The 55,648-nt window shown below is 72.2% G+C and carries 52 protein-coding genes, 2 tRNA genes, 1 pseudogene and 1 riboswitch (2 of these 56 cut by a window edge); of the genes and pseudogenes, 25 read left to right on the forward strand and 30 right to left on the reverse strand.

Going from position 1 to position 55,648, the window contains the following annotated elements:
* Both ACFY60_RS01985 and ACFY60_RS01990 read left to right on the forward strand, forming a co-directional pair.
* A protein-coding gene (locus tag ACFY60_RS01985; RefSeq protein ID WP_388607570.1) for an N-acetylmuramoyl-L-alanine amidase crosses the window boundary here: on the forward strand, positions 1-385 show its 3' portion. The gene continues 206 nt to the left of window position 1, outside the view; the window shows 385 of its 591 coding nt (coding positions 207-591); its start codon lies beyond the left edge, outside the window; it ends in the stop codon at positions 383-385.
* A gap of 141 nt (positions 386-526) precedes the next feature.
* Complete coding sequence (locus ACFY60_RS01990) at positions 527-1,453, forward strand: 1-aminocyclopropane-1-carboxylate deaminase/D-cysteine desulfhydrase (protein WP_388607568.1); 927 nt, start codon at positions 527-529, stop codon at positions 1,451-1,453.
* Here the strand turns inward: ACFY60_RS01990 and ACFY60_RS01995 are convergent.
* Positions 1,432-3,027 (reverse strand): Na+/H+ antiporter, encoded by a 1,596-nt coding sequence (locus ACFY60_RS01995; protein WP_388607566.1) that lies wholly within the window; start codon positions 3,025-3,027, stop codon positions 1,432-1,434. The genes ACFY60_RS01990 and ACFY60_RS01995 overlap by 22 nt on opposite strands.
* Before the next feature lie 39 nt (positions 3,028-3,066).
* Here ACFY60_RS01995 and ACFY60_RS02000 point away from each other — a divergent pair, with 39 nt between their 5' ends.
* The 3 genes from ACFY60_RS02000 to ACFY60_RS02010 all read left to right on the forward strand — a co-directional run bounded on the left by ACFY60_RS02000 (position 3,067) and on the right by ACFY60_RS02010 (position 5,105).
* Entirely contained in the window at positions 3,067-3,327 is a 261-nt protein-coding gene (locus ACFY60_RS02000) for a UBP-type zinc finger domain-containing protein (protein WP_388607564.1), read from the forward strand.
* Positions 3,328-3,663: 336 nt separating this feature from the next.
* Complete coding sequence (locus ACFY60_RS02005; protein ID WP_019889334.1) at positions 3,664-4,077, forward strand: anti-sigma regulatory factor; 414 nt, start codon at positions 3,664-3,666, stop codon at positions 4,075-4,077.
* 80 nt (positions 4,078-4,157) lie between these two features.
* Positions 4,158-5,105 carry an RNA polymerase sigma factor SigF gene (locus ACFY60_RS02010; RefSeq protein WP_388607562.1) on the forward strand — a complete coding sequence of 316 codons (948 nt, stop codon included), beginning with the start codon at positions 4,158-4,160 and terminating at the stop codon, positions 5,103-5,105.
* Positions 5,106-5,108: 3 nt separating this feature from the next.
* Here the strand turns inward: ACFY60_RS02010 and ACFY60_RS02015 are convergent, their stop codons facing one another.
* Complete coding sequence (locus tag ACFY60_RS02015) at positions 5,109-5,543, reverse strand: hypothetical protein (RefSeq protein WP_388607559.1); 435 nt, start codon at positions 5,541-5,543, stop codon at positions 5,109-5,111.
* Positions 5,544-5,690: 147 nt separating this feature from the next.
* Here ACFY60_RS02015 and ACFY60_RS02020 point away from each other — a divergent pair, with 147 nt between their 5' ends.
* Both ACFY60_RS02020 and ACFY60_RS02025 read left to right on the forward strand, forming a co-directional pair.
* The gene (locus ACFY60_RS02020; protein WP_345287672.1) at positions 5,691-6,659 is read left to right on the forward strand and encodes a diacylglycerol kinase family protein; all 969 of its coding nucleotides are present in this window, start codon (positions 5,691-5,693) and stop codon (positions 6,657-6,659) included.
* Positions 6,660-6,977: 318 nt separating this feature from the next.
* Positions 6,978-7,235, forward strand: a complete 258-nt coding sequence (locus tag ACFY60_RS02025; RefSeq protein ID WP_003953983.1) for a WhiB family transcriptional regulator — start codon at positions 6,978-6,980, stop codon at positions 7,233-7,235.
* Positions 7,236-7,409: 174 nt separating this feature from the next.
* Here the strand turns inward: ACFY60_RS02025 and ACFY60_RS02030 are convergent, their stop codons facing one another.
* Positions 7,410-8,876 carry a PAS domain-containing sensor histidine kinase gene (locus ACFY60_RS02030; protein WP_309050072.1) on the reverse strand — a complete coding sequence of 489 codons (1,467 nt, stop codon included), beginning with the start codon at positions 8,874-8,876 and terminating at the stop codon, positions 7,410-7,412.
* Positions 8,877-9,296: 420 nt separating this feature from the next.
* Positions 9,297-9,884 (reverse strand): annotated as a pseudogene (locus ACFY60_RS02035) (TetR/AcrR family transcriptional regulator); the annotation flags it as partial.
* 81 nt (positions 9,885-9,965) lie between these two features.
* On the opposite strand from ACFY60_RS02035, the gene ACFY60_RS02040 reads away from it, so the two are divergent.
* Both ACFY60_RS02040 and nagB read left to right on the forward strand, forming a co-directional pair.
* Entirely contained in the window at positions 9,966-10,799 is an 834-nt protein-coding gene (locus ACFY60_RS02040) for an SDR family oxidoreductase (protein ID WP_388607556.1), read from the forward strand.
* A gap of 224 nt (positions 10,800-11,023) precedes the next feature.
* Positions 11,024-11,809: a glucosamine-6-phosphate deaminase gene (gene nagB / locus ACFY60_RS02045; protein WP_388607555.1), complete on the forward strand. Its 786-nt coding sequence runs from the start codon at positions 11,024-11,026 to the stop codon at positions 11,807-11,809.
* An 83-nt stretch (positions 11,810-11,892) separates the two neighbouring features.
* Here the strand turns inward: nagB and ACFY60_RS02050 are convergent, their stop codons facing one another.
* The 4 genes from ACFY60_RS02050 to ACFY60_RS02065 form a co-directional block, all read right to left on the reverse strand.
* Positions 11,893-13,425 (reverse strand): glycoside hydrolase family 3 protein, encoded by a 1,533-nt coding sequence (locus tag ACFY60_RS02050; RefSeq protein WP_388607552.1) that lies wholly within the window; start codon positions 13,423-13,425, stop codon positions 11,893-11,895.
* Positions 13,426-13,434: 9 nt separating this feature from the next.
* Positions 13,435-14,226: a carbohydrate ABC transporter permease gene (locus tag ACFY60_RS02055; RefSeq protein ID WP_345287745.1), complete on the reverse strand. Its 792-nt coding sequence runs from the start codon at positions 14,224-14,226 to the stop codon at positions 13,435-13,437.
* A gap of 131 nt (positions 14,227-14,357) precedes the next feature.
* The gene (locus tag ACFY60_RS02060; protein ID WP_345287661.1) at positions 14,358-15,350 is read right to left on the reverse strand and encodes a sugar ABC transporter permease; all 993 of its coding nucleotides are present in this window, start codon (positions 15,348-15,350) and stop codon (positions 14,358-14,360) included.
* 74 nt (positions 15,351-15,424) lie between these two features.
* Positions 15,425-16,699, reverse strand: coding sequence for an extracellular solute-binding protein (locus tag ACFY60_RS02065; protein ID WP_388607550.1), 1,275 nt, complete (start codon positions 16,697-16,699; stop codon positions 15,425-15,427).
* Between the two features lie 433 nt (positions 16,700-17,132).
* Between ACFY60_RS02065 and ACFY60_RS02070 the strand changes: the two genes are divergently transcribed.
* The 5 genes from ACFY60_RS02070 (at position 17,133) to ACFY60_RS02090 (ending at position 23,684) form a co-directional block, all read left to right on the forward strand.
* Entirely contained in the window at positions 17,133-17,897 is a 765-nt protein-coding gene (locus ACFY60_RS02070) for a GntR family transcriptional regulator (protein WP_309051828.1), read from the forward strand.
* A 189-nt stretch (positions 17,898-18,086) separates the two neighbouring features.
* On the forward strand, positions 18,087-18,362 hold the full coding sequence (locus ACFY60_RS02075; protein WP_388607548.1) for a DUF3311 domain-containing protein: 276 nt from the start codon (positions 18,087-18,089) through the stop codon (positions 18,360-18,362).
* Positions 18,359-19,984, forward strand: coding sequence for a monocarboxylate uptake permease MctP (mctP, locus tag ACFY60_RS02080; RefSeq protein WP_388607546.1), 1,626 nt, complete (start codon positions 18,359-18,361; stop codon positions 19,982-19,984). Before ACFY60_RS02075 ends, mctP begins: the two co-directional genes overlap by 4 nt.
* A gap of 43 nt (positions 19,985-20,027) precedes the next feature.
* A riboswitch (cobalamin riboswitch) is annotated at positions 20,028-20,158 on the forward strand.
* A gap of 134 nt (positions 20,159-20,292) precedes the next feature.
* Positions 20,293-22,665, forward strand: coding sequence for a ribonucleoside-diphosphate reductase subunit alpha (locus tag ACFY60_RS02085; RefSeq protein WP_388607544.1), 2,373 nt, complete (start codon positions 20,293-20,295; stop codon positions 22,663-22,665).
* Positions 22,665-23,684 carry a ribonucleotide-diphosphate reductase subunit beta gene (locus ACFY60_RS02090; RefSeq protein ID WP_309053854.1) on the forward strand — a complete coding sequence of 340 codons (1,020 nt, stop codon included), beginning with the start codon at positions 22,665-22,667 and terminating at the stop codon, positions 23,682-23,684. The genes ACFY60_RS02085 and ACFY60_RS02090 overlap by 1 nt, the downstream gene beginning before the upstream one ends.
* A 66-nt stretch (positions 23,685-23,750) precedes the next feature.
* Here ACFY60_RS02090 and def read toward each other — a convergent pair whose 3' ends face one another.
* From def to ACFY60_RS02130, 8 genes are all read right to left on the reverse strand, one after another.
* Positions 23,751-24,380 (reverse strand): peptide deformylase, encoded by a 630-nt coding sequence (gene def / locus ACFY60_RS02095; RefSeq protein WP_388607542.1) that lies wholly within the window; start codon positions 24,378-24,380, stop codon positions 23,751-23,753.
* A gap of 67 nt (positions 24,381-24,447) precedes the next feature.
* The gene (locus ACFY60_RS02100; protein ID WP_309053852.1) at positions 24,448-25,428 is read right to left on the reverse strand and encodes a hypothetical protein; all 981 of its coding nucleotides are present in this window, start codon (positions 25,426-25,428) and stop codon (positions 24,448-24,450) included.
* Between the two features lie 79 nt (positions 25,429-25,507).
* The gene (locus ACFY60_RS02105) at positions 25,508-26,809 is read right to left on the reverse strand and encodes an HD-GYP domain-containing protein (RefSeq protein ID WP_388607540.1); all 1,302 of its coding nucleotides are present in this window, start codon (positions 26,807-26,809) and stop codon (positions 25,508-25,510) included.
* Positions 26,806-28,278, reverse strand: a complete 1,473-nt coding sequence (locus ACFY60_RS02110) for an HD-GYP domain-containing protein (protein ID WP_388608150.1) — start codon at positions 28,276-28,278, stop codon at positions 26,806-26,808. The genes ACFY60_RS02105 and ACFY60_RS02110 overlap by 4 nt, the downstream gene beginning before the upstream one ends.
* A gap of 164 nt (positions 28,279-28,442) precedes the next feature.
* Complete coding sequence (rsrA, locus tag ACFY60_RS02115; RefSeq protein WP_309053690.1) at positions 28,443-28,754, reverse strand: mycothiol system anti-sigma-R factor; 312 nt, start codon at positions 28,752-28,754, stop codon at positions 28,443-28,445.
* Positions 28,751-29,407 (reverse strand): sigma-70 family RNA polymerase sigma factor, encoded by a 657-nt coding sequence (locus tag ACFY60_RS02120; protein WP_056558039.1) that lies wholly within the window; start codon positions 29,405-29,407, stop codon positions 28,751-28,753. Before ACFY60_RS02120 ends, rsrA begins: the two co-directional genes overlap by 4 nt.
* A 217-nt stretch (positions 29,408-29,624) precedes the next feature.
* Positions 29,625-30,287: an alpha/beta family hydrolase gene (locus ACFY60_RS02125; protein WP_388607538.1), complete on the reverse strand. Its 663-nt coding sequence runs from the start codon at positions 30,285-30,287 to the stop codon at positions 29,625-29,627.
* 53 nt (positions 30,288-30,340) lie between these two features.
* Entirely contained in the window at positions 30,341-31,156 is an 816-nt protein-coding gene (locus ACFY60_RS02130; protein WP_388607535.1) for an SOS response-associated peptidase, read from the reverse strand.
* Between the two features lie 50 nt (positions 31,157-31,206).
* Here ACFY60_RS02130 and ACFY60_RS02135 point away from each other — a divergent pair, with 50 nt between their 5' ends.
* The 4 genes from ACFY60_RS02135 (at position 31,207) to ACFY60_RS02150 (ending at position 34,697) form a co-directional block, all read left to right on the forward strand.
* Complete coding sequence (locus ACFY60_RS02135) at positions 31,207-31,890, forward strand: M50 family metallopeptidase (protein ID WP_388607533.1); 684 nt, start codon at positions 31,207-31,209, stop codon at positions 31,888-31,890.
* Between the two features lie 20 nt (positions 31,891-31,910).
* Positions 31,911-33,260: a 3-phosphoshikimate 1-carboxyvinyltransferase gene (aroA, locus tag ACFY60_RS02140; protein ID WP_388607532.1), complete on the forward strand. Its 1,350-nt coding sequence runs from the start codon at positions 31,911-31,913 to the stop codon at positions 33,258-33,260.
* 3 nt (positions 33,261-33,263) lie between these two features.
* Positions 33,264-34,274, forward strand: a complete 1,011-nt coding sequence (rsgA, locus tag ACFY60_RS02145; protein ID WP_388607530.1) for a ribosome small subunit-dependent GTPase A — start codon at positions 33,264-33,266, stop codon at positions 34,272-34,274.
* A 99-nt stretch (positions 34,275-34,373) separates the two neighbouring features.
* The gene (locus ACFY60_RS02150) at positions 34,374-34,697 is read left to right on the forward strand and encodes a multidrug efflux SMR transporter (RefSeq protein WP_309054198.1); all 324 of its coding nucleotides are present in this window, start codon (positions 34,374-34,376) and stop codon (positions 34,695-34,697) included.
* On the opposite strand, the gene ACFY60_RS02155 is transcribed toward ACFY60_RS02150, so the two are convergent.
* Entirely contained in the window at positions 34,589-35,227 is a 639-nt protein-coding gene (locus ACFY60_RS02155) for a TetR/AcrR family transcriptional regulator (RefSeq protein ID WP_388607528.1), read from the reverse strand. The genes ACFY60_RS02150 and ACFY60_RS02155 overlap by 109 nt on opposite strands.
* Before the next feature lie 101 nt (positions 35,228-35,328).
* On the opposite strand from ACFY60_RS02155, the gene hisN reads away from it, so the two are divergent.
* Both hisN and ACFY60_RS02165 read left to right on the forward strand, forming a co-directional pair.
* A complete protein-coding gene (hisN, locus tag ACFY60_RS02160) occupies positions 35,329-36,138 on the forward strand; it encodes a histidinol-phosphatase (protein ID WP_309054200.1) in 810 nt (269 codons plus the stop codon).
* Between the two features lie 261 nt (positions 36,139-36,399).
* Positions 36,400-36,789: a CBS domain-containing protein gene (locus tag ACFY60_RS02165; RefSeq protein WP_309054201.1), complete on the forward strand. Its 390-nt coding sequence runs from the start codon at positions 36,400-36,402 to the stop codon at positions 36,787-36,789.
* A 106-nt stretch (positions 36,790-36,895) separates the two neighbouring features.
* On the opposite strand, the gene ACFY60_RS02170 is transcribed toward ACFY60_RS02165, so the two are convergent.
* Positions 36,896-38,347: a catalase gene (locus tag ACFY60_RS02170; RefSeq protein ID WP_388607526.1), complete on the reverse strand. Its 1,452-nt coding sequence runs from the start codon at positions 38,345-38,347 to the stop codon at positions 36,896-36,898.
* Between the two features lie 166 nt (positions 38,348-38,513).
* Between ACFY60_RS02170 and ACFY60_RS02175 the strand changes: the two genes are divergently transcribed.
* A complete protein-coding gene (locus tag ACFY60_RS02175) occupies positions 38,514-38,933 on the forward strand; it encodes a Fur family transcriptional regulator (protein WP_388607524.1) in 420 nt (139 codons plus the stop codon).
* Between the two features lie 139 nt (positions 38,934-39,072).
* Here ACFY60_RS02175 and ACFY60_RS02180 read toward each other — a convergent pair.
* The 4 genes from ACFY60_RS02180 to ACFY60_RS02195 form a co-directional block, all read right to left on the reverse strand.
* Positions 39,073-39,146 (reverse strand) — tRNA-Met (locus tag ACFY60_RS02180).
* Between the two features lie 46 nt (positions 39,147-39,192).
* Entirely contained in the window at positions 39,193-41,172 is a 1,980-nt protein-coding gene (locus ACFY60_RS02185) for a tetratricopeptide repeat protein (RefSeq protein WP_388607522.1), read from the reverse strand.
* A 204-nt stretch (positions 41,173-41,376) separates the two neighbouring features.
* Positions 41,377-41,450: transfer RNA gene (locus ACFY60_RS02190), tRNA-Met, on the reverse strand.
* 44 nt (positions 41,451-41,494) lie between these two features.
* Positions 41,495-44,410, reverse strand: a complete 2,916-nt coding sequence (locus ACFY60_RS02195; protein WP_388607521.1) for a UPF0182 family protein — start codon at positions 44,408-44,410, stop codon at positions 41,495-41,497.
* Positions 44,411-44,545: 135 nt separating this feature from the next.
* Here ACFY60_RS02195 and ACFY60_RS02200 point away from each other — a divergent pair, with 135 nt between their 5' ends.
* Entirely contained in the window at positions 44,546-45,097 is a 552-nt protein-coding gene (locus ACFY60_RS02200) for a PPA1309 family protein (protein WP_388607520.1), read from the forward strand.
* Between the two features lie 195 nt (positions 45,098-45,292).
* Here the strand turns inward: ACFY60_RS02200 and ACFY60_RS02205 are convergent, their stop codons facing one another.
* The 4 genes from ACFY60_RS02205 to ACFY60_RS02220 form a co-directional block, all read right to left on the reverse strand.
* Positions 45,293-46,381 (reverse strand): PDZ domain-containing protein, encoded by a 1,089-nt coding sequence (locus tag ACFY60_RS02205; RefSeq protein WP_388607518.1) that lies wholly within the window; start codon positions 46,379-46,381, stop codon positions 45,293-45,295.
* A gap of 61 nt (positions 46,382-46,442) precedes the next feature.
* Positions 46,443-46,667 (reverse strand): hypothetical protein, encoded by a 225-nt coding sequence (locus ACFY60_RS02210; protein WP_388607516.1) that lies wholly within the window; start codon positions 46,665-46,667, stop codon positions 46,443-46,445.
* A 140-nt stretch (positions 46,668-46,807) separates the two neighbouring features.
* Positions 46,808-47,269, reverse strand: a complete 462-nt coding sequence (locus ACFY60_RS02215) for a molybdenum cofactor biosynthesis protein MoaE (RefSeq protein WP_388607514.1) — start codon at positions 47,267-47,269, stop codon at positions 46,808-46,810.
* A gap of 110 nt (positions 47,270-47,379) precedes the next feature.
* A complete protein-coding gene (locus ACFY60_RS02220; RefSeq protein WP_388607512.1) occupies positions 47,380-48,495 on the reverse strand; it encodes an SDR family oxidoreductase in 1,116 nt (371 codons plus the stop codon).
* A gap of 191 nt (positions 48,496-48,686) precedes the next feature.
* Between ACFY60_RS02220 and ACFY60_RS02225 the strand changes: the two genes are divergently transcribed.
* Both ACFY60_RS02225 and ACFY60_RS02230 read left to right on the forward strand, forming a co-directional pair.
* Positions 48,687-50,117, forward strand: a complete 1,431-nt coding sequence (locus ACFY60_RS02225) for a zinc-dependent metalloprotease (RefSeq protein ID WP_388607510.1) — start codon at positions 48,687-48,689, stop codon at positions 50,115-50,117.
* On the forward strand, positions 50,114-50,638 hold the full coding sequence (locus tag ACFY60_RS02230) for an NUDIX hydrolase (RefSeq protein ID WP_388607509.1): 525 nt from the start codon (positions 50,114-50,116) through the stop codon (positions 50,636-50,638). Before ACFY60_RS02225 ends, ACFY60_RS02230 begins: the two co-directional genes overlap by 4 nt.
* 91 nt (positions 50,639-50,729) lie before the next feature.
* Here ACFY60_RS02230 and ACFY60_RS02235 read toward each other — a convergent pair whose 3' ends face one another.
* The 4 genes from ACFY60_RS02235 to ACFY60_RS02250 form a co-directional block, all read right to left on the reverse strand.
* The gene (locus ACFY60_RS02235) at positions 50,730-51,485 is read right to left on the reverse strand and encodes an AIM24 family protein (protein WP_388607507.1); all 756 of its coding nucleotides are present in this window, start codon (positions 51,483-51,485) and stop codon (positions 50,730-50,732) included.
* A gap of 17 nt (positions 51,486-51,502) precedes the next feature.
* Positions 51,503-52,183, reverse strand: a complete 681-nt coding sequence (locus ACFY60_RS02240) for an AIM24 family protein (protein WP_309056222.1) — start codon at positions 52,181-52,183, stop codon at positions 51,503-51,505.
* 14 nt (positions 52,184-52,197) lie between these two features.
* Complete coding sequence (locus ACFY60_RS02245; protein ID WP_388607506.1) at positions 52,198-53,856, reverse strand: TerD family protein; 1,659 nt, start codon at positions 53,854-53,856, stop codon at positions 52,198-52,200.
* Between the two features lie 97 nt (positions 53,857-53,953).
* Complete coding sequence (locus ACFY60_RS02250; protein WP_388607504.1) at positions 53,954-54,529, reverse strand: M48 family metallopeptidase; 576 nt, start codon at positions 54,527-54,529, stop codon at positions 53,954-53,956.
* Between the two features lie 178 nt (positions 54,530-54,707).
* On the opposite strand from ACFY60_RS02250, the gene ACFY60_RS02255 reads away from it, so the two are divergent.
* On the forward strand, positions 54,708-55,648 hold the 5' portion of the coding sequence (locus ACFY60_RS02255) for a ThiF family adenylyltransferase (RefSeq protein ID WP_388607502.1). It continues 220 nt past the right edge of the window; 941 of the gene's 1,161 nt are visible here — the first part of the coding sequence; it begins with the start codon at positions 54,708-54,710; the stop codon falls past the right edge of the window.

The raw sequence follows: 55,648 nt of genomic DNA on the forward strand, positions 1-55,648 counted from the left end.
GGGACCGCTCTGCCACGGCGTGATCGCCAAGGACGGCACGGTCCACCTCGTCGGATACGGCCGTGCCAACCACGCCGGACTCGGGGACGACGAGGTCCTCCGCGCCGTCATCGCCGAGCGCGGCCTGCCGCCGGACAACGAGGCGACGACGGACGGCAACCGGCACTTCTACGGCTTCGAGTGCGAGAACCTCGGCGACGGCGAGGACCCGTGGCCCAAGGTCCAGCTCGACGCCATCGCCCGGGCCGCGGCCGCCGTGTGCCGCGTTCACGGCTGGACGCAGCGCTCGGTCATCGGCCACCTGGAGTGGCAGCCCGGAAAGGTGGACCCGCGCGGCTTCACCATGGGATCCCTGCGGGAGCGGATCGCCGACCGGCTGCGGTGAGGCGCGCGGCGCCCGGCGGGGCCAGGGCGTGCCGGCGCGCCGACGGGATCCTCCGGACCGCCCCGGGCGAGCGCCGGGCCGCCCTTGCCGAGGCCTGGCCCCGGCCCGCCGTACCGCCGGCCCGCCCGCCACAATGGCCGGGTGAACGCGTTCGACCCGTCCCCGCTGGGGCCCCGGCTCCCCTCCCCCCTGGTGCCGGTGGCGGACGAGCGCTTCACCCGGCGGGGGCTGACGCTGCTGCTCAAGCGGGAGGACCTCATCCACCCGGACCTGCCCGGCAACAAGTGGCGCAAGCTCGCGCCCAATCTCCGCGCCGCCGCGGGCCGCCCCGTGCTCACCTTCGGCGGCGCCTACTCCAACCATCTGCGGGCGACCGCGGCCGCCGGCCGGCTGCTCGGCTTCCCCACCCTCGGGATCGTCCGCGGCGACGAACTCGCCGGGCGGCCGCTCAACCCGTCGCTGGCTCGGTGCGCGGCGGACGGGATGCGCCTGGAGTTCACCGACCGGGCCACCTACCGCGCCAAGGGCGACCCGCGGACGCTGGCCGCGCTGCTGGCCCGGGTCCGGGCGCCCGAGGACACGTACGTCGTCCCGGAGGGCGGCAGCAACGTCCTCGCCGTCGAGGGCTGCCGGGAGCTCGGCCGCGAACTCGCCGGGACCGCGGACGTGGTGGCCGTCGCCGTCGGCACCGGAGGCACTCTCGCCGGCCTCGCCGCCGGGCTCGCGCCGGGGCAGCGGGCCCTCGGCGTCCCCGTCCTCAAGGGCGGCTTCCTCGGCGCGGAGGTCAGGGCGCTGCAGGAGGCGGCGTTCGGCGGTCCGCGCGGTGACTGGACGCTCGACGAGCGCTTCCACGGCGGCGGATACGCCCGTACCGACCCCGCCCTGGAGGCCTTCGCACAGGACTTCGAGGCGCGGCATGAACTCGCCATCGAGCGTCTCTATGTCGCCAAAATGCTTTTCGGCGTCCTGACGCTCGCGGAGGAGGGCGCCTTCCCGCCCGGCACCCGGGTCGCGGCGGTCGTCACCGGTGGGCCGGACGGCCTTCCTCAGCCCTCCGTCTCGCGGTAGGCGGCGGCCTCCTCCAGATCGAGGCGGCGCAACAGGTTCCGCAGCATCTCGTCGTCGATCCGGCGCTCGTCGCGCAGCTTCACGAAGACCTCGCGCTCGGCGTCGATCATCTCCCTTGAGAGGCGCCGGTAGGTGTCGTCGGCGGTCTCGCCGGTGGTCTCGTTCACGGCGCCGAGCCGCTCCCAGACGGCGTTGCGGCGCCGCTCCAGAACGGTGCGCAGTCGCTGTTCGAGCGGGCCCGGCAGCGTGTTGCGCTCGTCGGTGAGGAGGGCGTCGAGGCGTTCCTCGGCGGCGCGGGAGGCCTCGCTCTGCGCCTGGGCCTCGGCCAGGGTCTCGGCGTGCCGGTCGCGGCCGGGGAGCTTCAGGGAACGGATCAGCGGGGGCAGGGTGAGGCCCTGCACCACCAGGGTGCCGATGACGGTGGTGAAGGTGAGGAAGAGGACGAGGTTGCGGGCCGGGAACTCCTCACCGGCGGTGACGGCGGGGATGGAGAAGGCGATGGCCAGGGAGACGACGCCGCGCATGCCGGCCCAGCCGACGACGAGCGGGGCCCGCCAGTCGACGCCCGGCTCCCGTTCGCGGATGCGCGCCGAGAACCGGCGGGGCAGGAAGGTCGCCGGATACACCCAGACGAAACGGACGACGACCACGGCGGCGAACACCCCGGCCGCGTACCAGGCCGCCTCGCCGACGCCGTACCGGCCGAGCCCCTGGACGACGTACGGCAGCTGGAGGCCGATGAGGGCGAAGACGGCGGACTCCAGGACGAAGGCGACCATCTTCCAGACGGCCTCCTCCTGGAGCCGGGTCGCGAAGTCGACCTGCCAGGCGCGGTGTCCGAGGAACAGGCCGACCACGACGACGGCGAGGACGCCGGACGCGTGGACCTCCTCGGCGGCCGCGTAGGCGACGAAGGGGATGAGGAGGGAGAGGGTGTTCTGGAGCAGGGAGTCGCGGACCCGGCAGCGCAGCCAGTGGATCGGCACCATGAGGACCAGGCCGACGCCGATTCCGCCGACGGCGGCGAGCGCGAACTCCTGGATGCCGCCCGCCCAGCTGACCGCTTCGCCGACGGCGGCGGCGAGGGCGACCTTGTAGGCGGTGATGGCGGTGGCGTCGTTCACCAGGGACTCGCCCTGGAGGATCGTGGTGATCCGGTGCGGCAGGCCGAGCTTGCGGGCGATGGCGGTCGCGGCGACCGCGTCCGGCGGGGCGACGACCGCGCCGAGCACGAGGGCGGCGGTGAGCGGCAGGTCGGGCACGAGGACGTACGCGAGCCAGCCGACGGCGACCGTGGCGAAGAGGACGTAGCCGACGGAGAGCAGGGCGACGGGCCGGATGTTGGCCTTGAGGTCGAGGTACGAGGAGTCGACGGCGGCCGTGTAGAGGAGCGGCGGAAGGATCAGCGGCAGGACGACGTGCGGGTCGAGCGTGTAGTCGGGGACCCCGGGTACGGCGGAGGCGACGAGGCCCGCGGCGACCAGGAGCAGCGGCGCCGGGACCGGGGTCCGGCGGGCGAGGCCCGCCACGGCGGCGCTCGCCGCCACCAGTGCCACCAGCTGCAGTGCGTCCATGCCCGTCCCCGTCTCGTGCCGCAACGTAACCTGGCCATCATGAGCGAGTGCCCCCACCTTGCCGAAATGCCGCGCCCCGAACCGGCGCCGCAGGCCGACACCTGCCCGGAGTGCCTGGCTGACGGGACGCACCCGGTCCAGCTGCGGCTCTGCCTGAGCTGCGGGCACGTGGGCTGTTGCGACTCCTCGGCGGGACGGCACGCCACCGCCCATTTCGACGCGACGGGGCACCCGGTGATGCGGACCTTCGAGCCGGGTGAGGCGTGGCGCTGGTGCTTCGTGGACGGTGTGATCGTCTGACCGCCGCGGGGGCCGGGTACGGACCGGAGCGCCGCCGTCCGAGGAGCGGTGGCCGACGCGCGTCGGCCGCCGGGCGGTTCAAGGGCGGGGCGACTGGGTACGTCACCCCTCCGCCGGGCGCTCGGTTTTGCCCCCCGCACACCTCTGGCCACTGTCCGTACCCAGGGTCCTACCATGGGTGAGGGACCGGGGTCCGGGGGGCCGGGGGCTCGCGGCGACACGGCAGGATGGATCGCGATAGCGTCACGGCGGACTGCGCAGCCCCCTGCGTACCGCCCGGTTCGGGGGCTTCTTCCCCCGGGCCCCGATTGAGCTTGTGCCACCTTGGAGGTGAGGGTGTCCCAGATCGCAGGCGAGCCCGGGACCCAGGACTTCGTGGAAGTCCGGCTGCCCGCTGCGGGTGCCTACCTGTCCGTGCTGCGAACGGCCACGGCCGGCCTCGCGGCACGCTTGGACTTCACCCTCGACGAGATCGAGGACTTGCGGATCGCGGTCGACGAGGCCTGCGCCATCCTGCTCCAGCAGGCCGTGCCGGGATCCGTCCTCAGCTGTGTGTTCCGGCTCGTGGACGACTCGCTCGACGTGACCGTCTCCGCCCCGACCACGGACGGGCGGGCGCCCGAGCGGGACACCTTCGCCTGGACGGTGCTGTCGGCGCTGGCCGGGAAGGTGGAGTCGTCCGTGGCGGACGACCGCACGGTCTCGATCAGCCTGTACAAACAGCGCGGCGCGGGGCCAGGCCCGGCGTGAGGAGCGGGGACGCGACGGCCGGCATCCCTGAGCAGCAGGCCCGGCCGCATGAGGTCGCTACGGAGCAGCAGGCGGTCCAGATGAGCGAGCACGAGCAGCAGCACGAGATTCCCGGGGCACCGGGCGTCTCGGGGACGGCCGCTGCCTCCGGGACGCCGGCCGGGGACCCGGCGGCGGCCCGGGTTCCGGTGGCGGGGACCACGGCGACGGACGGTGACGGGGCCGTGGACGCGGCGGAGAACTGCGGTGCGCCCGCCGTGCCGCCGCCGGACCCGCACGACAGGAGCGGCGCCCGCGCTCTCTTCGTGGAGCTGCGCTCGCTGCCGGAGGGCTCGCCGGAGAAGGCGGAGCTGCGGAACCGGCTGGTGCGGATGCACCTGCCGCTGGTGGAGCACCTGGCCCGGCGTTTCCGCAACCGGGGGGAGCCGCTGGACGACCTGACCCAGGTGGCGACGATCGGCCTGATCAAGTCGGTGGACCGGTTCGACCCGGAGCGGGGCGTCGAGTTCTCGACGTACGCGACGCCGACGGTGGTCGGTGAGATCAAGCGCCACTTCCGTGACAAGGGCTGGGCGGTCCGGGTCCCGCGCCGGCTCCAGGAGCTGCGGCTGTCGCTGACGACGGCGACGGCGGAGCTGTCGCAGCAGCACGGCCGCTCGCCGACCGTGCACGAGCTGGCCGAGCGCCTCGGCATCTCCGAGGAGGAGGTGCTGGAGGGCCTGGAGTCGGCGAACGCCTACTCGACGCTCTCCCTGGACGTCCCCGACACGGACGACGAGTCGCCGGCGGTGGCGGACACGCTCGGCGCGGAGGACGAGGCCCTGGAGGGGGTCGAGTACCGGGAGTCGCTCAAGCCGCTCCTGGAGGACCTGCCGCCCCGGGAGAAGCGGATCCTGCTGCTGCGGTTCTTCGGGAACATGACCCAGTCGCAGATCGCGCAGGAGGTCGGCATCTCGCAGATGCACGTCTCCCGGCTGCTCGCCAGGACCCTGGCGCAGCTGCGGGAGAAGCTGCTCGTGGAGGAGTAGCGGTTACGGGATGTCCTGGCCGGGGCGCCGGATGCCGAGCGCCTCGGTCGTCGCCGGGTTCACCAGCAGGACGAGTCCGGTGACGGCGAGGACGGCCAGGACGATCCCGGCCGGGATCATCGCGCTGTTCGCCTGGAGCATCTGCCAGGCGACCGGCAGGGCCAGGACGTGCGTGATGACGGCCGGGCCGCGGCTCCAGGAGCGGCGCCGCCACAGGCCCCGGGCGGCGGCCAGCGGGATCAGGCCGAGGACGACGAGCGTCACCGCGCCCGTCAGCGCCCCGGTGAGGTCGCCGGATTTGCCCGTGAGGGAGCTCACCAGCACGGCCACGCCTCCGGCGAGGAGCCCCAGGGCCTCGACGCCGGTGACGGCCGCCGCGGCGGTGAGGCGGGCGGGGCGGGGGCTCTGCTCCGTACTGCTCAGCTCCGTACTGCTCATGGAGGAAGGGTATCCGGGGCGCCGCGCGCGGGTCGGCCCGGATAGGGAGCGGCGGGCCCGGATCCGGGCAGGGACGTGACCGCCGGGACCGGGCGCGGGCCGGGCCGGGGCTGGGAACGGTACCGCCGGGTAGGTACGCTGGCGCTCATGCGCGCACTTCTCGTGGTCAACCCGGCAGCCACCACCACCAGTGCCCGCACCCGTGACGTGCTGATCCACGCCCTGGCGAGCGAGATGAAGCTGGAGGCGGTCACCACCGAGTACCGCGGGCACGCGCGGGACCTCGGCCGGCGGGCCGCCGAGTCCGGGAACGTCGACCTCGTCGTGTCCCTCGGCGGTGACGGCACGGTGAACGAGGTCGTCAACGGGTTGCTGCACGACGGGCCCGATCCGGAGCGGCTGCCCGGCCTCGCGGTCGTCCCCGGCGGCTCGACCAATGTCTTCGCCCGCGCGCTGGGGCTGCCGAACGACGCGGTGGAGGCGACCGGCGCCCTGCTCGACGCGTTGCGTGAGCGGCGGACACGGACGGTGAGCCTCGGGCTTGCCTCGGGTGCGCCGGGCACGGAGGACGAAGCGGTTCCGGCGCGCTGGTTCACCTTCTGCGCCGGGCTCGGTTTCGACGCGAGCGTGATCGGGCGGGTCGAACAGCAGAGGGAACGCGGGAAGAGATCCACGCACGCGTTGTACCTGCGCCAGGTGGTGCGCCAGTTCCTCGGGGAACCGAACCGCCGGCACGGCACGATCACGCTGGAGCGCCCCGGCGCGGAGCCGGTCGAGGACCTGGTCCTCTCCATAATCTGCAACACCTCCCCCTGGACCTACCTGGGCAATCGCCCGGTGTACGCGTCCCCGGAGGCGTCCTTCGACACGGCGCTGGACGTGCTCGGCCTGCGGCGTCTGTCGACACCCGCGGTGGCCCGCTACGCCACCCAGTTGCTCACCTCGACGCCCGAGCGGGGGCCCCGGGGCAAGCACGCGGTCCCCCTGCACGATCTGACCGACTTCACCTTGCATTCGAAGGTGCCCCTCCCGCTGCAGATGGACGGAGACCACCTCGGACTGCGCACGAGCGTGAAGTTCACAGGCGTACGCCGTGCACTGCGTGTGATTGTGTGAGTAGAAGGGCCCAAAGTCCTTTCACTCGAACGTTTAGCCTGGCATCCACCCCTTAGAAGTACGGCTGTGACCTAGCCGACACCGAGGAATCAAAAAAAACTTTCCGGAAGGGGTTGTATCCGGTGCCGAGGTTTGCGAGTCTCTTCTTGGCGATCGGGACGGCCCGCAAGACCGGCCTCCACTGAGAGCCAGAACCCCTCCTCAATCCAAGGACCACGCCGGTTCACCTGGCTGTCGGCCCTTCCCTTGCGGGGGGATTCGTGAAAGCGTTCACATTCACAAGCACCCTTGCACGTCATACCAAGAGAGGTAGCAGCCATGGACTGGCGTCACAACGCCGTTTGTCGTGAGGAAGACCCCGAGCTGTTCTTCCCCATCGGCAACACCGGTCCTGCGCTGCTGCAGATCGAGGAAGCCAAGGCCGTCTGCCGCCGCTGCCCCGTCATGGAGCAGTGCCTGCAGTGGGCGCTCGAGTCCGGCCAGGACTCCGGCGTCTGGGGTGGCCTCAGCGAGGACGAGCGCCGCGCGATGAAGCGCCGCGCCGCTCGCAACCGGGCGCGCAACGCCAGCGCCTGAGTCCACCAGCGAAAGCCTGAGGCACGCGGCGCGTACACAGCGTACGCAATCACCGCCCCCCGAGCCGCAGCGCGCAGCAGTACCCCACAGCATTCGAGCCCCGAACCGATTCCCTTCGGTCCGGGGCTCGCTGCTGTCGTGCCCCGCCGCCGTCTCGCGCCGGCGGGGGCCGGTTCACTTCTGCGGCTGCACGGGGATGTCGAGGACGACCTTCGTGCCGCGCTCGGCGCCGGGGAGCATGTCGAACGTCCCGCCCAACTCCCCTTCCACGAGCGTACGGACGATCTGCAGGCCGAGGTTCCCGGCCCGCTGCGGGTCGAACCCCTCGGGCAGACCGCGGCCGTCGTCCCGCACGGTGATGAGCAGCCGGGCGTCGGCGCGGGATTCGCCGCGGACGGCGGTGACCTCGACGGTGCCCTGCTCCCCCGGGGCGAAGGCGTGTTCGAGGGCGTTCTGCAGCACTTCGGTCAGCACCATGGAGAGCGGGGTGGCGACCTCGGCGTCGAGGATGCCGAAGCGGCCGTTGCGCCGGCAGCTGACCTTGCCCGGGGAGATCTCGGCCACCATGGCGATCACCCGGTCGGCGATCTCGTCGAACTCCACGCGCTCGTCCAGGTTCTGCGACAGCGTCTCGTGGACGATGGCGATCGAACCCACGCGCCGCACGGCCTCGTTGAGGGCTTCGCGGCCCCGGTCGGAATCCATCCGGCGGGCCTGGAGGCGCAACAGGGCGGCCACGGTCTGGAGGTTGTTCTTCACCCGGTGGTGGATCTCCCGGATGGTGGCGTCCTTGGTGATCAACTCACGCTCGCGGCGGCGCAGTTCGGTCACGTCGCGCAGGAGGACCAGGGAACCGATGCGCGTCCCCTTGGGCTTGAGCGGGATCGCCCGCAGCTGGATCACTCCGCCGTTGCCCTCGACCTCGAACTCGCGCGGCGCGTAGCCGGAGGCCAACTTGACCAGGGCTTCGTCCACCGGCCCCCGGGAGGGGGCGAGTTCGGCGGTGATCTGGCCGAGGTGCTGGCCGACGAGGTCGGCGGCGAGACCGAGCCGGTGGTAGGCGGAGAGGGCGTTGGGCGAGGCGTACTGGACGAAACCCTCGGCGTCCAGGCGGACGAGTCCGTCGCCGGCGCGCGGCGAGGAATCCATGTCGACCTGCTCGCCGGGGAAGGGGAAGGCGCCGGCCGCGATCATCTGGGCCAGGTCGGAGGCCGACTGGAGATAGGTGAGCTCCAGCCGCGAGGGGGTGCGGACGGTGAGCAGATTCGTGTTGCGGGCGATCACACCGAGCACCCGGCCGTCGCGGCGTACGGGGATGGACTCGACCCGGACCGGGACCTCCTCGCGCCACTCCGGGTCGCCCTCGCGCACGATCCGGCCCTCGTCCAGGGCGGCGTCGAGAAGGGGGCGGCGGCCGCGCGGGACCAGGTGGCCGACCATGTCGTCCTGATAGGAGGTCGGGCCGGTGTTCGGCCGCATCTGCGCGACGGAGACGTACCGCGTGCCGTCCAGGGTGGGGACCCACAGGACGAGGTCGGCGAAGGAGAGGTCGGAGAGCAGCTGCCACTCCGACACCAGCAGGTGGAGCCACTCGAGATCCGAGTCGCTCAGGGCGGTGTGCTGGCGCACGAGGTCGTTCATGGAGGGCACGGTGCGAGCGTACCCGTGGAATTAACGGGCGGTGAACCTGGATCTCCGGGCCGTGGTGGTGGAGGATGGGCCGGTACCGCGCGGTAGCCCTGTGGATGGACAGCGAAGAATGGTCTAGTCCACAATGAGTGCACGGTCATGCGAGGATCAGTTCTTCCGTCCTCCCCGCACAGGAGGATGGAACGAGGTACCCGGCGCTCTCTGCCCTGACTGCGCCGAGGCCTCCCACACGGCCGAGGGACCGCACACCCCCGGCCGGGCAAACTCCGGGCTGCGGTGCCGGACGGGTTGAGGGTCCCGTCAGGCGCCGCGGCCCGCGGGTGTTTCCGGGGCCGGCGCGCCCTGGATCGGCGGACCGGTGGACGCGCGGCCTGTGACCTCCGCCTCTCCGCCCGCCGGGTCCGTCTCCGCGGGCCAGGCCCGCATCGCCAGCCGGGCGACGGCCGCCAGCTCCCCCTTCTCCGCCCCGTCGCGGGCCTGCTGGGACATGCCCTGGAGGACGGCTCCGCTGAGCCGCGCGAGAGCGGCGGCGTCGGTGTCGGGGGGCAGGGCGCCGCGCTCGACGTCCCGCCGTATCCGCGCCTCGAACGAGGCCAGGTTGGCGTTGCGCCGGGCGCGCAGGGACTCCTCGACCTCGGGGGTCGAGCAGTTGACCGCCGCGGAGATCATCAGGCAGCCACGGGGGTGGCCGGGCTCGGTGAACAGCTCCGCCGCCTCCGCCAGCAGGCGCCCGATCCCGGCCCGGGCCGTCTCCTCCTCGGCGAGGGCGCGGCCTCCGTAGGCGCCGTAGGAGACGGCATAGGTCTCGACGACCTCCTCGAAGAGGGTCCTCTTGTCACCGAAGGCCGCGTAGAGGCTGGGGGCGCTGATGCCCATGACCCGGGTGAGGTCGGAGACGGACGTCGTCTCGTACCCGTGCTCCCAGAAGGCCATCGTCGCCTGTTCCAGGGCCGTGAGCCGGTCGAAGGAGCGGGGTCTGCCGCGCTGTCTCGTCGCCATGGATGAATTCTATAGCGCGCGCTAGAAAAGTGGGGTACGGTCTTTCCATAGCGACCACTACGAAATTGAGGGGGCGGCGCCATGAGCGTGCGCGCGGAGCAGTCGACGGGGCAGCGGGACGGGCGCCCGGCCGGAGATCCGGCGGAGGGTCGCACGGGGAGGCTGAGCGGGAGGACGGCGCTCGTCACCGGCGGGAGCCGGGGCATCGGACGCGGGATCGCCGAGCGGCTCGGCCGCGACGGCGCCCGGGTGGTGGTGCACTACGGGCGGGACGAGACGGCGGCCAAGGAGACGGTGGCGGCGATCGAGGCCGCCGGCGGCACGGCCTTCGCGCTCGGGCAGGAGCTCGGCGTGCCGGGGGACGCGGCGGCGCTGTGGCACGCCTTCGACGAGGCGGTGGGCGAGGAGCGGGGCCTCGACATCCTGGTGAACAACGCCGGGATCGCCGCCTCGCAGCCCTTCGCCTCGATCGGCGAGGAGGAGTACGACCGGATCTTCGCGGTCAACACGAAGGCGCCGTTCTTCCTGGCACAGCTGGGCGCGGAGCGGCTGCGGGACGGCGGCCGGATCGTCAATGTGTCGACGGGACTGAGCCGGGCGGCGATGATGCCGGACCTGATCGCGTACGCGATGTCCAAGAGCGCGCTCGACACCTTCACCCGCTATCTGTCGAAGGTCCTCGGGCCGCGGCGGATCACGGTCAACGCGGTGGCGCCGGGCATCGTGGACACGGACATCAACGCGCACTGGCTGCGCGGGGACGAGCAGGCCTGGGCCGGGGCGGCGGCGATGGCCGCCCTCGGAGAGGTCGGGACCCCGGCGGACATAGCCGACGTGGTGGCCTTCCTGGCCTCCGACGACGCGCGCTGGATCACGGGCCACTGGATCGACGCGACGGGAGGTTCGCTGGCCTGACCCGGCTCCGGCCCCGCGCGGGGGGCGGGGCCGGGGGACGCGGGGGCGCGGGCGGGGCACCGGCGCTCCGAGTGGCTGGTGGGACGGGGGCGGCCGAGGATGGAGAGGGTGCTCGTCCGGGGTGCGGAACGGCATGAGGGGAGGCGCCCTCCTCTGCTAGATTTGGACCCAGATTGGTCTATACCACGGTCCCAGCAGCCCCTCACCAGATCGGCAGGCACAGCGTGGAAGTTGTCATCGTCAAGGACGCCGAGGCAGGCGGCGAGCTCATCGCGGACGGCATCGCCGACCTCCTGCGCCGCAAGCCCGACGCGCTGCTCGGCGTGGCCACGGGCTCGACCCCGATCCCCATCTACGACGCCCTGATCGCCCGGGTGCGGGCCGGCTCCGTGGACGCCTCGCGCGCCCGCATCGCCCAGCTGGACGAGTACGTCGGCCTCCCCGCCGGGCACCCGGAGTCCTACCGCTCCACGGTGCTGCGGCAGGTCGTCGAGCCGCTCGGGCTCTCCCAGGACGCCTTCATGGGCCCGGACGGATCGGCCGAGGACGTCCAGGCCGCCTGCGAGGCGTACGACAGGGCGCTGGCCGAGGCCGGCGGCGTGGACCTCCAGATCCTGGGCATCGGCACCGACGGCCACATCGGCTTCAACGAGCCGTGCTCGTCGCTCGCCTCCCGCACCCGCATCAAGACGCTCACCGAGCAGACCCGCGTGGACAACGCCCGCTTCTTCGACAACGACATCGAGCAGGTGCCGCACCACGTCATCACCCAGGGCATCGGCACCATCCTGGAGGCCCGTCACCTGGTGCTCCTCGCCACCGGGGAGGGCAAGGCCGAGGCGGTCGCGCAGACCGTCGAGGGCCCGGTCGCCGCGCTCGTACCGGCCTCCGCGCTCCAGCTGCACCCGCACGCCACCGTGGTGGTGGACGAGGCCGCCGCGTCCAAGCTGAAGCTGGCCGACTACTTCCGTCACACCTACGCGAACAAGCCCTCCTGGCAGGGCATCTGATCCACCCGGACCCTCCGCGAACGGCGAAGGGGCCCGGCACCTGGTTCAGGTGCCGGGCCCCGTGCCGTACAGGCGGGCGGAGGTCAGGAGCGGTCAGGAGGCGTGCCCACCAGGGCCTCGGCGGCGGCGCGGCCGCAGACCCGGGCCGCGCCGTGGGTGGCGATGTGCAGGGCTCCCCGGGGCTCCGCCTCATCGAGGCCCATCTCGACCACCACGGTGTCGGGGCGGGCGGCGAGCAGGGAGTCGAGGGCCGCCGTCATCCACGGGTGGCGGTGGGCGTCCCGTACGACCGCGACGATCCGCCGCTCCCCCGCGGCCGTGAGCACCGCGTCGACCGAGCCGTCGGCGTACGAGCCGGTCTCCGTGCCGGGCAGCAGGCGCTCCAGCTCGGCGGCGATGCCCCACGGGGTCTCGTCGCCCACGGCGAAGTTGGCGACGGGGGTGAAGGCGGCCACGTAGGGAGCGCCGGTCATCGGCGTGTACGGCCGCTCCCCCCGGGTCACCGTCAGGGCCCGGCGGGCGGCGACGAGTCCGATGTCGGCGCCGGGCGCGGTCCCCTCCTGTGACGCCGCGCCCGGCACCGATGCGGCCCCCCTGGCCCGGTGCGCCTGGGTCCAGGACGCCAGGGCGCGCACGCGCGCCGCGGCGTCCGCCAGCCGCTCCTCGGGCAGTTCACCGGTCCGTACGGCGTCGACGAGGGCGTCCCGCAACCGCAGTACGGTGTCCTCGTCGGCCAGCCCGCCGCCGACGCAGATGGCGTCGGCGCCCGCGGCGATCGCGAGGACGGAGCCGCGCTCGATGCCGTACGTCGCCGCGACGGCCCGCATCTCCATGCCGTCGGTGACAATGAGCCCCTCGAAGCCCAGTTCCTGGCGGAGCAGACCGGTGAGGATCTGCGGGCTCAGGGTGGCCGGCCGCTCGGGGTCGAGCGCGGAGAGCAGGATATGCGCGCTCATGACCGCTTTGGTACCGGCGGCGATGGCGGCGCGGAAAGGTACCAGCTCACGGGCGTGCAGTGTGGTGAGGTCCACATCGATCCGGGGCAGGGCGTGGTGCGAGTCCACGTTCGTGTCGCCGTGCCCGGGGAAGTGCTTGGTGCAGGCGGCGACACCGACGCCCTGGAGGCCGTCGACGTAGGCCACGGTGTGGCGGGCGACCAGGTCGGGGTCGGCGCCGAAGGAGCGGACGCCGATGACCGGGTTGGCGGCGTTGGAGTTCACGTCCGCCGAGGGGGCCCAGTTGAGGTCGACACCGCAGGCGGCGAGCCGGCGGCCGAGTTCACGGGCGACGGCCCGGGTCAGCTCGACGTCGTCGACGCTGCCGAGGGCGTAGTTCCCGGGGAAGGAGGACCCCTGGTTGACCTCCAGGCGGGTGACGTCGCCGCCCTCCTCGTCGATGGCGACGAGGACGTCGTCCCGTTCGGCCCGCAGGCGCGCGGTGAGCGCGGCGAGCTGTTCGGGGTCGACGATGTTCCGTCCGAAGAGGCCGACGGAGGAGAGGCCCTCGCCGATGCGGCGGAGGATCCAGTCGGGGGCGGTGGTGCCGACGAAGCCCGGCTGGAGCACCGTGAGGGCGTCCCGCGTCAGCGTGTCGGTGCCGGTTACGAGAGTGGTCATGGGGCGCCGTTATCCCTTCACCGCACCGGCCGTGAGGCCCGCGGCCATCTTGCGCTGGACAAGGAGGAAGAGGATCACGATGGGCACGGCCATCATGGTCGAGCCGGCCATCATGGGGGCGTACTCGGTGCCGTTCTTGGTGATGAAGTTGCCGAGCCACACGGTGGCCGTCTGGTTCTGCTGGCTCATCAGCATCAGGGCGTACAGGTACTCGTTCCACGCCTGGATGAAGCCGTACACCGAGGTGGCGACCATGCCGGGGGCGAGCAGCGGGAAGACGACCCGGATGAACGCTCCGGTGCGGGTGCAGCCGTCGACCTGGGCGGCCTCCTCCAGCTCCTTGGGGATGTTCACGATGAACCCGCGCAGGGTCCACACCGTGAAGGGGAGGATGAAGGTCAGGTAGGTGATGATCAGGCCGGTGAGCTTGTCGTACTGGCCCAGGTCGTTGAGGAGCAGGAAGACCGGGATGATCATGGCGACCAGCGGGACCATCTGCACCGCGAGGATGCCGACGATCACGATCTTGCGGCCGCGGAAGGCGAAGCGGGAGATCGCGAGGGCGGCGAGCAGGCCGACCGCGATGCCGATGACGACCACGACGAGCGAGACGACGAGGCTGCGGAGGACCGGTCCCCAGAAGTCCGCGATGTCGAGGGCGCGCTCGAAGTTCTCGAGCGTGAAGGTCGAGGGGAAGAAGTGCGGGTCGGGGTCGATGGCGTCCTTGGCCGGCTTGAAGGCCGTGTTGACCATCCAGTAGACCGGGAAGCCGGCGGTGAGGACGACGAGCAGGCCGAGCAGGTTCCAGCCGAGCTTGGACCGGCCGGGGCGCCGGGCGGCCCGGACCGGGGCCGGTGCCGGGGCCTGCGCGGAGGCCGGACCGGGGGCGGCGGGGGCCTTGACGGCGGCGCCCGCGGAGGTGTTGGCGGCGCTCACTCCACATCTCCGATCTTGAGCATCTGGCGCATGTAGACGGCGACGACGCCGAGCAGCAGGACGACCGTGACGAGCGCGATCGCGGAGCCGGTGCCGTAGTCGTTCACGACGAACGCCCGGTCGAAGGAGTACGTGGTGAGGAGCTGGAACTCCGGCTCGGGGTGGCCGTTGCGCATCACGTAGACCTGCGGGAAGACGCCCATGTCCCAGATCACCGACAGGGTCGTCAGCATCACGATGATCGGCTTGAGGACGGGCAGGGTGACGAAGCGGAAGACGCCCCAGGCGCCGGCGCCGTCGAGCCGGGCCGCCTCTTCGAGTTCCTTCGGCACCTGGGTGAGGCCGGCGCTGAGGGTGATGACGACGAAGGGGACGGCCCCCCAGACGACGAGGAGCATGATGACGGCGAGGCCCTGGGGGCCGCTGGCGAACCAGTTGTGGCCGATCATGTCGACGCCGGGGAGCTTGCTCAGGAGCCAGTTGAGGACGCCGTAGTCCGCGTCGAACAGCCACTTGAAGATGGCGGTGGCGACGATGATGGGCATGCCCCAGCTGGCCACGAGCACGATGTTGATGAGCGCCTTGACCCAGCCGGAGACCCGCTGGAGGAGCAGGGCGATCAGCATGCCGAGGACCATCGTGACGACGACCGCGCCGGCCGCGAAGAGGACCGTGCGCAGGACGACGGCCCAGAACTCCGTGTCACCGAGGATCTTCGTGAAGTTGTCGAGTCCGGCCGACTCCGCTTCCTGGAAGCCCCACAGCTGGGGCTGCCCGAACTTCTGGAAGGAGAGGGTGACGAGCCGCACGAGCGGGTAGCCGAGCACCAGGAGCAGGACGATCAGGCAGGGCGCGAGCAGCAGCCATGGGATGCCGGCTCCGCCGTTCGACTTCTTGCCGGGCTTGCCCGGGGTACCGGCCGCGGGGCCGGGGGGTGGCGATTGCCGCGCCGGCGGCACCTTCGCGGTGGTTGTGTCTGCGGCACTCATCCCGTGCTCCTCAGCGGTCCCTCTCGTGATACGGGCGGCAGGGCCCCGCCGTCGGACGGGGCCCTGCCCGAAGGTCACTTGGTGTTGATGACCTTGTCGATCGCGGCGTCCGCCTCCTTGGCGGCCTGGTCCACCGGCTTGCCCTTGGCGATGTCGATGAGCATCGTCTTGAGGGTCTGGGCCTTCTCGACCTGGCCCCAGCCGGGGGCGGTCGGAACGAACCAGCTCGACTCGGCCGCGGTGGCCGGGACGGCGGTGGCCGGGTCGCTCTTGAGCGGGGCGAGGTCGGCCTTGTTGTTGGGCAGGTTGCCCTTGGCGACGAGGCCCTTCTGGCCCTCCGCGCCGGTGAAGGCGGCGATCCACTCTGCGGCGACGCCCTGCGCCTTGGACTTGACCGGGATGGCCAGGTCGGAGCCGCCGAGGAAGACCGGGAGGTTCTTGCCGTTCGGGCCGGGCATCACGAAGTTCTCGAGCTTGTCCTTCAGCCCGCCGACCTTGTCGGACTTGGGGTCGGCGGCGGTGGCGCCCTCCCAGCCGGCGGCGAAGATGGTGGCGGACTTGCCCTGGCCGAAGACGACGGGACGGTCGGACTCGTCCTTCGTCTTGTCGCCGTGCATGTACTTGTCGAGGATGTTCTTGTACTCGGTGAGGCCCTTGACGGACTCCGGCGAGGAGAGGTTCGCCTTCCAGGTCTCGCCGTCCTGCTTGGCGATGGAGCCGCCGGCGTCGTAGACGAAGGACATCGCGGCGTACCAGTCCGGCGACGGCTGGTACCAGGCGCTGAACTTGTCGCCCTTCTTCTTCTGGATGGCGTCGAGGGCAGCGGTCAGTTCGGCCCAGGTCTTGGGGGCGGCCTTGACACCGGCCTCGGCGGCGATGTCCTTGCGCCAGGTGCCCACGCGGCCACCGGCGTAGTAGGGGACGCCGTAGGTCTTGCCGTTGTAGGTGACCGAGTCCTTGAGGGCGTCGAGCCACTTGCCGGAGTTCGCGAACTTCGACGGGTCGACCTCGGCGAAGGCACCCTTGGCCATGTAGCTGATCATCTCGGTGTTGCCCATTTCGACAACATCCGGGGCCTTGTCGGTGGCGAGCACCGCGTCCAGCTTGGTGTTCTTGTCCGGCCAGCCGTAGTACTCGTGCTTGATCTTGATGCCCGGGTGCTTCTTGGCGACCGCGTCGTCGGCGGCCTTGACCAGCTCCGGCCAGTTGTTCTGGGCGTCGACCGTCAGCCAGACGGTGAGCTCCTTGGCCTCGCCGCCGGCCTTGTCGCCGGACTCCGAGCCACCGCACGCCGCGATACCGGCCATCATGCCCGCGACGCCGATCGCCACGATGAGCTTGCGCTTCACGCCACCCTCCTCAGGGATGCCTGCAACCCCCCTGCCCACCGCGCGAAGACATACGTCGAGTAATGCTGTGGGGCCGGGACCTGGTCATTAATGGTTTAGACCAGTACCCGGAGCTTGGCCTAGACCTTTTGGGGTGTCAAGAGTGCGCAGGAGGGGTATCGGCGTCCGTTATCGGACCGACATCTCACCCTCCTCGGCCGCCACCCGAACGGGTCGGAGGGGAGAATGCGCGTGCGGGGACAGCCGGGCTCGCAATGGCCTAGACCAACAGGCCGTTCCTCGGTGTATAAGAAGGCAGGGCACGACTCCTCCGGCCGCACCGGCATGTGTCGGCAGGAGAAACCGTGGTGGCGGGTGAACCGTGCCACCATGTGAGCCGCGACAGACGGAGGAGCCGGTGACGGCAGCAGCACAGGAGTCGGGAAGGCAGGCCATGGCCACGGAGGCGGGCAGCACCGAGACAGAGACCGGGGCGGTCACCCGCACCGCGCGCGTGCCCAAGTACTACCGGCTCAAGCGCCATCTCCTCGACATGACGGAGACCCTCCCGCCCGGCACCCCGGTCCCCCCGGAGCGCACGCTGGCCGCCGAGTTCGACACCTCGCGCACCACCGTGCGCCAGGCCCTCCAGGAGCTGGTGGTCGAAGGGCGCCTGGAACGCATCCAGGGCAAGGGCACCTTCGTCGCCAAGCCCAAGGTCTCCCAGGCCCTGCAACTCACCTCCTACACCGAGGACATGAAGGCCCAGGGGCTGGAGCCCACCTCCCAGCTCCTCGACATCGGCTACGTCACCGCCGACGACACCCTCGCCGGCCTGCTCGACATCACCGCCGGCGGGCGGGTGCTGCGGATCGAGCGGCTGCGCCTGGCGAGCGGCGAGCCGATGGCCATCGAGACCACCCACCTCTCGGCCAAGCGCTTCCCCGCGCTGCGCCGCTCCCTGGTGAAGTACACCTCGCTCTACACGGCCCTGGCCGAGGTCTACGACGTCCACCTCGCCGAGGCCGAGGAGACCATCGAGACCTCCCTCGCCACCCCGCGCGAGGCCGGCCTGCTCGGTACGGACGTGGGCCTGCCGATGCTGATGCTGTCCCGCCACTCGCGGGACGCGCAGGGCGAGCCGGTGGAGTGGGTGCGCTCGGTCTACCGCGGCGACCGGTACAAGTTCGTGGCGCGCCTCAAGCGCCCCACCGACTGAAACCGGCACCGCCACCGGTCCAGACCACTCACCTTTCCTCCCCGGCGGAAAACCCCCTCCCGGGTGTCCGCCCAGAAGGCGCTCTGACACTCTCCCATCCGTTATCCGGACAGGGGTTCCATACAGCGGACCCGTCCCCTAGATTTCCTCGGCATTACGAGGTGATCAGCGAGGGGACGGGAATTCGCCATGCCAGAAACGGCTCAGAGAACCACACAAGGGAAACAACCCCTCATCACGCCGCTCCGCGTGGTCATCGGGATCTGCCTGTTCGCGCCGTTCGTCGCGATGCTGTGGGTGGGCTCCTACGCGAAGGTCGAGCCCACCCTCGCGGGCATCCCGTTCTTCTACTGGTACCAGATGCTCTGGGTGCTGATCTCGACCGCGCTCACCATGGTCGCGTACAAGCTGTGGCAGCACGACCAGCGTGGCCGCCGCACCCGGCAGGGGGGTGACGCGCGATGAAGGACGGCGTGAACGGCGTCGCGCTCGCCGTCTTCATCTTCTTCTTCCTGGCCGTCACGGTCATGGGCTTCCTCGCCTCCCGCTGGCGCAGGGCGGAGAACGAGCAGAGCCTCGACGAATGGGGCCTGGGCGGCCGCTCGTTCGGCACCTGGGTCACCTGGTTCCTGCTCGGCGGTGACCTGTACACCGCGTACACCTTCGTCGCCGTCCCGGCGGCCGTCTACGCGGCGGGCGCGGCCGGCTTCTTCGCCGTGCCGTACACGATCCTGGTCTACCCGCTGATCTTCACCTTCCTGCCGCGCCTCTGGTCGGTCTCGCACAAGCACGGGTACGTGACCACCTCCGACTTCGTCCGGGGCCGCTTCGGCTCCAAGGGCCTGTCGCTGGCGGTCGCCCTGACCGGTCTCCTCGCCACCATGCCGTACATCGCGCTCCAGCTCGTCGGCATCCAGGCCGTCCTGGACGTGATGGGCGTCGGCGGCGGCGAGAACACGCACTGGTTCATCAAGGACCTGCCGCTGCTCATCGCCTTCGGCGTGCTGGCCGCGTACACCTACTCCTCGGGTCTGCGCGCCCCGGCGCTCATCGCCTTCGTCAAGGACACCCTGATCTACATCGTCATCGCGGTGGCGATCATCTACATCCCGATCAAGCTGGGCGGCTTCGACGAGATCTTCGCCAAGGCGGGGGAGGCGTTCGGGCAGACCAACGAGGCCACGGGCAAGCCGCGCGGCGCACTCGTGCCGGGCGACGCCAGCCAGTGGACCTACGCGACGCTGGCGCTCGGCTCCGCGCTCGCGCTGTTCATGTACCCGCACTCCATCACGGCGACGCTGTCCTCGCGCAGCCGTGAGGTGATCCGCCGCAACACCACGATCCTGCCGCTGTACTCGCTGATGCTCGGCCTGCTCGCGGTCCTCGGCTTCATGGCCATCGCCGCCGGGATCCAGGTCAAGAACGGCCAGCTCGCCATCCCGCAGCTGTTCGAGAACATGTTCCCGGACTGGTTCGCGGGCGTCGCCTTCGCCGCCATCGGCATCGGCGCGCTCGTCCCGGCCGCGATCATGTCGATCGCCGCGGCCAACCTCTTCACCCGCAACATCTACAAGGACTTCATCAAGCCGGACGCCACCCCGGCCCAGGAGACCAAGGTCTCCAAGCTGGTGTCGCTCCTGGTGAAGGTCGGCGCGCTCGCCTTCGTCCTCACCATGGACAAGACGGTCGCGATCAACTTCCAGCTCCTGGGCGGCATCTGGATCCTCCAGACCTTCCCGGCCCTGGTCGGCGGTCTCTTCACCCGCTGGTTCCACCGCTGGGCGCTCGTCGGCGGCTGGGCCGTCGGCATGGTGTACGGCACGGCCGCCGCGTACGGCGTGGCCAGTCCGACCCAGAAGCACTTCGGCGGCTCCTCCGCCGAGATCCCGGGCATCGGCGAGATCGGTTACATCGGCCTCACCGCCTTCGTCCTCAACGTCCTCGTCACGGTCGTCCTGACCCTCGTCCTGCGGGCGGTCAAGGCCCCCGACGGCGTCGACGAGACCTCCCCCTCGGACTACACGGCCGACGCCGGCGACCCCGGTGTCCAGACCGAACTCCCGAAGGTCGGCGCCGACACGCACTGACACGGGGACACAACATGTGGGGGGTGCCGCGAGCGGCGCCCCCCACATGTATGCTCATGCTCGCTGTCGACGCAGGGGAATCCGGCGCGAATCCGGAACTGTCCCGCAACGGTGTGTCTTGTACCTGTTCGTACGAGGTGAGTCCGAGGACCTGCCGACGGTGCGCCCGGTCCTTCCGTTCCGGGTGCCACAGACGTCCGGGCCTCGTGGAGTGGGCCGGTGGACGCGGAGCGCCCGTGTGCCCACGGCCGCCCGCCTGCCCGCCTTCCCTCCCCCGTGGCCCCGAGCCGAGCGAGGGAGAGCCCCACGTGACCATCGCGCCCGCCGATCCGGCCACCGCGATCGAGAGCGACGGTAACGAGAGCGACGGACCCGGGACCGTACTGCTGCGGACCCTGACCGAGCTGACCGCCGACCTCCCCGACACCGACCCGGGCAAGGTCGCCGCCGCCGCGCTGCGCGGCCGGAGCGCCGCCTCGGACGAGGCGGAGCTGCGCGAGCTGGCCACCGAGGCCGCCGCAGGCCTGATCGCCGAGGACCCGGCGTACTCCCGGCTCGCCGCCCGCCTGCTCACCGTCACGATCGCGGACGAGGCCGCCTCCCAGGGCGCCGTCTCCTTCTCGTCCTCCGTCGCGGTCGGTCACCGCGAAGGCCTGATCGCGGACCGCACCGCCGCCTTCGCCGCCCTGCACGCCGCGCGCCTGGACGCCCTCGTCGACCCGGCGGCCGACGACCGCTTCGGCTACTTCGGCCTGCGCACCCTCTACTCCCGCTACCTGCTGCGTCACCCGATCACCCGCAAGGTGATCGAGACCCCGCAGCACTTCATGCTCCGCGTCGCCTCCGGCCTCGCCGAGGACGACAGCACCCGGGCCGTGGACGAGGTGGCGGCGCTGTACGGGCTGATGAGCCGGCTCGACTACCTGCCCTCCTCCCCCACCCTGTTCAACTCCGGCACCCGCCACCCCCAGATGTCCTCCTGCTACCTGCTCGACTCCCCGCAGGACGAACTGGACTCCATCTACGACCGCTACCACCAGGTCGCGCGGCTCTCCAAGCACGCGGGCGGCATCGGCCTCTCCTACTCCCGCATCCGCGCCCGCGGTTCGCTGATCCGCGGCACCAACGGCCACTCCAACGGCATCGTCCCCTTCCTGAAGACGCTCGACGCCTCCGTCGCCGCGGTCAACCAGGGCGGCCGCCGCAAGGGCGCCGCCGCCGTCTACCTGGAGACCTGGCACGCGGACATCGAGGAGTTCCTGGAGCTCCGCGACAACACGGGCGAGGACGCCCGCCGGACGCACAACCTCAACCTCGCGCACTGGATCCCGGACGAGTTCATGCGCCGGGTGAACGCCGACGGCGAGTGGTCGCTGTTCTCCCCCGCCGACGTGCCCGAGCTGGTGGACCTGTGGGGCGAGGAGTTCGACGCCGCGTACCGCAAGGCCGAGGCCGCGGGCCTGGCCCGCCGGACGCTGCCGGCCCGCGACCTGTACGGCCGGATGATGCGGACGCTGGCGCAGACCGGCAACGGCTGGATGACCTTCAAGGACGCCTCGAACCGTACGGCCAACCAGACCGCCGAGCCGGGCCACACCGTCCACTCCTCCAACCTGTGCACCGAGATCCTGGAGGTCACGGACGACGGCGAGACCGCCGTCTGCAACCTGGGCTCGGTCAACCTGGGCGCCTTCGTGGACACGGCCACCGGCGACCTCGACTGGGAGCGGCTCGACGCGACCGTCCGCACCGCCGTCACCTTCCTCGACCGGGTCGTCGACATCAACTTCTACCCGACCGAGCAGGCTGGCCGGTCCAACGCCCGGTGGCGGCCGGTGGGCCTGGGCGCCATGGGCCTCCAGGACGTCTTCTTCCAGCTCAAGCTGCCCTTCGACTCGGCCCCCGCGCGGGCCCTGTCGACCCGGATCGCCGAGCGCGTCATGCTCGCCGCCTACGAGGCCTCCGCCGACCTCGCCGAGCGTCACGGCCCGCTCCCCGCCTGGGAGAAGACCCGTACGGCGCGGGGCGTGCTGCACCCCGACCACTACGACGTGGAGCTCAACTGGCCCGAGCGCTGGGCCGCGCTGCGTGAGCGGATCGCCGCCGTCGGCATGCGCAACAGCCTGCTGCTGGCCATCGCCCCGACGGCGACGATCGCCTCGATCGCCGGCGTGTACGAGTGCATCGAGCCGCAGGTGTCCAACCTGTTCAAGCGCGAGACGCTCTCCGGCGAGTTCCTCCAGGTCAACACCTATCTGGTGGACGAGCTGAAGCGGCTGGGCGTCTGGGACGCGCAGACCCGCGAGGCGCTGCGCGAGGCCAGCGGCTCGGTGCAGGGCTTCAGCTGGGTGCCGGCCGAGGTCCGGGAGCTGTACCGCACGGCCTGGGAGATCCCTCAGCGCGGCCTGATCGACATGGCGGCGGCGCGGACCCCGTTCCTTGACCAGTCGCAGTCCCTGAACCTGTTCATGGAGACGCCGACCATCGGCAAGCTCAGCTCGATGTACGCGTACGCCTGGAAGCAGGGCCTGAAGACCACCTACTACCTGCGCTCGCGCCCGGCGACCCGGATCGCCCGCGCCGCCCAGGTCACCACCCTGCCCGTCCAGCAGGCGACGCCCGACGCCGACGCGCTCGCCTGCTCCCTTGAGAACCCCGAGTCCTGCGAGGCCTGCCAGTGATGAGCACGACGAACACCGAGAAGAACCTGCTGGACCCGGGCTTCGAGCTGACCCTGCGTCCGATGCGCTACCCGGACTTCTACGAGCGCTACCGCGACGCCATCAAGAACACCTGGACCGTGGAGGAGGTCGACCTCCACTCCGACGTCGCCGACCTCGCCAAGCTCACCCCGGGCGAGCAGCACATGATCGGCCGGCTGGTCGCGTTCTTCGCGACCGGCGACTCGATCGTGGCGAACAACCTGGTCCTGACGCTCTACAAGCACATCAACTCCCCCGAGGCGCGCCTCTACCTGAGCCGCCAGCTGTTCGAGGAGGCCGTGCACGTCCAGTTCTATCTGACGCTGCTCGACACCTACCTGCCCGACCCGGACGACCGCGCCGCCGCGTTCGCCGCCGTCGAGAACATCCCCTCCATCCGGGAGAAGGCGCAGTTCTGCTTCCGCTGGATGGACTCGGTCGAGAAGATCGAGCGCCTGGAGACCCGGGCCGACCGCCGCCGCTTCCTGCTCAACCTCATCTGCTTCGCCGCCTGCATCGAGGGGCTGTTTTTTTACGGCGCCTTCGCGTACGTGTACTGGTTCCGGTCCCGTGGCCTGCTGCACGGCCTGGCGACCGGCACCAACTGGGTGTTCCGTGACGAGACGATGCACATGAACTTCGCCTTCGAGGTCGTGGACACCGTCCGCAAGGAGGAGCCGGAGCTGTTCGACGCGGAGCTCCAGGAGCAGGTGACCGCGATGCTGCGGGAGGCCGTGGAGGCGGAGCTCCAGTTCGGCCGCGACCTGTGCGGCGAGGGCCTGCCGGGCATGAACACCGAGTCCATGCGCGCGTACCTCGAGTGCGTGGCCGACCAGCGCCTGGTGCGGCTGGGCTTCGCGCCGGTGTACGGCTCCGAGAACCCGTTCGCGTTCATGGAGCTGCAGGGCGTGCAGGAGCTGACCAACTTCTTCGAGCGCCGCCCGTCCGCCTACCAGGTGGCGGTGGAGGGCTCGGTCGACCTGGACGAGGACTTCTAGTCGGTTCCGTACGTGAGGGGCCCCGCACTCCACGAGTGCGGGGCCCCCTCACGTACCGCGTACGGGTCAGTCGTTGGGGACCGTCTCGTAGCGCGGGGTGCCCTCCTCCATCTGGCGCAGGGCGTCCTTGCGCTCGCGCTTGGAGAGCTTGTCGATGTACAGCGTGCCGTACAGGTGGTCCGTCTCGTGCTGGAGGCAGCGGGCGAAGTAGCCCGTGCCGCGCACCTTGATCGGGTTGCCCTGCGCGTCCTGCCCGTGCACCTCCGCGTAGTCGGGGCGGGCCAGCGAGGCGTACGCGGTGGGGACCGACAGGCAGCCCTCGTTGGAGTCGTCGAGGAAGCGGCGCTCCGCCGGCAGCTCCTGGAGGACCGGGTTGACGACGACGCCGGTGTGACGGACGCCCTCGTCGTCCGGGCAGTCGTAGACGAAGACCTTCAGGTCGACGCCGATCTGGTTCGCGGCCAGGCCCACGCCCTCGGCGGCCTTCTGGCTGGCGAACATGTCGTCGATCAGTGCCGCGAGCTTGTCGTCGAACTCGGTGACGTCACGGCACTCCTTGTGGAGGACCGGATTGCCGACCACCGTGATCGGCCGCGCGGTGCCGCGCTCGCGGTGGGCGAGCTCACGCGCCTCGCAGTCCTCCGTGTCCACGACGAAGCCGTCGTTGATCTGCTCGTCCGTCTCCTGCTGCGCCATGTGCTGCCGCGCCTTCCTGAAAACCCGATTCCGTCGGGGGACAGCCTACGGGCCCCCGGCGACAGGCTCAGCAGACCTCTTCGAGATCGCGCCACTCCCGGCTGTCGGGGCTGTCGGCCACCCAGCCGTCGAGGAGCCCGCGCACCAGACCCGCCGGGGCGGCGATGCCGCACTCGCGCTCGGGCACCCACAGCTCGCCCGGCGAGCGGTGGCCGAGCGGCCCGGGGTGGCCGGGTTCGCTGTGGTCGTGGGGGTCGGAGTGCTCGCCCTCGCCCTCGGCGCTCGGCATGGTCGACTCCGAGCAGGCACGGCACAGCAGCCGTACGGAGGAGGACCAGTCCTCGGCGGCGAAGCCGGCGTCGGCGGCGAGCTGCTCCAGGGCGTCCCGGTCGGCCTCGGTCGCGGCCTCCAGGAGGACCACCCAGGTCGGCACGGGCGAGGGCGCCCAGAGCTCGATCTCGTCGAAGACCGGGTAGGACGGGCCGGCGGTGGTGGTCCGCTCGCCGTTCGGCACGCCGTCGTGCAGGACGACCTCGCCCCAGCGGCGCCCCGAGGAGGGCAGTGGGATGGAGAGGACCTCCATGCGCGCCGGGTCGAGCCTGCGGCCCCACACGACCTCGGCCTCGCCCTCCGGCGAGAGCCGGACGGCTGCGCTGCCCAGCTCCATGCCGGCGGGCTCGCCGGTGCCGGAGGCGGCTCCGGGCACCTTGAGCCCGTACGCCTGCCAGGCGCGGCGGGCCAGCGGCCAGTCCTGGAGCGCGGTGGCGGCGATGCCGACGTTCCACCAGTCGGGGGCGCCGGTCTCCTTGTCGAGCAGCGCGACCGCGCGGAGCCCGGCGGCCCGGGCCTGCTCCCAGTCGTGCCGGAACTTGTGCAGCAGCGCCAGGTTGAACCAGGACTCCGAGAGCCAGGGCTCCAGATCCGCCGCTCGCGTCAACAGCGCGCCCGCGTCCTCGTACCGGCCGTCGCCGATCAGCGTGAACGCGCGGTCGGTGGCCTGCCGCCACGAGGCGGAGGGCCGATGCCGTACCTTCCCGAAGATCCTCACGATTCCCGCCTGCCGGTCGCTTCACCCTCTTGTTCGCATCCAACCATGCCCGGTCGGACGCGCGCTCATTACCCATGGGTTACCCAGGGGCGGCCGAGGTCACCCCAGCCGCGCCGCCCCGTGCCAGAACCCTGGCCAGGCACTCGACGACATCCGGGTGATAGTCGCGCGCGGTCCCCAGGCGCAGCCGCTCCAGGGCGCCGAGCGCGGCGCCCGCGCCCGCGTCGGCACCGGTTCCCACCAGGTCGTCGTAGGCGTTGACCACCCGGACGATGCGGGCGGCCCGGGGCTGCTCGCGGTACGGGTCGGCCTGGCGCTCCACCACGTGGGCGACGGCGGCGGGAACGCCGGTCCTGCGGACGACCTCGCCGCCGAGGAGGGCGATCCTGCGCTGCTCCTCGGCGGGCAGCTGTGCGGTGGCCCCGCCGGGTACGGGGTCGACGAGGGAGAGCTGTCCGATGTCGTGCATGAGCGCGGCGTGTTCGAGGACGGTCAGTTCGGGGCCGGTGAGGCCCATTTCACGGCCGACGGCGGTGCTGAGGGCGGCGACCCGGTGGGCGTGGCCCGGGGCGGTGCAGCCGGCGATCTCGGTGGCGCGGGCGAGGGAGGCGATGGTCTGCCGGTTGACGGTGCGCACGGCCGCGTACCGGCGGTGGGAGACCTGGGTGAGCAGGAGCGGTACGGCGAGGACGGGCAGGGCCCACGGTCCGGCGGCGGCCACGGCGAGCGCCATGACGGCGCCGGTGGCGCAGACGGCGGAGCGGATGCCGAGCAGGCCGTGCAGTTCGTCGCGCAGGACGGAGCCGTACGGGTGTCCGGTACGGGCGCGCAGGACGAGTGCGGCCAGGACGGCGTCGCACAGGGCGGTGAGGACGAGCAGGAGCAGGAGGAAGAGGACGTAGGCGGGGCCCTGGCCGAGGTGTGCGGTGAGGACGCCGGAGTTGTAGAGGGGCTGGAAGCAGAGGGCGGCGAAGCCGGTGGTGAGGACGCGGCGGGCCAGGTGGTCGCGGCCGGGGCCGCGGCCGCGGGCGATGTGCGGGACGATCCCGGCCAGGGCGCCGGCGAGGACGACTGCGACCGTCTGGAGGACGCCGTGGGTGGTGGGGGTGCCGGCGCTGGCGCCCAGCAGCGCGTAGGCGAGGGCCCCGGCGGCGCCGAGCGGGGCGGGTTCGCTCTCCCCGGGGTCCTCGTCCTCGGCCGGTGCCCCCGCGTCGGGGGCCGCGCTCCAGCGGGCCAGCTCTCCGGCGGCGACGAGGGTCCCGAAGACGAGCGCGGTGCCGGGTTCGGCGAGGCCGTGCCAGAAGGTGGCGCCGAGGGCGGCGAGGCCGAGGAGGAGCGCGGCGGCGCGCAGGACGCGGGGGACGGCCGCGCCGGGTGTCACGCGCGTTCCCGGTGGCGGGCGGGGTCGGCGGGGTGGGGCGGGCCCACGGGTTCGCCGGGGTCCGGGGGGCTCTCGGGGCGGGCCGGCCGGTCGGGGTCCTGGTGGCCGGTCGCGCGCGCCACGGGCACCTGGGCGGCGCCGGGCGGCCGCGCGGCGGGCGGGGCGGTCTCGTCGGCGGTGACGGCGGGCCGCCAGCCGTGCCGGTCGAGAGCGCGGACCAGCGCGTCGACCATCCGGGGATCGAAGTGGGTGCCGGCGCACCGTTCCAGCTCCGCCACGGCGGCCGGCACGGGCCGGGCGCGGCTGTAGCAGCGGGTGGAGGTCATGGCGTCGAAGGCGTCGGCGACGGCGACCATCCGGGCGTACTCGGGGATCTCCTCGCCCCGCAGCCCGTAGGGGTAGCCGGTGCCGTCCATGCGTTCGTGGTGGTGGAGGATCGCGGACCGCGCCTCCCCGAGGAAGCCGATGCCCCGCACCATCTCGTGCCCGTACTCGGGGTGCAGTTCGATGATCCGGCGCTCCTCCGGGGTGAGGGGGCCGTCCTTGCGGAGCACCCGGGTGGGCACGCCGAGCTTTCCGACGTCGTGGAGGATGCCCGCGAACCGTACGACGTCGAGCCGGTCCTCGGGCATGCCGAGCTCACGGGCGATCAGGACGGAGGCGTGGCCGACGCGTTCGCTGTGACCGCGCGTGTAGCGGTCCTTGATGTCGACGGCCTGGACGAGGGCGCGGATGGTGGCCTGGTGGGCGGCGCGCTCGCGGTGGTACTGGGCGAAGACCCAGCAGGAAATGCCGATGGGCAGCAGGACGAAGAGGGCCGCCACGGGCCCGTACGTGCTGCGCCAGAGCACGGCCGTCATCAGTCCGGCGAGGCCGTGGACGGTGTGCGGGGCGAGGGAGCGGCCGAGGAGGCCGCGCCAGGCGGTGCCGGGCGGCAGTCCGTCGGCGGCGGCGCGGATGCCGCCGTCGAGGGCGGTGAGGGTGAGGCAGAAGGCGAGGGCGGCGGCGCCGGCGGGCAGGAGGGCGTACGGCAGGTCGGGGGCGTGCGGCCCGTGGCCCAGGGCGGCGGGCCCGCCGAGGAGCGCGGCGGCGCGGGCGGCGGCCCAGACGGCGAGCGCGGTGGCCGCGGCCCGCCAGAGGCGGCGCAGGGCGGCGGGCGGTTCGTCGACGCGGGCGAGGAGGCTGCCGGGCAGGGCGGTGAGGGCGGCGGCCGCGGGGTCCAGGAGCAGGGCGGCCGCGAGCAGGACGGGGAAGAACGAGCCGGTGCCCAGGCGCAGGCTTCCGTCCGTCGCGCGGTCCAGACGCGGGCAGCGGCCGGGTACCTCGCAGAGGGCGTACAGGACGGCGAGGAGCGCGACCGTTCCCCAGGGGGTCTGCGCGCCGGGGCGCACGGCGGGCAGCACGCACGCCGCGGCGGCGAGCAGGGCGCAGCCGACGGACAGGCGGGCCGCGCGCGGAACGTCCCTCACGAGCGTCACCCGGCCACGCTAGCGAGTGGGGCGGCCGGCGGCGGGCCGCCGCCGTCGATTCGCACCATCGGGTGATACAAGCTGATGTATGCGTGCGGACGTGAAAAGCCGCCGCGAACGGATCGCGGCGGCTCGTCCGTCCCGGGCGCGATGCGCCCGGCGTGCTACTCCTGGGGGGCGGGGGCCCCGGGGGCGGTGAGGTCCTGCTCGGGCACCGCGTGCCCCGAGCGGATGAGCTCGATCCGCCCCATGACCTTGGCGCGCAGGTCGGTGGGGACCTCGTCACTGCCGCAACAGCGCTTGACGAGCTTCTTCACCGCCTGCTCCAGGCCGTACTTCTCCAGGCACGGGGAGCACTCCTCGAAGTGCACCTCGAACTTGGTGCAGTCGCTGTCGGGCATCTCATGGTCGAGGAACTCGTAGAGATGATCCAGGACCTCTGAGCAATCCGTCTCGTGCGGCTCTCCGCAGCTCATGAGCCCGAGCCTTTCAGATCGTTCGACGACTCTCCGGCGCCCGCGGGAACCAGCCCGCGGTCGCGGGCGTAGTCCTCGAGCATGCCGCGCAGCTGGCGGCGGCCCCGGTGCAGCCGGGACATCACCGTACCGATGGGCGTACCCATGATGTCCGCGATCTCCTTGTACGCAAAGCCCTCGACATCGGCCAGATAGACGGCGATGCGGAACTCCTCGGGGATCGCCTGGAGCGCTTCCTTCACGTCGGAGTCCGGGAGGTGGTCGAGCGCCTGGGACTCGGCGGAGCGCAGACCGGTCGACATGTGCGACTCGGCGCGGGCGAGCTGCCAGTCCTCGATCTCCTCGGCAGCGCTCCGCTGGGGTTCGCGCTGCTTCTTGCGGTACGAGTTGATGAAGGTGTTCGTGAGGATGCGGTAGAGCCACGCCTTGAGGTTCGTGCCCTCGCGGAACTGGTGGAACGAGCCGTACGCCTTGGCGTAGGTCTCCTGCACCAGGTCCTCCGCGTCCGCCGGGTTGCGCGTCATGCGCAGGGCGGCCGAGTACATCTGGTCGAGGTAGCCGAGGGCGTCCCGCTCGAAGCGCGCGTTGCGCTCCTCGGTCGTCTCCTCGGGGCCTTCGTCGGTCCCTGTGTCGGTCCCAGTGACCGGACCCACCTCCTCCAGCGTGGCGGCGAGCCCGAACGCGGACCCGCTCGTTTCGGAGGATAGACGAGGAACCGCTCCGCCCGCCCCCCGAACAGGGGCTGTCTTGGGCGCGGGCAGCACTGTCCAGTCGAGGTCAGCGGCCTGCGTCCGCTCCGGGCAGATGGTCGAACCCATGCGACGGACTCCCTCTTTCTCACTCTCACACCGACGCCTTGGACAACAGCGGTCAGGCGCCGCGCATTCCCGTCGCGGGGAGCGTTCCGTCGAGCCAGTCGGCGACCCCGTCGACGAGGAGGGCGAGGGCCTCCTCCTGGCCGAGGGGGGCGCGCTTGGGGACGGCGAAGCCGTGGTCGCCGTACGGGATCTCCACCAGCCCGTACGGGCCGTCGGGGAACTCGCCGGGCCGCCCGAAGGGGTCGTTGCCGCCCTGGACGACGAGGGTGGGCAGGCCGGTGCCGAGCAGTTCCTCCGCGCGGGACCGCTCCGGCCTGCCGGGCGGGTGGAGCGGGAAGCCGAGCGCCAGGACGGCGTGGGCGCCCAGGTCACGGCCGGTGCGGCAGGCGACGCGGGCACCCGCGCTGCGCCCGCCGGCGACGACCGGGAGGCCGGGCCGGGCGAGGGCCGGCCACAGTCCGCGCCAGCCGGTGTCGAGGGTTCTGGGGGCGGGGGCGACCTTCTTGCCGGCCACCCGCCAGGGCTGTTCGACCAGGGCGACGGTCACGCCCCGCGCGGGCAGCGCCCCGGCCAGGGCCTGGAGGTCGCGGGCCTCGACGCCGCCCCCGGCGCCGTGGCCGAGGGCGAGGACGGCCCGGGGCCCGTCGGCGGGCCACCAGGTGACGCGGGCCTCGCCGGCATCGGTGGGGACGGTCTCGGTCTCGTACGGAGTCACGTCCCCATCCTGCCGTCCCCGGCCGGGCTCAAGGGCCCCGCCGGGGGCGCGTCTCAGAAGAGGGTGCCCACCTCGGGCCCCTCCAGTTCCGTCAGAAGTTCGGGTCCGTTGTTCCGGACGTTGCTGACGGCGGTGGCCACCGGATAGGCCCGCATCAGGCCGCCGGGGGGCGGGGCGAGCAGACCGCGCAGTTCGTCCTCGCCGGTGCGTGCCGGGTCGAGCCAGGCGTCCCAGCGGTCCTCGGTGAGCATCAGCGGCATCCGGGGGTGGATGTCGGCGAGCGAGCGCGGGCCCTCGGCCGGGGCGACGCCGAGCGGGCCGGTCTCGGCCTCGGTGGTGATCACCGAGCAGGTCACCCACCAGGCGGAGGGACTGCCCTCGGGGGCGGCCGGGTCGCGCCAGAACTCGTAGATCCCGGCCATCGCGAAGACCGAGCCGTCCGCCGGGGTCACGAAGTACGGCTGCTTCCTCGGCCGCTTCCGCTTCCCCTCCACCTCCAGGTCCCGCTCGTCCGCGCCCGTCACCCACTCGTAGTAACCGTCGGCGGGCAGGATGCAGCGCCGGGAGGCGAAGGCCCGTTTGAAGGAGGGCTTTTCGTGCAGGGTCTCGGCCCGGGCGTTGATCATCCGGGCCGCGTCCTCGGAGGTCTTCGACCAGGACGGGACGAGCCCCCACCGCAGGCGTCGCAGCTGGCGAACCGGCCGCGGCGTTCCGGCGTCCTTCACAGGGCGCTCCAGTACGGCCCAGACCTCTTTGGTCGGGGCCACGTTCCAGTCGGGGGCCAGGGTCTCCTCCGGCTCCCACTTCTCCACCCCGAAGAGGCCGACGAGGTCCTCGGGGCGCCGACTCGCTGCATACCGTCCGCACATACGTGCCACACTGCCACGATCCGACGACCTCCCGAGGAGCGGCCCGAACGATGGACCTCTTCCGCCCGCAGGCGGCGCCCGCCGAGTGGCTGGTGATCGCCACCGCCGTCGCCGCCCTCGCCGTCACCGTGCCCCGCCGCGTCTGGCTCCTGGCCCGCAACGCGATCACCATCGCGCACGAGGGCGGGCACGCCCTGGTGGCGCTCGCCACCGGCCGCCGCCTCCAGGCGATCACGCTGCACTCGGACACCAGCGGTCTGACGGTGACCCGGGGCCGGCCGACGGGTCTCGGTGTCGTCCTCACCCTCACCGCCGGCTACACCGCCGCGCCGCTGCTCGGCCTCGGCGGCGCCGCCCTGCTGGGGGCCGGCCGGGTCACCCTGCTGCTGTGGGCGGCGACGGCCCTGCTCCTGGCGATGCTCGTGATGATCCGCAACGCGTACGGGGTGCTCACCGTCCTGGTGACGGGCGCCGCCTTCCTGCTGGTGTCCTGGCTGACCGGGCCCGAGGTCCAGGCCCTCTTCGCCTACGCGGTGGTGTGGTTCCTGCTCCTCGGCGGGGTCCGGCCGGCTTTCGAGCTCCAGGTCAGGCGGCGGCGCGGCGGCGCCCCCGACTCGGACGCCGACCAGCTCGCGCGGCTCACCCACGTCCCGGCCGGGGTGTGGCTCCTCTTCTTCCACACGGTCTCGATCTGCTGCCTGATCGGCGGCTGCCGCTGGCTCCTGCCGTTCTGACACCCCCGTACAGTGAGGGCATGACCGCAGCTTCCCCCGCGCAGCAGCCCGATCCCCTCCTCCCCGGCCCGTCCGACGACCTCTGGCCCGCCCCCTTCGCGCGCGGTGCCGTCGACGCGACCGTCACGGTGCCCGGATCGAAGTCGGTCACCAACCGCGGCCTGATCCTGGCCGCGCTCGCCGCGGAGCCGGGCTGGCTCCGCCGCCCGCTGCGCTCCCGCGACACCCTGCTGATGGCCGAGGGGCTCCGGGCCCTCGGGGTGGGGATCGAGGAAGGCGTCGGTCCGGACGGCACGGGCGAGGCCTGGCGGATCATCCCGGCCCCGCTGCGCGGCCACGCGTCCGTGGACGTCGGCAACGCGGGCACGGTCATGCGCTTCCTGCCGCCGGTCGCGGCGCTCGCCGACGGCCCGGTGCGCTTCGACGGCGACCCCCGCTCCCACGAGCGTCCGCTGCACGGTGTGATCGACGGGCTGCGCGCGCTGGGCGCCCGGATCGAGGACGACGGCCGCGGCGCGCTGCCGATGACCGTGCACGGCTCCGGCGGCCTGGACGGCGGCACCGTCGAGATCGACGCCTCCTCGTCCTCCCAGTTCGTCAGCGCCCTGCTCCTGTCCGCGCCCCGCTTCAACCAGGGCGTCGAGGTACGGCACGTGGGCGCCACGCTGCCCTCGCTGCCGCACATCCGGATGACGGTCGACATGCTGCGCGCGGTCGGTGCCCAGGTCGACGAGCCGGAGCACGGCGGCGCCCCGAACGTCTGGCGGGTCACCTCCTCGGCGCTGCGCGGGCGGGACCTGGTGGTCGAGCCCGACCTGTCGAACGCGCAGCCGTTCCTGGCGGCGGCCCTGGTGACCGGCGGCCGGGTGACGATCCCGGACTGGCCCGCGCGGACCACCCAGCCCGGTGACGAGCTGCGGCGGATCTTCACCGAGATGGGTGGTTCCTGCGAGCTGACCGAGGAGGGGCTGACCTTCACCGGCACGGGCCGGATCCACGGCATCGACGTGGACCTCGGCGAGGTCGGCGAGCTGACCCCGGGCATCGCGGCGGTCGCGGCCCTCGCGGACTCCCCCTCGACGCTGCGCGGCGTGGCCCATCTGCGCCTGCACGAGACGGACCGGCTGGCGGCCCTCACCAAGGAGATCAACGAGCTCGGCGGGGACGTCGCCGAGACCGAGGACGGGCTGCACATCCGCCCGCGCCCGCTGCACGGCGGCGTGTTCCACACGTACCACGACCACCGCATGGCGACGGCCGGCGCGATCATCGGCCTCGCGGTCGACGGCGTGCTGATCGAGGACGTCGCGACCACGGCCAAGACCTTGCCGGACTTCGCCGAGATGTGGACCGGAATGCTCGGAGTCTGAACCATGCGGCGTTACGGGAAGCACACCGACGAGGACGACATCCGCCAGCGGCCCAACCGCAAGGGGACCCGCCCCCGGACCACCATCCGGCCGAAGCACGAGGACGCGGTCGAGGGCCTGGTCCTCACCGTCGACCGGGGCCGGCTGACCTGTCTGGTCGACGACCGGATCGTGCTCGCGATGAAGGCGCGCGAGCTGGGCCGCAAAGCGGCCGTGGTCGGTGACCGGGTGTCCCTGGTGGGAGATCTGACGGGTGAGAAGGACACGCTGGCCCGGATCGTGCGGATCGGGGAGCGCACCTCGGTGCTCCGCCGCACGGCCGACGACGACGACCCGTACGAGCGGGTCGTGGTCGCCAACGCCGACCAGCTGGCGATCGTGACCGCGCTGGCCGACCCCGAGCCGCGCCCCCGGCTGATCGACCGCTGCCTGGTGGCGGCCTTCGACGGCGGACTCGAACCCTTCCTGGTGCTCACCAAGTCGGACCTGGCGCCGCCGGAGAAGCTGCTGGAGCTGTACGGGGCGCTGGACATCCCGCACGTGGTGGTGAACCGCGACGAGCTGTACGACGGCGGGGCGGCGGACCGGGTGCGCGAACACCTGGACGGCCGGGTCACGGCGTTCGTGGGGCACTCCGGTGTCGGCAAGACGACCCTGGTCAACGCCCTGGTGCCACAGGACAAGCGCCGGATCACCGGACATGTGAACGCGGTGACGGGCCGTGGCCGGCACACCACGACCTCGGCCCTGGCGCTGCCGCTCGACGTGGTCGACGGCTGGGTCATCGACACGCCCGGCGTGCGGTCCTTCGGTCTGCACCACGTCGACCCGTCCCGGGTCATCCACGCCTTCCCCGACCTGGAGCCGGGCACGGAGAACTGCCCGCGGGCCTGCGGCCACGACGAGCCGGACTGCGCGCTGGACGCGTGGGTGGCGGAGGGGCACGCCGATCCGGCGCGGCTGTACTCGCTGCGGCGGCTGCTCTCGACCCGGGAGCGACGCGAGGGCGACTGAGTCCGCGTACGCGGTCGGCCACCACGGGCACGTGCATAATCACACGGAGCGGGCCCCATAGGGACGAAGCGGTCACCGACGGCGTGGGAGGCACTGACGATGGCGTGGCTGCTGGTGGTGGTCGCCGGCCTGCTGGAGACGGGCTTCGCGGTGTGCCTGAAGCTCTCGCACGGATTCACCCGGCTCTGGCCGACGGTCGCCTTCGCGGCCTTCGCCCTCGGCAGCTTCGGCCTGCTGACGCTGGCGCTGCGGAAGCTGGACGTGGGGCCCGCGTACGCGGTGTGGACCGGGATCGGGGCGGCCGGGACGGCGATCTACGGCATGGTCTTCCTCGGCGACCTGGTCTCCACGCTCAAGATCGTCTCGATCACGCTGGTGATCGTGGGTGTCATCGGCCTCCAGCTGTCCGGTTCCACGCACTGACCGCCCGTGGCCGGCAGGGCCGGCGCGACGACATGGCTGAGCGCGAGCCGTACGGCGATCTCGCAGCCCGCCGCCCAGCGCTCCCCCGCGCAGGCGGCGGTGGCGGCGACCAGTTCACCCGGCGCGGGCAGCCCGGCGTCGGCGCGCCGCTGCGCCGGCACGGGAGCGAGGCGCGCCCCCGGGCGTACGGGGCGGGGCCGGGGCAGCCCGTCCTGCCAGGCCCCGGTGAGCAGCGCCCGCAGTATCGGGCGGTCGGCGGCCCGGGCGACGGTCCACTCGGCGAGGGCGACGAGGTTGCGTTCGGGCGGGGCGGGGGTGGCGAGGACCCGGCGGGCGCCGTTCAGGAAGGCGTCGGCCTCCCGGCGGGCGAGGGCCCGGGCGAGTCCCTCCTTGCTGCCGAACTCGTTGTAGAGGGTCTGGCGGGAGACCCGGGCCGCGGTGGCGAGGTCCACCATGCGCACGGCGGACCAGGGCCGGTGCGCGAGCGCGGTGAGCGCGGCGTCGAGCAGGGCCTCGCGGGCAGTCGCCATGGGTGCCTCCGTCGTACGGTGCGGTACTCAGCGTCGGCAGGTGGCCACGCGCTGTCAAGGCCCGTCGGGGGTGCGTTCCGGGGCGGCGATAGAGTGCCGCCATGGCCGACTACCACGATGACCTGCGCCTCGCCCACGTCCTGGCGGACGCCGCCGACGCGGCCACCATGGACCGCTTCCAGGCGCTCGACCTGAAGGTCGACACCAAGCCGGACATGACCCCGGTGAGCGAGGCCGACAAGGCCGCGGAGGAGCTGATCCGCGGCCAGCTCCAGCGGGCCCGGCCGCGGGACGCGATCCTGGGCGAGGAGTACGGCGTGGAGGGCTCGGGCCCGCGCCGCTGGGTGATCGACCCGATCGACGGCACGAAGAACTACGTGCGCGGGGTGCCCGTCTGGGCGACCCTGATCGCGCTGATGGAGGCCGGGGAGACCGGCTTCCAGCCGGTGGTGGGCGTGGTCTCCGCCCCGGCCCTGGGCCGCCGCTGGTGGGCTGCGAAGGGGCTCGGCGCCTACACGGGCCGCAGCCTGGCCTCGGCGAGCCGGATCCAGGTGTCGAAGGTGTCGTCCCTGGCGGACGCCTCGTTCGCGTACTCCTCGCTGAGCGGCTGGGAGGAGCAGGGCCGGCTCGACGGGTTCCTGGACCTCACGCGCGCGTGCTGGCGGACCCGGGCGTACGGCGACTTCTGGCCGTACATGATGGTCGCCGAGGGCTCCGTCGACATCTGCGCCGAGCCGGAGCTGTCCCTGTGGGACATGGCGGCGGTGGCGATCGTGGTGCAGGAGGCCGGGGGTACGTACACCGGCCTCGACGGGCGCCACGGTCCGCACAGCGGGAACGCGGCGGCGTCCAACGGCCTGCTCCACGGGGAGCTGCTGAGCTACCTCAACCAGCGGAACGCCCAGGACTGAGCCTTCCCGGCCGGCGGGCGTCCGGGGCCGGGCGCGACCGCCGGCGGGGCGTTCGCGGGGCCGGGACCCACTGCCCGGCGGGGCGTCCGGGGGCCGAGCGCCCTCGGCGCTCCCCGGGGACGCCTCGCACGCCCTCTTGTCGGGTCCCTCCCCCGGTGCAACTCTGAGAGCTCCCCCACTTGTGAACTTGTGCGCTGTTCATCACGCGCCTCGGGCGCCGGAGTTGTCGTTGAACGGTTCACCAAGGAGGTGGTTCCATCCATGCTCGTCCGTGACGCCATGAGCACGATCGTCCTCACCCTCGGCCCCACCCACACCCTCCGCCAGGCGGCCCGGCTGATGGCGGCGCGCCGCGTCGGCGCGGCCGTCGTCCTGGACGGCGACGCCCACGGGCTCGGCATCCTCACCGAGCGCGACATCCTCAACTCGCTTGCCAGGGACCAGGATCCGGACCGGGAGACCGCCGGATCCCACACCACCCACGACGTCGTCTTCGCCGCGCCGACCTGGACCCTGGAGGAGGCGGCCGAGGCGATGACCCGTGGCGGCTTCCGTCATCTGGTGGTCCTCGACCACCAGGGGCCGGTCGGGATCGTCTCCGTCCGCGACATCATCCGCTGCTGGATCCCGCTGCACAGCGTCGCCGGATGAGCCCTGCCCCCCGGGCGCGCGGGCCGTGCCGGGCGCCCTGAACACGAAAGCGGGCCGGGCTCCCGTACGGAAGTCCGGCCCGCTCTCTTATCTACGGCAAGCGCCCTCAGCCACGCAGGGCCTGGACCGCGGCCTCCAGCCGCTTGCCGAAGTCACCGTCCGCCTGGCGGAAGTTGTTGATGGCGCGCTCGGCGATGTCGTCCCGCGAGACCTTGGCGATGAAGCCCGCCAGGTTGTCGACGAGACGGCCCTTCTCGTCCTCCGACATCAGGCGGTAGAGGTTGCCCGCCTGCACGAAGTCGTTGTCCTCGGCGTGGATCGGAGCCGCCTGGTCGCCGGTGACACCCGTGACCGGGACCGGCTGCCACAGCGGGCGGTCGATCTGGTGCGGGCCGCCGAAGCTGTTGGGCTCGTAGTTCTTCGCGCCCTTGTGGCGGCCGTCGTAGAGGAAGCCGTCACGGGAGTGGGTGCGCGCCTCGGTGGCGTGCGGGCGGTTCACCGGCAGGTGGTCGGCGTTGATGCCGACGCGGTACCGGTGGGCGTCGCCGTAGGCGAAGAGACGGCCCTGGAGCATCTTGTCCGGGGACGGGCCGATGCCGGGCACGAAGTGCGCCGGGGAGAAGATCGACTGCTCGACCTCGGCGAAGATGTTCTCCGGGTTGCGGTTGAGCTCCAGCTTGCCGATCTCGATCGGCGGGTAGTCCGCGTGCGGCCACACCTTGGTGAGGTCGAACGGGTTGAAGCGGTAGTTCGCCGCCTCGGCCGCCGGCATGATCTGGACCTGCACGGTCCAGCTCGGGAAGTCGCCGCGCTCGATGGCCTCGCGCAGGTCGCGCTGGTGGCTGTCGGGGTCCTCGCCCGCGAGCTTGTTGGCCTCTTCCTGGGTGAGGTTCTTGATGCCCTGGTCGGTCTTGAAGTGGTACTTGACCCAGAAGACCTCGCCGGCCTCGTTGTTCCACTGGAAGGTGTGGGAACCGAAGCCGTCCATGTGACGGTACGAGGCGGGGATGCCGCGGTCGCCGAAGAGCCAGGTCACCTGGTGGGTGGACTCCGGCGAGAGGCCCCAGAAGTCCCAGACGTTGTCCGCCTCCTGCGAGCCGGTGTACGGGTCGCGCTTCTGGGTGTGGATGAAGTCGGGGAACTTGATGGCGTCCCTGATGAAGAACACCGGGGTGTTGTTGCCGACGAGGTCGTAGTTGCCCTCTTCGGTGTAGAACTTCAGGGCGAAGCCGCGCGGGTCACGGACGGCGTCCGCCGCGCCCAGGTTGCCGGCGACGGTGGAGAAGCGCAGGAAGGTCTCCGTCTGCTTGCCCACCTCGGAGAGGAACTTCGCCCGGGTGTACTTCGTGACGTCCGCGGTCACGGTGAAGGTGCCGTAGGCGCCGGCGCCGCGGGCGTGCACCACGCGCTCCGGGATGCGCTCGCGGTTGAAGTGGGCGAGCTTCTCGAGGAGCAGCTGGTCCTGGACGAGGACCGGACCGCCGACGCCCGCCGTCTCACTGTTCTGGTTGTCGGCGACCGGCGCGCCTGCCTCGGTGGTGAGCGGTCCCTGGGTCACGTGCGCCTCCTGCGTCATTCCTGCGTGTCCTGTCGTCGGCCGGGCCGTGGACGAAACCCTTGGCCGATGCCGGGATCGATCCTACGATAGACAATGTCTAAGTCAAGTGAACTTCCAAAGTCACACCCGTTCGGGACGGAGTCCCCCGACTGTTAGGCTGGTGCGCATGAGTGACCTGTTGGAACGACTGCGCGGACGCGGCTGGCGCATGACAGCGCAGCGCCGCGTCGTGGCCGAGGTCCTGGACGGTGATCACGTGCATCTGACCGCCGACGAGGTCCACGCGCGTGCCGTGACGAGGCTGCCCGAGATCTCCCGGGCGACCGTCTACAACACGCTGGGCGAGATGGTCACGCTCGGCGAAGTTATGGAAGTCGCGACGGACGGCCGCGCCAAGCGGTACGACCCGAACGCCCACCGGCCGCACCAGCACCTGGTCTGCGGCCGCTGCGGCACGATCCGCGACGTCCACCCGGCGGGCGACCCGCTGGCGGACCTGCCGAGCTCCGAGCGCTTCGGTTTCACGATCTCCGACGTGGAGGTCACCTACCGGGGCATCTGCCCGGGCTGCGCGTCGACCGCGTGACCCGGCGCTGATTCCCGCGCGATGATCCGAGGAAGCCCCCGCTCCGGCGGGGGCTTTCCGCTGTCCCGGCCGTCCACGGGGTCCCGGACGAACGACGAAGGCCCGGATCCTGAGGATCCGGGCCTTCGTTGCTACTGAGTAGCGGGGACAGGATTTGAACCTGCGACCTCTGGGTTATGAGCCCAGCGAGCTACCGAGCTGCTCCACCCCGCGTCGGTGAACACCACCTTACGGGACCCCCGCGACCAGCGCAAATCCGTTACGCGGTGAGCTCCTCGTGCAGCGCCTCGCTCAGCCGGGCCGCGCGTTCGGCCACCTCGGCCGGCCCCAGCTCGACCGCCCGGGCGCACCAGCGCCGCCCCTCGCTGAGCTCGCCGCGGCGCGCGGCGAGCAGGGCGAGCCGCAGCGCGGCCCGGCCGTGTCCCGCCCGGGCTGCCCTGGTCCACCAGAGCGCCGCCTCGCGCTCGTTCCCCTCGCGGGCGAGCAGCAGCCCCAGGTTGAAGGCGCCGTTACGGCTGCCGGCGTCCGCGGCCTCCCGGTACCAGCGGGCGGCCTCCGCCAGGTCGCCCCGCGCGGCGGCGAGCATGCCGACCCGCACCTGCGCGCGCCGGTGCCCCTGCTCGGCGGCCCGCTCGTACCACTCCTCGCACTCGGACTTCTCGTCCCGGGGCGCGCCGAGCACGGCGCCGCCGGGCTCGGGGCGGCGGGCGTCGAGCACCGTCGCCAGCCGGAAGGCGGCCTCGGCGCTGCCCCCGCCGGCCGCGCACCTCAGGTGCCGTTCGGCGGTCTGCTCGTCGCCGTCGCGCAGCGCGGCGATGCCGACCTGGAGCGCGGCCTCGGTGTGACCGGCGGCCGCGGCCCGCTCGTACCAGACGAGGGCCGCGGCGTCGTCGTCCCGGCCCGCGTAGAGGATGCCCAGGTTGAAGGCGGCGTCCACGCTGCCCGCCTCGGCGGCCTTGGAGAACCACGGCTCGGCACCGTTCGCGTCGCCCGCCTGCAGCAGCAGGACCGCGAGCGCGTTGGCGGCCTCGCGGTGGCCCGCGTAGGCGGCCCGGCGGTACCACTGCTCGGCCTGCGCGATCCGGTCCTGGGCGGCACACAGCAGACCCAGGTTGTACGCCCCGTTGACGTCGCCCGCGTCCATCGCCGCCCGGTACCAGCGCTCGGCCGTCTGCTGCTCGCCCCGGGCCGCGTGCAGGGCGCCCAGTGCGTTGGCCGCGTTGCCGTCACCGTCCTGCGCGGCGCGCAGCCACCAGACGGCCGCGCTCTCCTCGTCACCGGCGTCGCGGAGCAGGAAGCCCAGGGCGCAGGCGGCCCGGGACTCGCCCTCCTTGGCGGAGCTGAGGTACCAGCGGCCGGCCTCCTTGAGCTCGCCGCGCTTCTCCAGGAGGGCGCCGAGATGCAGCGCCGCCCGGCGGTGTCCGCGGGCGGCGGCCTGGCGGAACCACTGCTCCGCCTCGGCGAGTTCGTCACCGGGCTCCACGAGCCCCGTCACCCCTCCCGGGCCCGCACCGGCGGCCGAGGCCACGGCGGCGGCGCCGGGCAGCCGGGTCCGCGAGGCGCTCTCGTGCGGGCCCCGGGAGGCGGCCGTGGCCCGCCGCTCCAGGGCGAGCGCGAGCCGGTAGGCGGCCTCGCGGTGGCCCTGCTCCGCGGCGGCGCGCAGCCAGCGCTCGGCACCGACGTCGCTGCGGTGCTCCAGGAGGTCGGCGAGGGCGTACGCACCGAGCGCGTGGCCCTGTTCGGCGGCCTGGCGCAGCCAGTACTCGGCGGCGGGCTCGTCGCCGCGCTCGCGGTGGTGGCGGCCGAGGGCGTGGGCGGCGGGCGCGGACCCTGCGACGGCGGCGACCCGCCACCAGCCGGCGGCCTCGTCGGGGTAACCGCGCTGGTGCAGCAGGACGCCCAGGTTGTTGGCGGCGGCCCGGTCCCCCTCGGCGGTGGCGGCGCGCAGGTACGGCTCGGCGCCGTCGAGATCACCGCGGCGCAGCAGCAGGGCGCCGAGGGCGCTCATGGAGGCGGTGTCACCGCGCTCGGCCGCACGCCGGTGGCGTGCCTCGGTCTCGGCTTCCGTCTCGTGCTCGGTGTCGGCGTCGGTGGTGGTGGTCCGGCTCTCGGCGGTGGTGTCGGGGACCGCATCGACGGCCCTCACTGCCTCGATGATCTCGTCCGCGGCATTTCTGGCGTGCCGCTGCACAAACCGCCCTGTCTCCAACAGAGTTGCCCTGTCCCCCATAAATACCATCGTCGCACCACCCACAACCCGCGCACACCTGGTATACCGCAGCCAGTGAGGTCACCTCAGCGTTTTGTCGACATGCCCACAGAGAGACAAGTCAAACACGACTCACGCCAACTCGCCCCCTCCGTACCGCTCTTCGCCTCCCCGCCACCACCCCGACACGCGACGAGGGCCCGGATCCTTATGGATCCGAGCCCTCGTCCTGAGTAGCGGGGACAGGATTTGAACCTGCGACCTCTGGGTTATGAGCCCAGCGAGCTACCGAGCTGCTCCACCCCGCGTCGGTGAAACCACAGTATCACGACGCGGGGGGCAGATGCGCAGGTCAGCCGCCGGAGCCCTCGGCAGGCGGGGTGGCCGGGGCGCTCGGCTTGAGCTTCGCCCCCGCTTCGGCCGCCCGCTGAAGCGCCGTCTGGAGCTCCTCCTGCGCCTTGCCGTACGCGGACCAGTCCTGCTTCTGCAGGGCCGCCTCGCCCGCGTCGTACGCCTTCTGCGCGTCGGCGATGGCCTGCTTCAGCTCGGCGTCGGCCGAAGCCGGCGGCGGAGGCGTGGTGCCCGGCGGCGGAGGCGTCGGCGTGCTCGGCCCCTCCACCCCGAAGACCGCGTTGAGCGCCGCGGTGAGGTTGTCCTCGAAGACGGTGACGTCCTTCGTGGTGTCACCGCCCGGCTGGTCCGCGTCCACGTACGACACCGCGACCTTCTTCAGCAGCGGGTAGAGCGCGTTGCGGCCCTGCGCGTACACCGGCTCCACGTACAGGAACCCGCCGTCGAGCGGCACCGTCAGCAGGTTGCCGTACTGGATGTCGGAGTCGGCGCCCCGCATGTCACGGACGAACTGGGCCACGGACGGCAGACCGTTGAGCTTGCTCTGCACCTGGGCCGGTCCCGGCACGTCCTCGGTGACCCGCAGGAGCCTCATCCGGCCGTACTCCTTGCTGGTGGCGTCGGCGTCGACCGCCATGAAGCCGCCCAGGTTGGGCCGCCCGTTCGGCGTGAACGTCGTCGTCAGCGAGAAGCGCTGCGCCTCGTCCCCGGGCATCTTCATGCTCAGGTAGTACGGCGGGACCGCGTTGCCCTCCTTGTTGGTCGGGTCGTCCGGCACCTGCCAGGCGTCCGAGCCGCTGTAGAACTGCGCGGGGTCGGTGACGTGGTAGCGGGTCAGCAGCTCGCGCTGCACCTTGAACATGTCCTGCGGGTAGCGCAGGTGCTCCATCAGGGTGCCGCTGATCTCGGACTTGGCCTTGACCGTGCCCGGGAACGCCTTCATCCAGGTCTTCAGGACCGGGTCCTCGGTGTCCCACTGGTAGAGGGTGACCGAGCCGTCGTACGCGTCGACGGTGGCCTTCACCGAGTTGCGGATGTAGTTGACCTGGTTCTGCTGGGCGACGACGGCACGCTGCTGGTTGCCGACGGTCAGCGAGTCGGCCGTCGTGTCGCCGAGCGTGGTGCGCGAGGCGTACGGGTAGCCGTTCGTGGTCGTGTAGGCGTCGACGATCCACTGGATCCGGCCGCCGACGACCGCCGGGTAGGCGTCGCCGTCGATCGTCAGCCAGGGCGCGACGGCCTCGACGCGCTCCTTCGGCGTGCGGTTGTAGAGGACCCGCGAACCCTCGCCGATGGCTCCCGAGTAGAGGATCTGCGGCTCGCTGAAGGCCACCGCGTACGCGGCGCGGTTGAAGGCGCTGGAGAGGCTGACGCCGCTCTTCCCCTTGTAGCTGGTGGTCTTCTCGCCGTTCTCCTCGTAGTCGAGCTCCTTCTGCGGGCCGCCCACGATCGAGTACTGGTCGGTCTTCTCGCCGTAGTAGATCCGCTGCTCGTACGTCTTCAGCTCACCGGTGGTCGGCAGACCGGACTCGGTGAAGACCGGCGAACCGTTGGCGTCGGTCTGCGTACCCGTGGCCATGATGGCGCCGTAGCCGTGGGTGTACGTGAAGTGGTCGTTGATCCAGTTCCGCTTCGGGATGCCGCGGATGTTCAGCTCCCGCAGACCGATCACGGTGTCCTTGCCCTGGTAGCGGTCCACGTCCAGGGTCATGGGGAACTGGTAGTACTTCCGCTTCTGCTCCAGCTGCTGGAACGTGGGCGAGACGATGTTGGGGTCGAGCAGGCGGTAGCTGGCCGCCGTCTGCGAGTCTGCGCGCAGCCGGTCCTTCGCCTTGACCGTCGACTTGCCCGAGTAGTTCTCCGGCTTCGCCCCGTCGATCGCGTACGCCTTGCGGGTCGCGTCGATGTTCTTCTGGATGTACGGCGCTTCCTTGGCCTGCTCGTTCGGCTGGACCTGGAACTTCTGCACGATCGCCGGGTAGAGGCCGCCGATCAGGACCGCGGAGAGCACCATCAGGCCGAAGCCGATGACCGGCAGCTGCCAGGTGCGGCGCCAGAGCGTCGCGAAGAACAGCACGGCGCAGATCGCGGCGATGCAGAACAGGATCGTCTTCGCCGGCAGGTAGGCGTTGGCGTCGACGTACCGCAGGCCCGTCCAGTTGCCGGTCGCCTTGAAGTCGCTGGACTTCACGGCCAGGCCGTACCGGTCGAGCCAGTACGCCACGGCCTTGAGCGAGACGAAGACGCCGAGCAGCACCGAGAGGTGTCCGGTGGCGGCGGCCGTCGCCCGGGCGCCCGGGCTGGTGATCCGCAGCCCGCCGTACAGGTAGTGCGTGAGGGCGGCGGCGATCAGCGACAGGATGGTGGCGGCGAAGCCGAAGGCCAGCAGGAAGCGGTACCAGGGCAGGTCGAAGGCGTAGAACGCCACGTCGAGACCGAACTGGGGATCCTTCTGGCCGAACTTCACCCCGTTGACCCACATCAGCCAGGTGCGCCACTGGCCGGAGGCGGAGGCGCCGGCGATCAGGCCCACCAGGGCGGTGACCGCGAGCAGCACCCACTTCTTGAACGGGGCGATGCCCATCCGGTAGCGGTCGAGGCTCTGCTGCTCCAGCGACATCGCGCTGAGCGGCGGCCGCAGCCGGTGGGCCAGCCAGATGTTGAGGCCGACGGCGAACGCCATCAGCAGACCGAAGACCGCGAAGAGACCGATCTTGGTCCAGAGGGTGGTGGTGAACACGGACGAGTAAGCGACCGAGCGGTACCAGAGCCAGTCCGTCCAGAACCCGGCGAACATCACGAACGCCATGGCCAGAACGGCCAGCACCCCGAGTGTCATGAGCAGGGTCCGGGCCCGCCGGGACGGCCGGCCGACTCTCATCCTTGGCCCGGACGGGCCTCCGCCGCGGTCCGGCATCTGGAAAGCCAACGTGCGCCCCTCGATGTTGATGCGTCTGAAAGCAGGCCCCGCGATCGTAGAGCCCACTGGTGCAACTTACTGAGGCTTTACCTAGTTCCCGTCTTCGGGGGAAGAGGAGGCAGGATGTTGGTCATGTCCAACGTTTCCCCCTCCGGGCCGCCCATGGCCTCCAGTCCCCTCACCCGCGCGGTTCTCGAGATCGACGAATACGCGTCGGGTCTCGGCTGGGACCAGCCCGCCCGCCTCTTCGCCCTGGTCGACACCGCGCGGCTGCGCGCCCAGGAACCCGCCCTCGCCTCGCAGCTCGGCCTCGGCGAGGACGCCACCGCCTACACCCCGATCGAGCAGGACAAGCTGCCCCGGGGGAAGGCGCTCGACGAGTTCCTCGGCACCATCGCCTGGCCCGACGCGGTCGCCGGCTGCGCCCTCACGGTGGAGCGGCTGATGCTGCCCCCCTCGGCGGAGGCCCAGGTGCCGCAGGGCATGAGCGAGAAGCAGCTGGCCAAGTGGGTGGCCGCGCACCCGGACCGACAGGAGGTGCGGATGACCGTGGCCGTGCTGCGGAACGGCGCGCGCGAGGCGGCGATCCGGCTGCGCGAGAAGGACTCCCCGACCGAGGTCCTGACCGGCCCCGACCTGGTCCCGGGCCTGGCGGAGGCCCTGGCGGCCACCTTCGAGGGCTGACGCTCCACGTCCGCGCCGAGGGGCGCCCGTCCCGTACGGGCCCGGGGCGCCGTTCCCGTACGGGCGGGCCGGCCGCCGTGCTGCCCGTACGGACGCCGTGCCGTACGGACGCCGTGCCGTACGGACGCCGAGGGGCGCCCGGTCGCCGTGACCGGGCGCCCCTCGGCGTCTGGTCCCCTTACCGGGGCGGGCGGGTCAGCCCTTGGCGCAGCTCGGCAGGGACCGGGTGTCGCCCGCGCGGAGCTTCCCCAGCGAGGTCATCGCGTCGTCGATGGTCCGCACCTTGATGAGCGTGAGCCCCTCGGGCGTGTCGGAGGCGGCGGCCTCGCAGTTGTCGGCCGGCGTGAGGAAGTACCTGGCGCCCGCCTTCCGCGCGCCGACGAGCTTCATCTCGATGCCGCCGATCGGGCCCACCTCGCCCTTGTCGTCGATGGTGCCGGTGCCGGCGATGAACCGGCCGCCGGTCAGGCTCTCCGGGGTCAGCTTGTCGACGATGCCGAGCGCGAACATCAGACCGGCGCTGGGCCCGCCGACGTCCGCCAGGTTGATGTCGATGGTGAACGGGAAGGCGTGGTCAGTGCCGGCCTGGATGCCGACGATCGCCCGGTCGCCCTCCTCGGAGGTGGTGGTCGTGACGACCACCTTCCGGGTCGCGGTGGGCTCCTTGCCGGCCTTCTCCGCCTCGGCCGCCGCCTTGGCGGGGACGAGGGTGAACTCGACGTCCTGGCCGGGCTTGCGCCGGGTGACCCGCTTGGCGACGTCACCGGGCGCGGTGACCGGGGTGCCGTCGACGGCCTTGATGACGTCACCGGCGTGCAGCTTGCCCTCGGCAGGGGAGCCCTTGACGACGGTGGCCACGACCACGCGCGTGGTGAAGGGGATGCCCAGCTCGCCGAGGGCCGCCACCTTGGCGCTCTCCTGCGACTGGCTGAACTCCTCGGCGTTCTCCTGGCTCGACTCCTCCTCTGTCTTCCCGTCCGGGTAGAGGGTGTCGTGCGGCACCACCACGTTGTCGTGGGCCAGCCAGCCGTAGACGGCCTCGACGGCGTTCATCTTGTAGTCCGCGCTGGTGACCCGGACCGTCGTCATGTTGAGGTGCCCGTCGGTGGGGTACGTCTTCCGCCCCGAGATCTGCAGAACGGGCTCGCCGCGGGCCTCTCCGAGGGTGTTCACCGTGGGCCCGGGGCTCATCTCCGCGTACGGCACCGGGATCAGGACGCCCGCGATGAGCAGGCAGATCAGAACCAGGGTGGAGGCGAGCATCGTCGCGGTGCGGCGTGGCATGGAACGACAGTACGGGACTCGCCTGTGGGTGCACCCGTGGGGCGGTCCGTCCGAGGCGGGGTCAGCTGGACGGCGACCCGGTGGCGGCGGTGGCGGCGGACGTCGTGGTGGAGGAGCCGGTGGCGGCGGGGGTGGCGTGGGACCGCTCCATGGCGTCCCGGAAACGGGCGTAACCGGCGAGTTCCGCGACGTCACCTATGGTCTTGTTCCTCGATGCCCAGCTTCCCCATATCGCCGCGCCGACGACGGCGAACAGCGGGATCAGCAACCAGGCCAGCGCTGCCATTCCGGCCTCCCATCCCCAGTGAGTCGATCAACAGATTATTCATCTGTGTCATCAACGCTCGTCCTTGGGGGCCGGTTACGCAAATCGGGCGTCCGGCTACGCCCTGTCGGCGCGCCGTCTTGCCAGGACACCCCCGGGCGTCAGCAGGCGCCCACCCACTCCTCGGTCCCGTCCGAGAAGGTCTGGTGCTTCCAGATCGGCACCTCGTGCTTGAGGTCGTCGATCAGCTTGCGGCAGGCCTCGAAGGCCTCGCCCCGGTGCGGACAGGAGACGGCCACGACCACCGCCAGGTCACCCACCCGCAGGTCACCGACGCGGTGCACGGCCGCCAGGGCGCGGACCGGGAAGTCGGCGACGACCTTCTCCGCCACGCGGCGCAGCTCCGCCTCGGCGGACGGGTGGCAGGAGTAGCCCAGGGCGTCGACGTCGGCGCCCCCGTCATGGTTGCGCACGGTGCCGACGAAGAGGGTCGTGCCGCCGGCGGCGTCGTCCCCGACGGCGCGGAAGACCTCGTCGACGGAGAGCGGCGTGTCCCTGATCGCGAGCAGCCTGATCGGGTCGGCGGCGGCCTGCTCGCCGGGGTGGTCGTGCGTGTCAGCCATGGTGCCCATGGTGCCGTACGGCGTCGGCATCACGTAAGGGCGTTTTCCACCGGCGGACCGGGCCCGCTCTGGGAGGGTCCTACAAGGGCCGCGCCGGGGCCGTAAGACCGCTACAGGCCCAGGCCGCGCCGCTTCCGCATCTGCCGCACCAGCGCCGCCGTGCCGAGCAGCGCCACCGTCGCACCGGCCGCGCCCGCCGCCGTCGCGTCCTTGCGGCCGAGCCGGCGGCCGACGACCGTGTGCCGGCCCTCGACCTCCTCGAGGAGCGCGGCGAGGACCGCCTCGTTCGTCCAGGCGGGCCGCCATCCGGCGTCGTGCAGCCGTCCCACGGACACGACCCACGGGTGCATGGTGTACGCGAGGTCGCCCGCCGGGGAGGGGGTGAGCCCGATCCGGTGCAGACGGGCCGCCGCGCCCAGCGCCACCGCCGAGGGCAGCTCCATGCGCCGGATCCCGGAGAGCTCCTCGACCTCCTCCTGCTCCAGCCAGCCGTCACAGCCGACGGCGAACTCCCCGTCGACCTTCTCCAGAGCCGCGTACTCCAGGGCGCTCACCAGGTCCTCGACGTGGCAGAACTGCCAGGTGGGCCGGGAACCCGCGACGACGAGGAGCCGGGGCGACTCGAAGTAGCGGGTCAGCGCCGTGTCCGTGCCGCCGACGAGGATCGCCGGTCGGACCACGGTCACGTTGAGCCCGGGGTGGGCCCGGGGCGCGCGGCGGCCCAGGCGCTCGATCTCCAGCAGGTCGCCGACGCCGGTGGCCTCGGCCGTCGCGCGGAGCTCGGCGTCCTCGGAGAGCGGGATGTCGTTGTCGGGCAGGGCGCCGTAGACCATGGCGGAGGTGCAGAGCACCACCCGCCGGACCCCGGCCGCCGCGGCGGCCGTGAGCACGGTCTGCGTGCCGCGCACGTTGTAGGCCGTCCGGGCGGCGGGGTCGCTCTCTAGGTCGAGGTCGACGGCGAGGTGCACGACGACGTCCGCGCCGCGCAGCTTCTCCGCGATGGCCGGATCGCGGACGTCGAGGATCTGCCACCGCGCCTCGGGGACCTCGCCGCGGCGCTCGTCGATGGCGATGACCTGCTTGACCTCCTCCGAGGCGGCGAGGCGCCGGGTCAGCAGGTCGCCGACGCCGGAGGCGGCGCCGGTGACCGCGACGACGGGGCCGCGCGCGGCGGACCGGGTGGACGGGTTTCGCGCTCCGCGAACCTGAGGATCTGGGGAACTCACCGGGCGTCTCCAGCGGTTGTCTTCAGTACGTACACGCGTGACGCGTACGGACCAGGTGGCGTCCATCCTGCCGCAGGGCACGGCCCGGCGGAGCACCGAGCCCATATCCGGCCCGGATGTCTACGCTGGTGGTGTGTAGCGGGCAGTCGCCGCCGGCAGGAGGCCGGCGGCCCTACGAGCCGAGGAAACCTGTGAGTGACACCCCATTCGGATTCGGCCTTCCGCCGGAGGAGCCGGAGAACGGCGACGAGGGCAACAAGAAGGACCCCGCCGGAGGTGGCCAGGGGTCCGGCGGCCAGGGCAACGGCGGCCCCTTCGGTGCCAACCCGTTCGGCTTCCCCCTGCCCGGCATGGGCGGCCCCGGCGGCGCCGACAACCCCTTCGCCGCGATGTTCGGTTCGCTGAACCCGAACGACCTGGGGGCGGCCTTCCAGCAGCTCGGCCAGATGCTGAGCTACGAGGGCGGTCCCGTGAACTGGGACATGGCCAAGCAGATCGCCCGACAGGTGGTGGCCCAGGGCACCGCCGACGGCACGAAGGACGCCAGCGTGGGTCCGGCCGAGCGGACGGCGGTCCAGGAGGCCGTGCGCCTCGCCGACCTCTGGCTCGACCAGGTCACCTCGCTGCCCTCGGGCGCCGGTACGGCGGTGGCGTGGAGCCGCGCCGAGTGGGTGGAGGCGACCCTGCCCGCGTGGCAGCAGCTGGTGGACCCGGTCGCGGAGCGGGTCGGCACGGCGATGGGCGACGTCCTCCCGGAGGAGATGCAGGCCATGGCCGGCCCGCTGATCGGGATGATGCGTTCCATGGGCGGCGCCATGTTCGGCCAGCAGATCGGGCAGGCCGTGGGCGCGCTCGCCGGTGAGGTCGTCGGGTCGACCGACGCCGGTCTGCCCCTGGGTCCGGCCGGCAAGGCCGCGCTCCTGCCGCTGAACGTGGCGGCCTTCGGCAAGGACCTCGGTGTCCCCGCGGACGAGGTGCGGCTCTACCTGGCACTGCGTGAGGCCGCCCATCAGCGGCTGTTCGCGCACGTGCCGTGGCTGCGGGCGCACCTGTTCGGCGCGGTGGAGAGTTACGCGCGCGGGATCAAGGTCGACACCTCGAAGCTGGAGGAGGCCGTCGGGCAGCTCGACCCGACGCACCCGGAGCAGCTCCAGGAGGCGCTGCAGTCCGGCATGTTCCAGCCGCAGGACACCCCGGAGCAGAAGGCCTCGCTGGCCCGCCTGGAGACGGCGCTCGCGCTGGTCGAGGGCTGGGTGGACGCGGTGGTCCACGAGGCCGCCAAGGCCCGTCTGACCTCGGCGGACGCACTGCGCGAGACGCTGCGGCGGCGGCGGGCGACCGGCGGTCCCGCCGAGCAGATGTTCGCCACGCTGATCGGCCTGGAGCTGCGTCCGCGGCGGCTGCGGGACGCGGCGCGCCTGTGGGCCTCGCTCACCGACGCCCGCGGGGTCGACGGCCGGGACAGCCTGTGGGAGCACCCCGACATGCTGCCGACGGCCTCGGACCTCGACGACCCGGACGGCTTCGTCCACCGCGAGCAGCCCGACTTCTCCGAGCTGGACAAGATGCTGGGCGAGGCCGCCAAGGGTGACACCCCGGAGGACGGGGACGGCCCGGCGTGACCCTGTACGACGACGCGGTCCTCGTCCTGAAGGGGTACGAGGACCAGCCGGAGCTGCGCCAGGTCTACCTGGACCACCTCGCGGCCCGTCCGGACGGCATGTACAAGCCCTGCGGGGCCGGTCACCTCACCAGCAGCGCGCTGGTGATCGACCCCTCGCGGGGGCGGGTGCTGCTGACGCTGCACCGGAAACTGAACATGTGGCTGCAGATGGGCGGGCACTGCGAGGAGGGCGACCGGACGGTCGCGGAGGCGGCGCTGCGGGAGGCGACGGAGGAGTCCGGCATCGCGGACCTCACGCTGCTGCCGGGCGGTCCGGTGCGACTGGACCGGCACCCGATCCCGGCGCCGTGCCACTGGCACCTGGACGTGCAGTACGCGGCCCTGGCCCCGGCCGGCGCGGAGGCCGCGATCAGCGACGAGTCGCTGGACCTGCGCTGGTTCGCCTACGACGAGGTGGCCGGCGTGGCGGACACCTCGGTGGTACGGCTCCTGGAGGGCACGCTGGCGCGGCTCGGGTGACCGGGCGGCTCGGCTGACCGGGAGGCTCGGGTGACGGGCGTGCGAGGGGGCGGTCGCCGTGGCGGCCGCCCCCTCGTCCTGTCCGTACGGCTCAGTTCCAGGCGTTGTTCTGGTTCTGGGCCCGGGAGCCGTGCTGTCCCGCGCCGAACTGGGCGGCGACGCCCTGCCCGATGGCCGCGTGCTGCGGGGGCATGACCTCGCTCGGCTGCACGAGGGCGAAGCCCTGGCCGAGGAAGCTGAGCTCCCAGCCCTCGCCCGTGCTGCCGCGCCTGCGGCGGACGCTGGCGTTGTGCGTCTGCGCCTGCATCTGCACGCGCAGCCCGGTGGACCAGGCGACGATCGCGTCCGCGTCGACGCTGACGTACTTCTCGGGCGTGACCTGCATCATCAGCGGCTGCCCCGAGGTCATGAGGGCAACCTTGCCCCGGCCGGAGATGTTGAGCTGGTACTTGCCGGAGCCTGAGATGCCGTACTGGCTGTCGACGGCGATGACCTCGGTGTGGAGGGTCGAGTCGAGCGCCAGGACGTAGGCGCTGTCGACGGTGAGGCCCTCCTGCTCGACCTCCACGACGTGGATGTACTGCGCGAGGTTGGCGAAGTAGACGGTGCCCTGGCCCGAGCAGCGCATCAGGTCGAGGCCCTCGCCGGTGCGGGCACGGGCCCGCCGCTGGCTCGGGGTCTGGTACTCGCCGTCGAAGTCGACGAGCCCCTGGTACGCGACCATGGCCCCCTTGCGGGCGAGGATGTCTTCCTGCCCGGTGAGGCTGACCCGCAGGAGCTGCGGGTTCTGGATGACGTACCGCTCCTGGCTCTGCTGTTCCGCGTGGTTGAAAAGCGGGCTCTGCATGGTGTGTTCGCTCCCCCTCAGCCCCGGATCCGCAGGCGGTCGGTGCTGTCCTCGCTCGGCTGTACGACGACGATGCCCTGGCCCGAGAAGGCCATCTGGTAGGCCTCGCCGCTGCCCCGTCCGATGAGGGAGGAGGCCTTGAAGCTGCGCTTGCCCTTGACCTTGAGGGCGGGCGACCAGGCGACGAGCGCGTCGGGGTCGACGTACGTCTCGTCCTCGCCGCGGCCGCAGTCGACGACGATCGGCGTGCCGCGCGAGGTGAGCGCGACCCAGCCGGTGCCGGCGATCTCCACGTTGAACAGGCCCTGGCCGGCGAACTTGGCGAGGCCCTTGACCCGCTCGACGCCCCACTGGAGGTGGGCGTCGAAGGCGAGCAGATTGGTGCCGTTGACGGAGAGCGAGTCGTTCTGGAGGTTGATCACGACGACGTCGGCGCCGTAGTCGGCCAGGTAGAGCAGTCCGTCGCCGGAGCACTTCATGACCGGGGCGCCCTCACCGGTGGCCCAGGCCTGGGCCACCTGGCGGACGGCGGGCGGGTTGGGCTCGTAGGTGATGTAGCCCTCGTAGGCGACCATCGAGCCGGTGCGGGCGTACAGATCCTGGCCGGTGGCCATGGCGACCTTGAGCATGGAGCGGCCGTGGTTCTCCATCCGGGCCGCGACGGGGGTCGGGGCGTAGCCCGCGAGCTGCTGGTTCATGACTTCGGGCTCCCTCAGACCTCGTAGGGCTGGACGACGATGAAGTTGCCGGGGGCGCCCCGGAACTGCAGGTTCACGGTCTCGCCGCTGTGACCCGGGTAGGCGTTGCGGCGGAGGCGGACCTGGCTGGAGAGGATGACCTGCGAGGCCGCGGACCAGGCGACGACGGCGTTGCAGTCGGCGAAGGTGGTCGGCGTCACCGGCAGGACCACGGGGATGCCGTGGGTCTTCACGACGACCGTGCCGGTGCCCTGGAACAGCATGGTGAACAGGGCGCCGCCGGGAATGCCGTGGCCCTCGATCCGGCGGACCTCGTACTGGAGGGACTCGTCGAAGGCGAGGACGTTCTCGGCGGAGACGCAGATGCCGTCCCCCTGGAGCTCGATCGGGTGGAGGTGGGCGCCTTCCTCGGCGAGGAACACCTGGCCCCGGCCGCTGCAGCGCATGAGCTGCATCTCCTGCCCGGTGGCGTTGCCGACGATCCGGCCGGTGAAGCCGGCGCCCTTGTGGGAGAAGTCGACCTTGCCCTGGTACATGACCATGGAGCCCTGGCGGGCGAGCACGGGCACGCCGCCCATGGCGAGGTCGACCCGCATGAGCTGCTGGTTCTGCGGGGCCCAGCGGCTGCCGGTGGGCGTCTCCTTGTACGGCGCGAGCGCGGCCGCGAGTCCGGCGCCGGTGGCGGGCACGCCCTGGGGCACGCCGGGCTGCTGGCCGTACGGCTGCTGCTGCCCGTACGGACCGGGCGCGGGCTGCCCGTACGGGGCGCCGTGCGGCGGGGTCTGGCCGGGGACGTGACCGTACGGGGCGGGCGGCTGCTGCCCGTAGGGGGCGGGCGCCGGTGGCTGCCCGTAGGGGCCGGGGGCGGCGGGCGCCACGGGCGGCGGGACCTGCGCGGGGGCCAGGGGGGCCGCCATCGTGGGCGTCGCGTGGACCGGCGGCGCGGGCGGGACGGGTGCGGGCGGGACGGGTGCGGGGACCGGCGGGACCGGGGCGGGCGGGGGTGCCTGGGGCGGGGCCTGGGGTGCGCCGAACGCGGGCGCTGGGGCCGGCGCGGGCGGGGCGGGAGCACCGAACGCCGGCGGCGCGGACGCCTGCTGCGGCGGGGCGAAACCGGGCGCCGGGGCCGGCGCGGCGGGCTCCTCCTCGGCGACCTCGCCGCCGAAGTTCCGCAGGAGCGCTTCCAGGCCACCGTCGAAGCCCTGACCGACGGCGGCGAACCGCCAGACGTCCTTCAGGTAGAAGTCGCCGAGCATCACCGCGCGCTCGGTGGAGAACTCCGCGCCGGTGAAGGAGTAGCGCGCGACCTCCTCGCCGCCCGCGACGATCCGCAGATGGCCGGGGCCGATCTGGGACATCTGGCCGGCGCCGTCGATGGTCGCGGTGAACGACAGCTTGTGGATGTGCGGCGGGATCCGGTCGAGGGTGACGCGGAAGGACTCCGTGTCCCCGGCCTGCGCCCCGAGGAGCTGGATGGATTCCTCCGGCGACTTCGGCTGGTTGAAGAAGACGAAGTACCGGTCGTCCGAGAGCCGCTCCGCGGCGTCGAGGCCGAAACAGCTGATGTCGAAGGTCAGTCCCGGGGCCGCGATCTGCACGCCCACGTACAGATCCGTCCCGGCGGTCAGATCACTGATCTTGGCCTTGTGGCCGCGTTGGAATTCCCTGGCCATGCGTAACGACCGTCCCCCATCCCGAATGGCGATTGCTCGCGTCAGGCTAACGGCTGGGGGCGACATCAAGACAGGCTGGAACGTTTTCGGTACGAAATCATTCCTCGCCGGCGACATCGTGGTGCGGCAGCCTCCCGGCGGCCACCACGCCCTCCAGGTAGCCGCGCGCCCGCTCGGTGCGCGGGTACGCCTCGAGGAGCCGCCAGAAGGCGGGCCCGTGGCCGGGCACGAGCAGATGGGCCAGCTCGTGGAGGAGGACGTAGTCGACCACGTACTCGGGCATGCCCTGGAGCCGGTGGGAGAGGCGGATGCTGCCCTCGGAGGGCGTGCAGGAACCCCAACGGGTGTTCTGGTTGGTCACCCACCGCACGGAGGCGGGGCGGGCCCGGCCCCCGAAGAACTGCTCGGACAGGCGAAGCGCCCGCTCGGACAGCTCCCGGTCGCCGAGGACGTTCCGGTTCTCCTTGGCCGCGAGCTTGTCGAGCATCACGGCCACCCAGCGGCGCTCCTCGGCCTCGGACATCCGGGCCGGGATCAGCACGATCGTCCGGTCGCCCTCGCGGTAGGCCGAGACGGACTTCCGGCGCCGGGTGCTCCGGCGCACCTCGACCGGGCCGCTCGCCGTGGTCCGGGGCGGTGGGCTGGTCACGCTGGGCTGCGGGTCGGCGGGCATCTCCCCGAGGCTACCGGTCGACGGCACGACAAGACCTGCCCCGACGGCCCGCGTCGCATTCGAATGACTATTCCTCGGGCCTGTGGACAACTTTCGGCGGCTCTCGTGCGGGCCGCGGCAATCTCGCCCCGGGAGCGACGAGAAGCGTCATTCCATGATCGTGAATGGGGTGGGGAAAATGCGTCCGATGGTGAAGCCCGCGCTGCGCCGGGCCTGGCGGACTCTTCAGTGCGCGCAGTTCGGGATCACTCCGGCGCACGCGGTGGCGATGGACCCCGTGGACACCTCCACCGGAAGCCTCCTCGCCCTGCTCGACGGCAGCCGGGGAACGGACGCCCTGCGTGCCGAGGCGCGTGCCCTCGGTCTGCCCGACGGTCACCTGGAGGCGCTCCTCGGCCGGCTCGCCGCCGCGGGGCTGCTCGCGGACGCCGCGACCGGCCGGCCCGGGAAGGCGGGGCCGTCGGCCGGGGCGGTGGACACGGCGCTGGACCCGCTGCGAGCCGACCTCGCCGCCCTGTCGGTGGTGCACCCCCGGCCCGAGGCGGCGCCGCGCGTCCTGGCGGTCCGCCGGGCCCGCCGGGTCCAGGTCCGGGGCGCGGGGCGGGTGGGGGCGACGGTCGCCGCCCTTCTCTCCGCGGCCGGGGTGGGCACGGTCGAGGTGCTGGACTCGGGCCGGGTCGAGCCGTGGGAGACGGCACCGGGCGGACTGCCCGCCGAAGCCGTCGGCGAGCGCAGGGCGACGGCCGCCCGCCGCCTGGTGAACCGGTGGGCCCGGGACGCCCTGCGGCTCGGGCCGGGGACCGGCCCGGGCGGCACCGCCGGGCGGGACGGCGAGGCCGGACTGTCCCTCGTGGTGGTGGCTCCCCGGGACGGCTTCGGGGCGTACGTGCCCGATCCGCTGCCGGCCGAGCAGTGGCTCGCGGCGGGTGTCCCCCACCTGTACGCGGGAGTGCTGGAGGCGACGGGGGTCGTGGGACCGCTGGTGCTGCCGGGCGGGACGGCCTGCGCGCGGTGCGCCCAGGAGGAACGGACCGACCGGGAACCGGTCTGGCCCCGGCTCCTCGCCCAGTGGCGCTCGGGCTCCCCGCACCCGCTGCCGGCCTGTGACGTGGGTCTCGC

It is taken from the genome of Streptomyces sp. NPDC012827 (assembly GCF_042900905.1).
GTDB lineage: Bacteria > Actinomycetota > Actinomycetes > Streptomycetales > Streptomycetaceae > Streptomyces > Streptomyces gulbargensis.

Bases quoted from the DNA above. Each gene is read 5' to 3' on its own strand.
- ACFY60_RS02040 (WP_388607556.1), top strand. From the start codon at position 9,966: ATGAGCGTGCGCGCGGAGCAGTCGACGGGGCAGCGGGACGGGCGCCCG.
- ACFY60_RS02135 (WP_388607533.1), top strand. From the start codon at position 31,207: ATGGACCTCTTCCGCCCGCAGGCGGCGCCCGCCGAGTGGCTGGTGATC.
- hisN (WP_309054200.1), top strand. From the start codon at position 35,329: ATGGCCGACTACCACGATGACCTGCGCCTCGCCCACGTCCTGGCGGAC.
- ACFY60_RS02200 (WP_388607520.1), top strand. From the start codon at position 44,546: ATGTCCAACGTTTCCCCCTCCGGGCCGCCCATGGCCTCCAGTCCCCTC.
- def (WP_388607542.1), bottom strand. From the start codon at position 24,380: ATGGCGCAGCAGGAGACGGACGAGCAGATCAACGACGGCTTCGTCGTG.
- rsrA (WP_309053690.1), bottom strand. From the start codon at position 28,754: ATGAGCTGCGGAGAGCCGCACGAGACGGATTGCTCAGAGGTCCTGGAT.
- ACFY60_RS02210 (WP_388607516.1), bottom strand. From the start codon at position 46,667: ATGGCAGCGCTGGCCTGGTTGCTGATCCCGCTGTTCGCCGTCGTCGGC.
- ACFY60_RS02015 (WP_388607559.1), bottom strand. From the start codon at position 5,543: ATGAGCAGTACGGAGCTGAGCAGTACGGAGCAGAGCCCCCGCCCCGCC.
- ACFY60_RS02245 (WP_388607506.1), bottom strand. From the start codon at position 53,856: ATGGCCAGGGAATTCCAACGCGGCCACAAGGCCAAGATCAGTGATCTG.
- aroA (WP_388607532.1), top strand. From the start codon at position 31,911: ATGACCGCAGCTTCCCCCGCGCAGCAGCCCGATCCCCTCCTCCCCGGC.
- ACFY60_RS02165 (WP_309054201.1), top strand. From the start codon at position 36,400: ATGCTCGTCCGTGACGCCATGAGCACGATCGTCCTCACCCTCGGCCCC.
- ACFY60_RS02050 (WP_388607552.1), bottom strand. From the start codon at position 13,425: ATGACCACTCTCGTAACCGGCACCGACACGCTGACGCGGGACGCCCTC.
- ACFY60_RS02090 (WP_309053854.1), top strand. From the start codon at position 22,665: ATGAGCACGACGAACACCGAGAAGAACCTGCTGGACCCGGGCTTCGAG.
- ACFY60_RS02150 (WP_309054198.1), top strand. From the start codon at position 34,374: ATGGCGTGGCTGCTGGTGGTGGTCGCCGGCCTGCTGGAGACGGGCTTC.
- ACFY60_RS02130 (WP_388607535.1), bottom strand. From the start codon at position 31,156: ATGTGCGGACGGTATGCAGCGAGTCGGCGCCCCGAGGACCTCGTCGGC.
- ACFY60_RS02030 (WP_309050072.1), bottom strand. From the start codon at position 8,876: ATGAACGACCTCGTGCGCCAGCACACCGCCCTGAGCGACTCGGATCTC.
- ACFY60_RS02020 (WP_345287672.1), top strand. From the start codon at position 5,691: ATGCGCGCACTTCTCGTGGTCAACCCGGCAGCCACCACCACCAGTGCC.
- ACFY60_RS02240 (WP_309056222.1), bottom strand. From the start codon at position 52,183: ATGAACCAGCAGCTCGCGGGCTACGCCCCGACCCCCGTCGCGGCCCGG.
- ACFY60_RS02155 (WP_388607528.1), bottom strand. From the start codon at position 35,227: ATGGCGACTGCCCGCGAGGCCCTGCTCGACGCCGCGCTCACCGCGCTC.
- ACFY60_RS02250 (WP_388607504.1), bottom strand. From the start codon at position 54,529: ATGCCCGCCGACCCGCAGCCCAGCGTGACCAGCCCACCGCCCCGGACC.
- ACFY60_RS02025 (WP_003953983.1), top strand. From the start codon at position 6,978: ATGGACTGGCGTCACAACGCCGTTTGTCGTGAGGAAGACCCCGAGCTG.
- ACFY60_RS01995 (WP_388607566.1), bottom strand. From the start codon at position 3,027: ATGGACGCACTGCAGCTGGTGGCACTGGTGGCGGCGAGCGCCGCCGTG.
- ACFY60_RS02185 (WP_388607522.1), bottom strand. From the start codon at position 41,172: ATGGTATTTATGGGGGACAGGGCAACTCTGTTGGAGACAGGGCGGTTT.
- ACFY60_RS02075 (WP_388607548.1), top strand. From the start codon at position 18,087: ATGCCAGAAACGGCTCAGAGAACCACACAAGGGAAACAACCCCTCATC.
- ACFY60_RS02175 (WP_388607524.1), top strand. From the start codon at position 38,514: ATGAGTGACCTGTTGGAACGACTGCGCGGACGCGGCTGGCGCATGACA.
- ACFY60_RS02195 (WP_388607521.1), bottom strand. From the start codon at position 44,410: ATGCCGGACCGCGGCGGAGGCCCGTCCGGGCCAAGGATGAGAGTCGGC.
- ACFY60_RS02070 (WP_309051828.1), top strand. From the start codon at position 17,133: ATGGCCACGGAGGCGGGCAGCACCGAGACAGAGACCGGGGCGGTCACC.
- ACFY60_RS02010 (WP_388607562.1), top strand. From the start codon at position 4,158: ATGAGCGAGCACGAGCAGCAGCACGAGATTCCCGGGGCACCGGGCGTC.
- ACFY60_RS02205 (WP_388607518.1), bottom strand. From the start codon at position 46,381: ATGCCACGCCGCACCGCGACGATGCTCGCCTCCACCCTGGTTCTGATC.
- ACFY60_RS02235 (WP_388607507.1), bottom strand. From the start codon at position 51,485: ATGCAGAGCCCGCTTTTCAACCACGCGGAACAGCAGAGCCAGGAGCGG.
- ACFY60_RS02215 (WP_388607514.1), bottom strand. From the start codon at position 47,269: ATGGCTGACACGCACGACCACCCCGGCGAGCAGGCCGCCGCCGACCCG.
- ACFY60_RS02060 (WP_345287661.1), bottom strand. From the start codon at position 15,350: ATGAGTGCCGCAGACACAACCACCGCGAAGGTGCCGCCGGCGCGGCAA.
- mctP (WP_388607546.1), top strand. From the start codon at position 18,359: ATGAAGGACGGCGTGAACGGCGTCGCGCTCGCCGTCTTCATCTTCTTC.
- rsgA (WP_388607530.1), top strand. From the start codon at position 33,264: ATGCGGCGTTACGGGAAGCACACCGACGAGGACGACATCCGCCAGCGG.
- ACFY60_RS02000 (WP_388607564.1), top strand. From the start codon at position 3,067: ATGAGCGAGTGCCCCCACCTTGCCGAAATGCCGCGCCCCGAACCGGCG.